A 57,671-nucleotide genomic window follows, 5' to 3' on the forward strand; every position below is an offset into this window, starting at 1 on the left:
CTAAAAGTGTTACCTATGTTCCCGGTCTGATCTGTCACCTATGTATCCGGTCATACAGCAGCGCCACCCGGCAGAAAGGCAACGTTACTGATGGTATCCTGAGAGGAAGCGGCCGAAACGGCTGATGGCCATTTCCAGGTCATCTTCGCGCGGCAGCGTCACGATACGCACGTGATCCGGCCACGGCCAGTTAAACGCCGTGCCCTGAACCAGCAGCACTTTTTCCTGCAGCAGGAAATCGAGCACCATTTTCTGGTCGTCGTGGATATTGAAGCGCTTTGCGTCAATTTTCGGGAACATATAGAGCGCCCCGTTCGGCTTCACGCAGGAGACGCCCGGAATATCGTTAATCAGTTCCCACGCGCGGTTACGCTGTTCGTACAGGCGACCGCCGGGCACGATAAACTCGCTGATGCTCTGATAGCCGCCGAGCGCGGTCTGGATCGCGTGCTGCGCCGGCACGTTGGCGCATAAACGCATGGAGGCCAGCATCTCCAGCCCTTCAATATAGCCTTTGGCGTGTTTTTTAGGACCGTTTAACACCATCCAGCCCTGGCGGAAACCGGCCACGCGGTAGGTTTTGGACAGGCCGTTAAAGGTGACGGTCAGCAGGTCCGGGGCCAGCGCGGCGATGGAATGGTGCTGCGCCGCGTCGTAGAGGATCTTGTCGTAAATTTCGTCTGCAAAGATGATCAGGTTGTGCTGGCGGGCCAGCTCGACGATCTCCATCAGCAGCTCTTTTGAGTAGACCGCGCCCGTCGGGTTGTTGGGGTTAATAATGACGATACCGCGCGTGCGGGGCGTAATTTTTGCGCGTATATCATCCAGGTCCGGGAACCAGTCGGAGGATTCGTCGCACAGATAATGCACTGCTTTACCGCTGGACAGTGATACGGCAGCCGTCCACAGCGGATAGTCCGGCGCGGGTACCAGCATTTCGTCCCCGCTGTTCAGCAGGGCCTGCATTGCCTGCACAATCAGTTCGGAGACGCCGTTGCCGATATAGATATCTTCAACGGTAACATCACGCATACCGCGTGCCTGGTAGTGCTGCATAATGGCTTTACGTGCGGAGTAAAGTCCTTTTGAATCGCAATAGCCTTGTGCAGTCGGAAGGTTGCGGATCACATCAACCAGAATTTCATCCGGCGCTTCAAAACCAAACGGCGCAGGGTTACCAATGTTGAGTTTCAGAACCTTGTTGCCTTCTTCTTCAAGGCGTTTTGCCTCTTTCAGAACCGGGCCGCGGATGTCATAACAGACGTTATCTAGCTTGCTGGATTTTTCGATAGGGGACATGAACCTTTAACCTTTTCGCTATTATTGCCGCTCCCTGCCGTGGAAGTCAGCACGGAATAATGTACTCCCCCCTCGCTTCGTTTTGAAGGGTGTGCAGGAGAAGATTTTGTGCCCGGAGAAAATTATTGATGAATCTTTTTCGCTGCGCGTACGCTTTTTCACTGTCTTAAAGTTGCGCGCTTAGCGAGAGGTTAGGTTAAATGTGCTATCCATTTGCCAAAATACTGTATAATGTGCTGTTAAAAATAAGTGGTAAGCTGGACAGAGGTGGCAATCACCCTGAGTGACTTTTCGTAAAACCTGAATGCTTGATACCTGTTTCTGTAATAGCATACTGTGGATAAAAGTTACTCATGTGAAATTAATGTTAAGTGCCATTAATGAATAGTCTTAATCTAAATTAAAATTTATTTATTATTAACCTATAAAATGCAACTTTAGTTAATTTTAATAAAATTAGTTTAGAAGCTTAACATTCTTCTTTAATCCTTAATATTGCAATAAGACTTATAAATAAAGTGGATTTGGGTTAAGATGTCTTCAAGGAAAGCAGAGGACAGATGCACGTTTTTTGTATATCTGACACTGGTTTTCTGAATTAATTGATTGTTATTGTTAGAGTTATCTCTGGCTGGAATGTGTCGCACATCTCCTGCTACGTTGACAGCGCTGCGATACAGATGGCAGAAAAGGTGTTATACCTTTAATGTAATTTACATAAACCTGCGAACATCTAAATATCCTGAACGTTTAAGAGAATAAAAATAACGTCATGAAACGTGCTTTCTGACTGTTGATATAAAGCAGCACAATAACTATCTGTCAGGCAGTCTGCCGGGCCGGGATGCGAGGGAAAATCTTCAGAGGGAATTGCTTAACTGTACACACACAGCTTCAACCCGGGCAGCTCCGCACGAGCAACCTGAAAGTGAATAGATATGATAAATGCAAATCGTCCGATAATGAATCTCGACCTCGATCTGCTGAGAACGTTTGTTGCGGTCGCCGATCTCAACACTTTTGCAGCAGCTGCTGCCGCCGTTTGCCGAACTCAGTCCGCCGTCAGCCAGCAAATGCAGCGGCTGGAGCAACTGGTTGGTAAAGAGCTATTTGCCCGTCACGGGCGTAATAAGCTCTTAACGGAACACGGTATTCAGCTTCTGGGTTATGCCAGGAAAATTCTTCGCTTTAATGATGAAGCATGTATGTCATTAATGTTTAGCAACCTTCAGGGCGTGCTAACGTTAGGTGCATCTGATGAGTCGGCGGATACTATATTGCCGTTTCTTCTCAATCGCATCAGTTCGGTTTATCCGAAGCTTGCGCTGGACGTTAGCGTAAAGCGTAATGCTTTTATGGTTGAGATGTTAAATGAGAATAAAGTCGACCTGGTGGTCACCACGCATCGTCCCGGGCAGTTTGATTGCCTGACGCTGCGAACATCACCTACGCACTGGTATTGCGCGGCCGAATACGTGCTGCAAAAAGGCGAGCCGGTGCCGCTGGTGTTACTGGATGACCCGAGCCCGTTCCGCGATATGGTGCTGACGGCGCTGAATGAGGCCAATATTCCGTGGCGTCTGGCGTATGTGGCGTCCACGCTGCCAGCGGTGCGTGCCGCCGTGAAAGCCGGTCTGGGTGTTACCGCCCGTCCGGTAGAAATGATGAGCCCCGATCTGCGCGTTCTGGGAAAATCCGATGGCCTGCCTGCGCTGCCGGATACGGAATATCTGCTCTGCCATAATTCGTCCAGCCATAACGAGCTGGCAAAGGTGGTGTTCGAGGCGATGGAAAACTACCATAACCCGTGGCAGTTCGAGCGCGTTACCTCCGAAGGGGGGGATGATTCCCTGATCGTTGAAGGGGATTTTGAGTGATCGCCAGCTCAAAATTCTGGTAACAAAATGTAAGTGTAAAAAAAAGCCACTCGTGTGATTTTCACATGCAGTGGCTTTTTTTTAGCAATAATACCCGTGTATGCCGTGTGGATTTCCGGGATATCCTCTATTTATCAATAAGCTAAATGCTTTTGATTAAAACTCATCCGTTTTCCGTTCTAACTTCATCCATATCCCCCCTATGTTAAAAAAACAGGAAATATGTTGCCGTTTTCCAGGTTGAATTAACAAAAGCGTGTCGCAGATCAAGAAAATACTCCTATTTGGGGGGAGGAATCGTTGGCAAATCCTGTCAAAATAGGAGGGTTATTTTTTTTACTTCCGAAACGGACACGATTCAACAACATACATTTGACGGAAAGTCATGTACCCACCAGGGTTAAAGGGCACCAAATGTTAATGAGAATCGCTCGATGTAATTTAATGTGAAGAAACCTTTGTTAAAGTTGACAATAGGTTATAGAAAGGAGTAAAAAACCCCATCATTTTGCTGTCTAAGTCTCATTTCTGACAGTTAGTGTAAGGTTATTTGTTCCTCCCCATGAATCGATGTGATGCCCATCTGCCAGCAAGAGCAGTGTCGTTGGTATCACTTTTGATGAGTAAGCAATGAGTATGTCAACATCCACAGAAGTCATCGCTCATCACTGGGCATTCGCAATCTTTCTTATTGTAGCCATTGGCCTGTGCTGCCTGATGTTAGTCGGCGGCTGGTTCCTGGGCGGTCGCGCCCGTGCAAGGCACAAAAACACACCTTTCGAATCAGGTATTGATTCAGTAGGTACCGCTCGCTTACGCCTGTCTGCCAAGTTTTACCTGGTAGCCATGTTCTTCGTCATCTTCGACGTGGAAGCGCTTTACCTCTTCGCGTGGTCTACCTCCATTCGCGAAAGTGGTTGGGTGGGCTTTGTCGAGGCCGCAATTTTCATTTTAGTGCTACTGGCCGGTCTGGTTTATCTGGTGCGTATTGGCGCGCTTGACTGGACGCCTGCGCGTTCACGTCGTGAACACATCAACCCGGAAAACAGTATCTCTAATCGTCAGCAGTAACAGCGAGGCAATAAGATGGATTATACGCTCACCCGCATAGATCCTAACGGTGAGAATGACCGTTACCCCCTGCAAAAACAGGAGATCGTAACCGACCCCCTGGAGCAAGAAGTCAATAAAAGCGTGTACATGGGCAAACTCGAACATGCCATGCACGATATGGTCAACTGGGGTCGTAAGAACTCCATCTGGCCTTACAACTTTGGCCTTTCTTGCTGCTACGTTGAAATGGTGACGTCATTCACTGCGGTGCATGACGTTGCGCGTTTTGGGGCAGAGGTACTGCGTGCTTCCCCACGTCAGGCTGACCTGATGGTGGTGGCCGGTACCTGCTTTACCAAGATGGCACCTGTTATTCAGCGTCTTTATGACCAGATGCTGGAGCCAAAATGGGTTATCTCCATGGGCGCATGTGCTAACTCTGGCGGTATGTACGACATCTATTCTGTCGTACAGGGCGTAGATAAATTTATCCCAGTGGATGTGTACATCCCGGGTTGTCCGCCTCGTCCGGAAGCCTACATGCAGGCGCTGATGCTGCTGCAGGAGTCCATCGGTAAAGAACGTCGCCCACTGTCGTGGGTCGTTGGCGATCAGGGTGTGTATCGCGCGAACATGCAGTCTGAGCGCGAGCGTAAACGTGGTGAACGTATTGCCGTCACCAATCTGCGTACGCCTGACGAAATTTAATTTGCGCCTGTAGGCCTGGAGAACACCTTCGCATATCACTACTCAAATAGCGCGAAGCCAGGCTCAACAGTCACCACGGACCATTTGCAATGGTGAACAATATGACCGACTTAACCGCGCAAGAAGCCGCCTGGCAGACCCGGGATCATCTGGATGACCCAGTCATTGGCGAACTGCGCAACCGTTTTGGGCCGGATGCCTTTACTGTTCAGGCTACCCGCACCGGGGTACCCGTTGTTTGGGTGAAGCGTGAACAATTGCTGGAAGTTGTCGATTTCCTCAAGAAATTGCCAAAACCATACGTCATGCTGTTTGACTTACACGGCATGGACGAACGTCTCAGAACGCACCGCCAGGGTCTCCCTGCTGCGGATTTTTCCGTTTTCTACCACCTGATCTCAATAGACCGTAATACGGATATCATGCTCAAGGTGGCATTGTCTGAAAACGACATGCATCTGCCGACGATCACCAAACTTTTCCCGAACGCCAACTGGTACGAGCGTGAGACATGGGAAATGTTCGGCATGACCTTCGACGGCCACCCACACCTGACGCGCATCATGATGCCGCAGACCTGGACCGGCCACCCGCTGCGTAAAGACTACCCGGCACGTGCTACCGAATTCGATCCGTTTGAGCTGACCAAAGCCAAGCAGGATCTGGAGATGGAGGCGCTGACCTTCAAACCGGAAGACTGGGGCATGAAGCGCGGTACCGACAACGAGGACTTCATGTTCCTCAACCTCGGTCCGAACCACCCGTCTGCGCACGGTGCTTTCCGTATTATTCTTCAGCTCGACGGCGAAGAGATTGTCGACTGCGTGCCAGACATCGGCTACCACCACCGTGGTGCTGAGAAGATGGGCGAGCGTCAGTCCTGGCACAGCTACATTCCGTATACTGACCGTATCGAGTACCTCGGCGGCTGCGTCAACGAAATGCCATACGTGCTGGCCGTTGAGAAACTGGCAGGCATTACCGTGCCGGATCGCGTTAACGTGATTCGCGTCATGCTGTCAGAACTGTTCCGTATCAACAGCCACCTGCTGTACATCTCCACGTTCATTCAGGACGTCGGCGCGATGACCCCGGTCTTCTTCGCCTTTACCGATCGCCAGAAAATTTACGATCTGGTAGAAGCCATTACCGGTTTCCGTATGCACCCGGCCTGGTTCCGTATCGGCGGTGTGGCACACGATCTGCCGCGCGGCTGGGACCGTCTGCTGCGTGAATTCCTCGACTGGATGCCGAAACGTCTGGCCTCTTACGAGAAAGCCGCGCTGCGCAACACCATCCTGAAAGGGCGTTCCCAGGGCGTTGCTGCCTACGGCGCGAAAGAAGCGCTGGAGTGGGGGACAACAGGTGCAGGTCTGCGTGCGACCGGTATTGATTTCGACGTGCGTAAAGCCCGTCCTTACTCTGGCTACGAGAACTTCGACTTTGAAGTCCCGGTGGGCGGCGGCGTTTCCGACTGCTACACCCGCGTGATGCTGAAAGTGGAAGAGCTGCGCCAGAGTCTGCGCATCCTTGAGCAGTGCCTCAACAACATGCCGGAAGGCCCGTTCAAGGCGGATCACCCGCTGACCACGCCGCCACCGAAAGAGCGCACGCTGCAACATATCGAAACCCTGATCACCCACTTCCTGCAGGTTTCCTGGGGCCCGGTCATGCCGGCACAAGAATCCTTCCAGATGATCGAAGCGACCAAGGGTATTAACAGTTACTACCTGACCAGTGACGGCAGCACCATGAGCTACCGTACCCGCGTGCGTACGCCGAGCTTTGCGCACCTGCAGCAGATCCCGTCCGCCATCCGCGGCAGTCTGGTCTCCGACCTGATTGTGTATCTGGGTAGTATCGATTTTGTTATGTCAGATGTGGACCGCTAATTATGCACGAGAATCAACAACCACAAACCGAGGCTTTTGAGCTGAGTGAAGCAGAACGTGCCGCCATTGAGCACGAGATGCACCACTACGAAGACCCGCGTGCGGCGTCCATTGAAGCGCTGAAAATCGTACAGAAACAGCGTGGTTGGGTGCCGGACGGGGCGATCTATGCGATCGCGAAAGTGCTGGGTATTCCGGCAAGTGACGTAGAAGGCGTAGCCACGTTCTACAGCCAGATCTTCCGTCAGCCGGTAGGCCGCCATGTGATCCGCTACTGTGACAGCGTGGTCTGCCACATCACCGGTTATCAGGGCATTCAGGCTGCGATTGAGAAGAAGCTCAATATCAAGCCGGGCCAGACCACGTTCGATGGGCGCTTTACTCTGCTGCCAACCTGCTGCCTGGGTAACTGCGACAAGGGGCCGACCATGATGATTGATGAGGACACTCACAGCCATCTGACGCCGGAAGCGATTCCTGACCTGCTGGAGCAGTACAAATGAAAACTGTAATTCGTACTGCTGAGACGCATCCACTGACCTGGCGTCTGCGTGATGACAAACAGCCGGTATGGCTCGACGAATATCAGAGCAAAAACGGCTATGCCGGTGCGCGTAAAGCCCTTGGCGGCATGGCGCCGGACGACATCGTTAACGCGGTAAAAGAGTCTGGCCTGAAAGGCCGCGGCGGCGCGGGCTTCTCCACCGGTCTGAAGTGGAGCCTGATGCCAAAAGACGAATCCATGAACATCCGTTACCTGCTGTGTAACGCCGATGAAATGGAGCCGGGTACCTATAAAGACCGCCTGCTGATGGAGCAGCTGCCGCACCTGCTGGTGGAAGGCATGCTGATCTCTGCGTTCGCGCTGAAAGCGTACCGTGGCTACATCTTCCTGCGCGGTGAGTACATCGAAGCGGCAGAAAATCTGCGTCGCGCGATTGCCGAAGCCACCGAAGCGGGACTGCTGGGCAAAAACATTCTGGGCACCGGGTTTGACTTCGAGCTGTTCGTGCACACCGGTGCTGGGCGTTATATCTGCGGTGAAGAGACCGCGCTGATTAACTCCCTGGAAGGCCGCCGTGCGAACCCGCGTTCCAAGCCGCCGTTCCCGGCAAGCTCCGGCGTGTGGGGTAAACCGACCTGCGTAAACAACGTCGAAACCCTGTGTAACGTTCCGGCTATCCTCGCGAACGGCGTGGAGTGGTATCAGGGCATCTCCTCAAGCAAAGATGCCGGTACCAAGCTGATGGGCTTCTCCGGTCGCGTGAAAAATCCTGGCGTCTGGGAACTGCCGTTCGGTACCACCGCGCGCGAAATTCTTGAAGACTACGCCGGCGGCATGCGCGATGGCCTGAAATTCAAAGCCTGGCAGCCGGGTGGGGCAGGGACAGACTTCCTGACCGAAGCCCACCTTGACCTGCCGATGGAATTCGAAAGCATTGGTAAAGCAGGCAGCCGTCTGGGTACGGCGCTGGCGATGGCCGTCGACCACGAGATCGGCATGGTCTCGCTGGTGCGTAACCTGGAAGAGTTCTTCGCCCGTGAGTCCTGCGGCTGGTGCACACCGTGCCGTGATGGTCTGCCGTGGAGCGTGAAGATCCTGCGTGCAATCGAACGTGGCGAAGGCCAGCCTGGCGATATCGAAACGCTTGAGCAACTGTGTCGATTCTTAGGCCCGGGTAAAACCTTCTGTGCCCACGCACCGGGTGCCGTCGAACCTCTGCAGAGCGCGATCAAATATTTCCGCGACGAGTTTGAAGCAGGCATCAAGCAGCCGTTCAGCAATACCCATGCGATCAATGGGATTCAGCCGAACCTGCTTAAAGCGCGCTGGTAACGACAAGAATTTTGATTAACGCTCGGTTTCGACCGAGCCAACTGGAAGCATGCTAATGGCTACGATTCATGTAGACGGCAAAGAATACGAAGTCAACGGGGCGGACAACCTGCTGGAAGCTTGTCTGTCTCTTGGCCTCGATATTCCGTACTTTTGCTGGCATCCGGCGCTGGGCAGCGTCGGTGCTTGCCGCCAGTGTGCGGTGAAGCAATATCAAAACGCGGAAGACACGCGTGGTCGCCTGGTGATGTCCTGTATGACGCCAGCCACCGAAGGCACCTTTATTTCGATTGATGACGAAGAAGCCAAACAGTTCCGTGAAAGCGTTGTGGAATGGTTGATGACCAACCACCCGCACGACTGCCCGGTCTGTGAAGAGGGCGGTAACTGCCACCTTCAGGATATGACCGTGATGACCGGTCACAGCTTCCGTCGCTATCGCTTTACCAAGCGTACCCACCGTAACCAGGATCTGGGGCCGTTCATCTCTCACGAAATGAACCGCTGCATCGCCTGCTACCGCTGCGTGCGTTACTACAAAGACTATGCAGACGGTCAGGATCTGGGCGTGTATGGCGCACATGACAACGTCTACTTCGGCCGTCCGGAAGACGGCGTGCTGGAGAGCGAATTCTCCGGTAACCTGGTAGAAATCTGCCCGACCGGCGTCTTCACGGATAAGACCCACTCCGAGCGTTACAACCGTAAATGGGACATGCAGTTTGCGCCAAGCATCTGCCAGCAATGTTCTCTCGGCTGTAACACCAGCCCGGGTGAGCGCTACGGCGAACTGCGTCGTATCGAAAACCGTTACAACGGTACCGTTAACCACTACTTCCTGTGCGACCGCGGTCGTTTCGGCTATGGCTATGTGAACCTGAAGGACCGTCCGCGTCAGCCGGTTCAGCGCCGTGGCGACGACTTCATTACCCTGAACGCTGAACAGGCGATGCAGGGCGCGGCAGATATTCTGCGCCAGTCGAAGAAAGTGATTGGTATCGGCTCCCCGCGCGCCAGCATCGAAAGCAACTTCGCGCTGCGCGAGCTGGTCGGGGCGGAAAACTTCTATACCGGCATCGCCCAGGGCGAGCAGGAACGTCTGCAGCTGGTACTGAAAGTGCTGCGTGAAGGCGGTATCCATACCCCTGCGCTGCGCGAAATTGAATCCTATGATGCGGTTCTGGTGCTGGGTGAAGACCTGACGCAGACCGGCGCACGCGCGGCTCTGGCGGTTCGTCAGGCGGTGAAGGGAAAAGCACGTGAAATGGCAGCGGCGCAGAAAGTGGCTGACTGGCAGATTGCGGCAATCCTGAACATCGGCCAGCGCGCGAAGCACCCTCTGTTTGTGACCAACGTCGACAATACCCGTCTGGACGATATTGCGGCGTGGACCTACTGCGCACCGGTTGAAGATCAGGCGCGTCTTGGCTTTGCCATTGCCCACGCGCTGGACAACAACTCACCGGCCGTTGAGCTGGATCGCGACCTGCAAAACAAGGTTGACGTGATTGTTCAGGCCCTGGCCGGTGCGAAGAAACCGCTGATTATTTCCGGTACCAACGCCGGTAGCGCAGAGATCATTCAGGCCGCAGCCAACGTGGCCAAAGCCCTGAAAGGCCGCGGTGCTGACGTTGGCGTGACCATGATTGCCCGTGCGGTGAACAGCATTGGTCTGGGCATGATTGGCGGCGGCTCGCTGGAAGCTGCGTTAAGCGAACTGGAATCCGGTGCCGCTGACGCCGTGGTGGTGCTGGAAAACGACCTGCATCGTCATGCTTCTGCCGCGCGTGTCGACGCTGCACTCTCTAAAGCGCCGCTGGTGATGGTTATCGATCATCAGCGCACCGCGATTATGGATAAAGCGCACCTGGTGCTCTCTGCGGCAAGCTTCGCAGAAAGCGACGGTACCGTTATCAACAACGAAGGCCGCGCGCAGCGTTTCTTCCAGGTTTATGACCCGGCGTACTACGACAGCAACACCGTGATGCTGGAGAGCTGGCGCTGGCTGCACTCCCTGCACAGCACCGTGCAGAGCCGTGAAGTGGACTGGACGCAGCTCGACCATGTTATCGACGCGGTGGTGGAAAAACTGCCTCAGCTGGCAGGCATTAAAGATGCCGCGCCTGAAGCGAGCTTCCGCATTCGCGGCCAGAAACTGGCGCGTGAACCGCACCGTTACAGCGGCCGTACCGCGATGCGCGCCAACATCAGCGTGCACGAACCGCGCCAGCCGCAGGATAAAGACACCATGTTCGCCTTCTCCATGGAAGGGAACAACCAGCCGTCTGCGCCGCGTTCGCAAATCCCGTTCGCATGGGCACCGGGCTGGAACTCCCCGCAGGCATGGAACAAGTTCCAGGCTGAAGTGGGCGGCTCCCTGCGCCACGGCGATCCGGGCGTGCGTCTGATTGAAGCCTCCGAAACCGGTCTGGACTTCTTCACCACCGTACCGGCGAGCTTCCAGGCGCAGGACGGTAGCTGGCGTATTGCCCCGTACTACCACCTGTTCGGTAGCGACGAGCTGTCCCAGCGTTCACCGGTCTTCCAGACCCGCATGCCGCAGCCGTACATCAAGCTCAACCCGGCGGATGCCGCGAAGCTTGGCGTTAACGCGGGCGCGAACATTGCCTTTAGCTATGACGGCCAGACCATCAGCCTGCCGCTGATTATTTCTGAAAGTCTGACAGCAGGGCAGGTCGGTCTGCCGATGGGTATGCCTGGCATCGCGCCGGTTCTGGCGGGTGCGCGTCTTGATAATCTGCAGGAGGCAAAAGCATGAGTTGGTTAACGCCGGATCTTATCGACATCCTGCTGAGCATTCTGAAAGCGATTGTCATTCTGCTGGTGGTGGTCACCTGTGGTGCGTTCATGAGCTTTGGTGAACGTCGTCTGCTTGGTCTGTTCCAGAACCGTTACGGACCGAACCGCGTGGGCTGGGGTGGTTCACTCCAGCTGGTCGCGGACATGATTAAGATGTTCTTTAAAGAGGACTGGATCCCGCGCTTCTCGGATCGCGTGATCTTTACTCTGGCACCGATGATCGCCTTCACCTCGCTGCTGCTGGCGTTTGCTATCGTGCCGGTCAGCCCGACCTGGGTGGTCGCTGACCTGAACATCGGCATTCTGTTCTTCCTGATGATGGCAGGCCTCGCGGTTTACGCGGTCCTGTTCGCAGGCTGGTCCAGTAACAACAAATACTCGCTGCTGGGTGCGATGCGTGCGTCCGCGCAGACCCTGAGCTACGAAGTGTTCCTGGGTCTCTCCCTGATGGGCGTGGTGGCGCAGGCCGGTTCATTTAACATGACCGACATCGTCAACAACCAGGCCGACATCTGGAACGTGATTCCGCAGTTCTTTGGGTTTATTACCTTTGCTATCGCGGGCGTGGCGGTGTGTCACCGTCACCCGTTTGACCAGCCAGAAGCCGAACAGGAACTGGCCGACGGTTACCACATCGAATATTCCGGTATGAAATTCGGTCTGTTCTTCGTGGGCGAGTACATCGGTATCGTCACCATTTCCGCGTTGATGGTAACGCTGTTCTTCGGTGGCTGGCATGGCCCGTTCTTACCGCCGTTCATCTGGTTCGCGCTGAAAACCGCGTTCTTCATGATGATGTTCATTTTGATTCGCGCAGCGTTACCGCGTCCGCGTTATGACCAGGTAATGTCCTTCGGTTGGAAAGTGTGCCTGCCGCTGACGCTCGTCAACTTGTTGGTAACGGCCGCTGTCATTCTCTGGCAGCAGCCATAAGGGGCAATAGACCATGACCTTAAAAGAATTACTGGTAGGCTTCGGTACCCAGGTACGCAGTATCTGGATGATCGGCCTGCACGCGTTTGCCAAACGCGAAACCCGGATGTACCCGGAGGAGCCGGTATATCTGCCGCCGCGCTACCGTGGCCGTATCGTGCTGACGCGCGACCCGGACGGTTCCGAGCGCTGCGTTGCCTGTAACCTGTGTGCGGTAGCGTGCCCGGTTGGCTGTATCTCTCTGCAGAAAGCCGAGACGGTAGACGGCCGCTGGTACCCTGAGTTCTTCCGCATCAACTTCTCACGCTGCATTTTCTGCGGTCTGTGTGAAGAAGCGTGCCCAACCACGGCGATTCAGCTGACTCCAGACTTCGAGCTGGGTGAGTACAAGCGTCAGGACCTGGTGTACGAGAAAGAGGATCTGCTGATTTCCGGTCCGGGCAAATACCCGGAATATAACTTCTACCGGATGGCGGGTATGGCAATCGACGGCAAAGATAAGGGCGAAGCAGAGAACGAAGCCAAGCCTATCGACGTCAAGAGCCTGTTACCGTAAGGAGAGGGCAATGGAATTCGCTTTTTATATCTGTGGCCTTATCGCCATCCTGGCTACGCTGCGAGTGATCACGCACACCAACCCGGTGCATGCGCTGCTGTACTTAATCATCTCGCTGCTGGCCATTTCCGGGGTGTTCTTCGCACTGGGCGCGCACTTCGCCGGTGCGCTGGAAATCATCGTCTACGCCGGGGCCATCATGGTGCTGTTCGTGTTCGTCGTGATGATGCTGAACCTGGGCGGCTCTGAAATCGAGCAGGAACGTCAGTGGTTAAAACCGCAGGTGTGGATCGGCCCGGCAATTTTGTCGGCCATCATGCTGGTGGTGATCGTGTACGCCATTCTGGGTGTTAACGATCAGGGCATCGACGGCACGCCGATTGGCGCTAAAGAGGTCGGTATTACGCTCTTTGGCCCATACGTTCTGGCGGTTGAACTGGCCTCCATGCTGCTGCTGGCAGGTCTGGTTGTGGCCTTCCACGTTGGCCGCGAAGAGCGTGCTGGCGAGGTGCTGAGCAACCGCACTGACGACCGCGCGAAAAGAAAAACGGAGGAGCGCGCATGATCCCCTTAACACATGGACTGATCCTCGCTGCGATTTTATTCGTTCTGGGTCTGACTGGTCTGGTTATCCGCCGCAATCTGCTGTTTATGCTGATCGGGCTGGAAATCATGATTAACGCCTCCGCGCTGGCCTTCGTGGTCGCCGGAAGCTACTGGGGCCAGACCGATGGTCAGGTGATGTACATTCTCGCCATCAGCCTTGCGGCTGCCGAAGCGAGTATTGGCCTGGCGCTGTTGCTGCAGCTCCATCGTCGCCGCCAGAATCTGAACATCGATTCAGTAAGTGAGTTGCGTGGATGAACATGCTTGCCTTAACCATTATTTTTCCGCTGATTGGCTTCGTGCTGCTGGCGTTTTCTCGTGGCCGCTGGTCTGAGAATCTGTCTGCAACCGTCGGCATGGGCTCTGTTGGCCTGGCCGCGCTGGTGACAGCGTATGCGGGTATCGACTTCTTTAACAACGGGCGTCAGCCTTTCAGCGTGCCGCTGTGGACCTGGATGTCGGTCGGTGATTTCAACATCGGTTTCAACCTGGTGCTGGATGGTCTCTCCCTGACTATGCTCTCCGTGGTCACCGGCGTCGGCTTCCTGATCCACATGTTCGCCTCCTGGTATATGCGCGGTGAAGAGGGTTACTCCCGCTTCTTCGCCTACACCAACCTGTTTATCGCCAGCATGGTGGTTCTGGTCCTGGCCGATAACCTGCTGCTGATGTATCTGGGCTGGGAAGGCGTGGGTCTGTGTTCTTACCTGCTGATCGGTTTCTACTATACCGATCCGAAGAATGGCGCAGCGGCCATGAAAGCGTTCGTCGTGACCCGCGTGGGTGACGTCTTCCTCGCTTTCGCGCTGTTCATTCTTTACAACGAACTGGGCACGCTGAACTTCCGCGAAATGGTTGAACTGGCGCCAGCGCACTTCGCCGCAGGCAACAACATGCTGTGGTGGGCAACGCTGATGCTGCTGGGTGGTGCCGTGGGTAAATCCGCGCAGCTGCCGTTGCAGACATGGCTGGCCGACGCGATGGCGGGTCCAACCCCTGTCTCCGCGCTGATCCACGCTGCGACCATGGTTACCGCCGGTGTTTACCTGATTGCGCGTACCCATGGCCTGTTCCTGATGACTCCGGAAATTCTGCACCTGGTGGGTATCGTAGGTGCGGTCACGCTGGTGCTGGCAGGCTTTGCCGCGTTGGTGCAGACCGACATCAAGCGCGTACTTGCGTATTCCACCATGAGTCAGATTGGTTACATGTTCCTCGCGCTGGGCGTTCAGGCCTGGGACGCGGCCATTTTCCACCTGATGACGCACGCGTTCTTTAAAGCGCTGCTGTTCCTCTCATCCGGTTCGGTGATTCTGGCCTGCCATCACGAGCAGAACATCTTCAAAATGGGCGGACTGCGTAAGTCCATCCCGCTGGTGTATGTCTGCTTCCTGGTGGGCGGCGCGGCGCTGGCGGCACTGCCGTTGATCACCGCGGGCTTCTTCAGTAAGGACGAAATCCTTGCGGGTGCCATGGCGAATGGTCATATCAATCTGATGGTTGCGGGTCTGGTCGGTGCGTTCATGACCTCCCTGTATACCTTCCGTATGATTTTCATCGTATTCCACGGTAAAGAACAAATTCACGCTCACGCAGGGAAGGGGATTACCCATCACCTGCCGCTGATTGTGCTGCTGGTACTGTCCACCTTCGTTGGCGCGATGATTGTGCCTCCGCTGCAGGGCGTGCTGCCGGCGACAACCGAGCTTGAGCACGGTCGCGTTCTGACGCTTGAAATCACCTCCGGTGTGGTCGCTATCGCGGGCATCCTGATTGCGGCATGGCTGTGGCTGGGCAAACGTACGCTGGTCACTGCCGTGGCCAACAGTGCGCCGGGCCGCCTGCTGGGCACCTGGTGGTACAACGCGTGGGGCTTCGACTGGCTGTACGACATGATCTTCGTTAAGCCGTTCCTGGGCATCGCGTGGCTGCTGAAGCGCGACCCGCTGAACAGCCTGATGAATATCCCGGCGATCCTTTCCCGCTTTGCAGGCAAAGGCCTGCTGTACAGCGAGAACGGTTACCTGCGCTGGTATGTGGCGTCCATGAGCATCGGTGCGGTTGTCGTGCTGGCGCTGCTGATGGTGTTGCGTTGATCGTTAAGTGAATTTTATTCGAATTCGTTGAAAATCAGGCCCCTGCTGGGGGCCTTAAAAAGGAATGTAAATCGCCATGTTACTACCCTGGCTAATATTAATTCCCTTCATCGGCGGCTTCCTGTGCTGGCAGACTGAACGCTTTGGCGTGAAGATGCCGCGCTGGATCGCGCTGATCACCATGGGATTGACGCTCGCGCTTGGCCTGCAACTGTGGTTGCAGGGCGGTTACTCACTGACCCAGTCTGCGGGCATTCCGCAGTGGCAGTCTGAGTTCATCCTGCCGTGGATCCCACGTTTCGGCATTACGATCCACCTGGCGATTGACGGTCTCTCACTGCTGATGGTGGTGTTGACCGGCCTGCTCGGCGTTCTGGCGGTACTCTGCTCCTGGCGTGAAATCGAAAAATACCAGGGCTTCTTCCACCTGAACCTGATGTGGATCCTGGGCGGCGTGATCGGCGTGTTCCTTGCCATCGACATGTTCCTGTTCTTCTTCTTCTGGGAGATGATGCTGGTGCCGATGTACTTCCTGATCGCGCTGTGGGGCCACAAGGCGTCCGACGGTAAAACGCGTATCACGGCGGCAACCAAGTTCTTCATCTATACCCAGGCGAGTGGTCTGGTGATGTTGATTGCCATTCTGGCGCTGGTGTTTGTTCACCACAACGCGACCGGCACCTGGACCTTCAACTACGAAGACCTGCTGAAGACCCCAATGTCGCACGGCGTGGAATATCTGCTGATGCTGGGCTTCTTCATCGCCTTCGCGGTGAAAATGCCGGTGGTTCCGCTGCACGGCTGGCTGCCAGACGCGCACTCTCAGGCGCCAACGGCGGGTTCCGTTGACCTGGCGGGCATCTTGCTGAAAACGGCGGCCTACGGTCTGCTGCGTTTCGCTCTGCCGCTGTTCCCGAACGCCTCCGCAGAATTCGCACCGATTGCCATGTGGCTGGGTGTGATCGGTATCTTCTACGGTGCCTGGATGGCCTTCACCCAGTACGACATCAAGCGTCTGATTGCCTACACCTCCGTTTCCCACATGGGATTCGTGCTGATTGCTATCTACACCGGCAGCCAGCTGGCGTACCAGGGGGCGGTGATCCAGATGATTGCGCACGGTCTGTCCGCAGCCGGCCTCTTCATCCTGTGCGGCCAGCTGTATGAACGTCTGCACACCCGCGACATGCGTATGATGGGCGGCCTGTGGAGCAAAATTAAGTGGCTGCCAGCGCTCTCCATGTTCTTCGCGGTGGCGACTCTGGGGATGCCGGGCACCGGTAACTTCGTCGGCGAATTTATGATTCTGTTCGGCAGCTTCAAAGTGGTACCGGTGATTACCGTGATCTCCACCTTTGGTCTGGTGTTCGCTTCCGTCTATTCGCTGGCGATGCTGCACCGCGCTTACTTCGGTAAAGCGAAGAGCGAAATTGCTGCACAAGAACTGCCGGGGATGTCGCTGCGTGAGCTGTTCATCATCCTGCTGCTGGTCGTACTGCTGGTGCTGCTGGGCTTCTTCCCGCAGCCGATTCTGGATACCTCGCACAGCGCGATGGGCAATATCCAGCAGTGGTTTGTTAATTCTGTTTCTACTACAAGGCCGTAATTCGCCATGACAATAACTCCACAACAACTGATCGCGCTGCTACCGCTGCTGATCGTCGGATTGACGGTGGTGGTTGTGATGCTCTCCATTGCGTGGCGACGCAATCACTTCCTGAATGCCACGCTGTCGGTCATCGGCCTGAACGCCGCGTTAGTCTCACTCTGGTTTGTTGGCCAGGGTGGGGCGATGGACGTCACCCCGCTGATGCGCGTTGACGGTTACGCCATGCTGTATACCGGTCTGGTGCTGCTGGCGAGCCTGGCAACCTGTACCTTTGCGTACCCGTGGCTTGAAGGCTACAACGACAACAAAGAAGAGTTTTACCTGCTGGTTCTGATTGCCGCGCTGGGCGGCATTCTGCTGGCGAATGCGAACCACCTGGCCGCGCTGTTCCTCGGCATTGAGCTGATCTCTCTGCCGCTGTTCGGTCTGATTGGTTACGCCTTCCGCCAGAAGCGCTCGCTGGAAGCAAGCATCAAGTACACCATCCTGTCTGCGGCGGCGTCCTCGTTCCTGCTGTTTGGTATTGCGCTGGTGTACGCACAGTCCGGTAACCTCTCCTTTATGGCGCTCGGCAAGAGCCTCGGTGACGGCATGCTGCATGAGCCGCTGCTGCTGGCGGGTCTGGGCATGATGATTGTTGGCCTTGGCTTCAAACTCTCTCTGGTCCCGTTCCACCTGTGGACGCCAGACGTCTACCAGGGTGCACCGGCTCCGGTGTCGACCTTCCTGGCGACGGCGAGCAAAATCGCCATCTTCGGGGTGGTGATGCGTCTGTTCCTGTACGCGCCGGTGGGAGACAGCGAAGCGGTTCGCGTGGTGCTGGGCATCATCGCGTTCGTCTCCATCATCTTCGGTAACCTGATGGCGCTGAGCCAGACCAATATCAAGCGTCTGCTGGGCTACTCGTCTATCTCTCATCTGGGCTACCTGATGGTGGCGCTGATTGCGCTGCAGAGCGGTGAGATGTCGATGGAAGCCGTGGGCGTCTATCTGGCCGGCTACCTGTTCAGCAGCCTCGGCGCCTTCGGCGTGGTGAGCCTGATGTCCAGCCCGTACCGTGGTCCGGATGCCGATTCACTGTTCTCTTACCGTGGTCTGTTCTGGCACCGTCCGATCCTGTCCGCCGTAATGACCGTGATGATGCTCTCTCTGGCCGGTATTCCGATGACGCTTGGCTTTATCGGTAAGTTCTACGTGCTGGCCGTCGGTGTGCAGGCGCACCTGTGGTGGCTGACCGCGGGCGTGGTGATCGGCTCCGCGATTGGTCTCTACTACTACCTGCGCGTGGCCGTGAGCCTGTACCTGAGCGCACCTCAGCAGCTCAATCGTGATGCTCCAGGCAACTGGCAGTACAGCGCTGGTGGTATCGTGGTACTCATCTCCGCGCTGCTGGTGCTGATCTTCGGTATCTATCCGCAACCGCTGATTGATATCGTGCAGCGCGCGATGCCATTAATGTAAAAACAAAAACCCGCCTCGGCGGGTTTTTTATTGCCCAGCGTCGCTACGCTTGCAGGGCCTACGGGTTTTGTAGGTCGGGTAAGCGTAGCGCCACCCGACTAAGCCAGCTGTTTACGGCTAATCAACGGCCCGTCAATCTTCTTCATCGAGCGGTCCAGCACCTCCTCAATCACCGACGACAGCTCGTTCAGCTCAAACTTCGCGACGTACCCGTCGGCCTTCACCTTGCGAATATGGTCTTCGTTGGCGTTGCCGGAAAGGGAAGAGTGGATCACCACCGGAATATCCTTCAATACCGGATCGGTTTTGATTTTGCGCGTCAGCGTAAAACCGTCCATCTCCGGCATTTCGAGGTCGGTCAGCACCAGCGCGATCTTATCGGTGATCGGCACGCCCTCAGCCTGCGCCTGTGCGGCCAGCACGCCAATTTTTTCCCACGCGTCTTTGCCGGTGATGTGCAGCTGCGCTGGGATCTCCATCGCCTGCAGACCTTTCTCCAGCATCGAACGCGCCACTTTGGAATCTTCCGCCACAATCGCGACCGCGCCCGGCTTGATATGGAATTTGGTGGTCTTCAGATTGGTGGCGTGCAGATCGTGGTTGGCCGGGGTGATGTCATACAGGATCTGCTCAACGTCCAGCACCATCGCCAGATCGTTGGTATCCGTTTTCTCATCCAGGCAGGCAATGCTGGTGATATAGCGACCGCTGACGGCGGTTTCCGCCGCGTGCACCTGCTTCCAGTCCAGACGCATGATGTTCTCAACCGACTCCACGGCAAACGCCTGCACGCTGCGCGCATATTCGGTGATCAGCAGGATATTCAGCCCGGTGGTGGGCTTACAGCCCGCCACGGCGGCCAGGTCAATCACCGGGATCACCTGATCGCGGATATTCACCATTCCCATCAGCGGTGATTTCATCCCGGCGGGTTTCGTGAACTCCGGCATCGGCACAATTTCACGCAGCTTAAAGACGTTAATGCCAAACAGCTCAGATTTATTTTCGTTAAGAGAGGTGCCAAGACGGAACAGCAACAGTTCAAAACGGTTCGACAGGGTCAGATTCGCCCTGTCATCAATATCTTTCTGGAAATTATCCATTCTACCCTCGAGAGAAATGCTGACCTTTTAATCGTTATCGGCATCCTGAGGGAAAAATGAAGGACTAAACGCTGACCTGAGCGAAATCTTCGGCCAGCTCACATTCCGGGAACAGCGCGCGGCACTCTTCCAGCAGCTTTTCACAGCCCCGCGCGTCGTAGCGCGAGCTGACGTGGGTGATGATGAGCCTCCCGACGCCCGCGTCACGGGCTAGCTGCGCCGCCTGACGCGTGGAGCTATGACCCCGGCCGTTGGCTTTCTCTTCCATCGCCGTTTCAAGCGTCGCTTCATGCACCATCACGTCCACGCCCTGGGCAAGCGTGAGCGCCGCCCGGCACGGGGCCGTGTCGCCAAAGATCGCCAGCTTCTTGCCGGGCTGCGGTGCGGCGAGATAATCCTGCCCATTGATGATGCGCCCGTCCTCCAGCGTGACTGTCTCGCCGTGCTTCAGGCGCTGGAACAGCGGCCCGGGTTTTACGCCATCGGCCATTAGCGCGGCGGCGTCCAGCGCGCCGGGTTTGTCATGCGCTTCAATGCGATAGCCATAGCACTCAACGGGATGATTCAGCGGCTGAGCGCTCACCTTATAATCACCGTCATCGAAAACCAGGCCTTCGCTAATCTCAACGACCTCCAGCGGATAATCCGTCCACGACCCGCTCAGGCGCAGCGTGGTTTCAACAAATTCACGAATACCCGCAGGCCCGTAAATCGTCAGCGGGTTGGCGTTACCGGCCATCGAGCGGCTGCACAGCAGGCCGGGAAGGCCAAACAGATGGTCGCCATGCAGATGGGTGATAAAAATTTTATCCAGCTTGCCGGGGTGATAAGCGGTGTGTAGGAGCTGATGCTGCGTCCCTTCACCACAGTCAAACAGCCACAGCCCGCCGCGGGTGGGGTGTTTAAGATCCAGCAGTATCGCCGTCACATTCCGTGAGCGGGTTGGCACGCCCGCGGACGTACCCAGAAAAATCAGTTCCATAACGCAATCAGCCCTTTGCTGAACGGGGAGGGGTTTAGTATAACGTGATGAACCCCAGGAAGGAGACTGACATGATCCAGTGGCAAGATTTACACCATAGTGACCTCACCGTTCATTCACTTTACGCCCTGCTGAAACTGCGCTGCGAAGTGTTCGTGGTTGAACAGATCTGCCCGTATCAGGACATCGACGGCGACGATCTCGTCGGCGAGAACCGCCATATTCTTGGCTGGCGGGAAAACGAGCTGGTGGCGTATGCGAGGATTCTGAAAAGCGAGGACGAATTCGAGCCTGTCGTGATTGGTCGGGTCATCATCAGCGGCAAAGCACGCGGTGAAAAACTGGGCTATCAGCTGATGGATAAAACGCTGGAGGCATGCCAGAAACAGTGGCCGAACAAGGCGTTATACCTGGGCGCGCAGGCGCACCTGCAGTCCTTCTACGGCCACTTTGGTTTCGTGCCGGTCACCGAGGTGTATGATGAAGACGGCATTCCCCACATCGGCATGGCGCGGGAAGCGAAGCAGGCGTAATGGCGAGTCGTTGGCTATAGTTAGCGAACTGGTGTACTAACATGGAGAAAAATATGTCATTTCAATCCTGGGATACCCGTATCGACGACGACCTGGCCTTACTGAGCGAAACGCTGGAAGAGGTGTTACGCTCCTCGGGCGACCCTGCCGATCAGAAATATATTGAGCTAAAAGCCCGCGCCGAGCAGGCGCTGCATGAAGTGAAAAACCGCGTCAGCCATGCGTCTGATACCTACTACTACCGCGCCAAAAAAGCGGTGTATCGTGCCGATGATTACGTGCATGAAAAACCGTGGCAGGGCATTGGAGTAGGTGCTGCCGTCGGCCTGGTACTGGGGCTGCTCTTAGCCCGTCGTTAAGCCGCTTAACCACTCCCTATACGTGGGTACTGCTATTTATGGTCAGTACCCCGTATAATACGAGGTTTTAACAGGGAGAGGTTCGCGTGAATTCGATTTTCCTCGCGCTGGAGCAATTGCGTACCCAGCTTTCGCAAGCGTTACCCGCAACGCCCGGCATACGTCATTTCGACGTCTCTTTCCCGTTAAACGATGCCTTCGACCCTCTCGCCTGGCTTGGGGCGCAGCAGTGCTATCCGCAGTTTTACTGGCAGCAGCGTAACGGCGATGAAGAGCTGGCCGCGCTGGGGGCGGTTATCACCTTTTCCTCTCTGGCGTTAGCCACGCAGTTTTTGCGCGAGCAAAACGCGGCAGGTGATACTCGCATCTGCGGCCTGAACGCCTTTAATCCGGAGCAGGGCAGCCTCTTTTTACCGCGACTGCTCTGGCGACGTACCGCCGGCACCGCTACGCTGCGTCTGCAGCTGTGGAGCGATTATTCACTTCAGGAAGATGCCCATGCCGCGCGGGATTTTTTACAGCGGCTCCAGCCAGCCAGGCCTATCCGCCCGCTGGCCGTTCAGGTTGAGCACGAAAACCATCAGCCTCAACGGGCCGAATGGCTGAGACTTGTCCGCAGGGCGACCGAAACCATCGCGCGCGGTGATTTTGAAAAGGTTGTCCTTGCGAGGGCCACCGATCTTCAGTTTACACAGCGCATTAACCCCGTCGCGCTGATGGCGGCCAGCCGCGCCCTCAATTTACATTGCTATCACTTCTGCATGGTATTCGACGCCAGCAACGCGTTTCTCGGCTCGACGCCCGAGCGTCTCTGGCGGCGACGCGGCACGCTGCTGCGCACCGAAGCGCTGGCGGGCACCGTCGCCAGCCATACCGATGATAAAAAGGCGCAGCGTCTGGGCGAGTGGCTGCTGAATGACGATAAAAACCAGCGCGAAAATATGCTGGTCGTGGAGGATATCTGTCAGCGTCTTCAGCACTACACGCGGACGCTTGAGGTACTGCCCCCCCAGGTGGTGCGCCTGCGTAAGGTGCAGCATTTGCGCCGCTGTATCTGGACCGAGCTCAAACAGGCCGACGACGAGCAGTGTCTGCATATGCTACAGCCGACGGCGGCCGTTGCCGGTTTGCCGCGACAGCCTGCGCGCGAGTTTATTCAGAAGGTTGAGCCCTTTAACCGCGAGTGGTACGCCGGTTCGGCCGGGTATTTATCGCCTGACCAGAGTGAGTTCTGCGTGGCGTTGCGCTCGGCGCGCGTACAGGAAGACGCTCTGCGGCTTTACGCCGGAGCGGGTATTGTCAGCGGATCTGACCCGGAGCAGGAGTGGCAGGAGATTGAAAACAAAGCGGCCGGATTGCGCTCTCTGCTCCTAAGGGATTAATACTGAATCGCGCAATCCCGATTCACATCAAAATTCCAATTTTTTCTATTATTTATACTGTGTCGCATTCTTGATACCGGACAATCTCATGTCAGTAAGTTCTTTTAACCGACGCTGGGCGGCGGTGATCCTTGAAGCCCTGACGCGCCACGGCGTCAGGCACGTGTGTATTGCACCGGGTTCTCGCTCAACGCCGCTGACGCTGGCGGCCGCCGAAAACCGGGCGTTGATTCACCACACCCACTTTGATGAGCGCGGCCTCGGTCATCTTGCGCTCGGTCTGGCGAAGGTCAGCAAAGAACCCGTGGCGGTGATCGTCACCTCCGGTACCGCCGTGGCGAACCTCTATCCGGCCCTGATTGAAGCCGGGTTAACCGGTGAAAAACTGATCTTACTGACGGCCGATCGTCCCCCTGAGCTTATCGACTGCGGCGCCAATCAGGCCATCCGTCAGCCGGGACTCTTTTCTTCGCATCCTTCGCAGACGATTTCGCTGCCCCGGCCCACCCAGGATATTCCGGCAAGCTGGCTGGTCTCCACCGTCGATCACGCCATGGAAACGCTGCGCGGCGGGGCGCTGCATATCAACTGCCCGTTTGCCGAGCCGCTGTACGGCGAGCTGGACGATACGGGTCTTGACTGGCAGCAGTCCCTCGGTGACTGGTGGGGGAGTGAGAAACCGTGGCTGCGCGAGCAGACGCACCTTGAGAGCGCGAAGCAGCGCGACTGGTTCTTCTGGCGGCAGAAGCGCGGCGTGGTTATCGCCGGGCACATAAGCGCTGCCGAAGGCAAGCTGGTCGCCGAATGGGCGCAAACCCTGGGCTGGCCGCTGATCGGCGACGTGCTTTCCCAGACCGGGCAGCCGCTGCCGTGCGCGGATCTCTGGCTGGGTAATGCCAAAGCGGTCACCGAGCTGTCGCAGGCGCAAATTGTGGTCCAGCTTGGATCGAGTTTAACCGGCAAAAGATTACTGCAGTGGCAGGCCACCTGCACACCGGACGAATACTGGCTGGTGGACGCGCTGGAAGGGCGTCTTGATCCGGCGCACCACCGCGGTCGTCGTCTGATCAGCCGTATCGACGCCTGGCTGGCGCTCCATCCGGCTGAAAAACGCAAACCCTGGGCGGTTACCCTCCCGGACCTGTCGCGCCAGGCGTGGGAATTGACCCATGCGCGCTGTGAAGCGTTCAGCGAGGCCGGGCTGGCGCACCGTATTCGCCAGTACCTGCCCGAGCAGGGGCAGCTGTTTGTCGGCAACAGCCTGGTCGTGCGGCTGATTGACGCCTTTTCGCAGCTGCCCGCGGGCTACCCGGTGTACAGCAACCGTGGCGCCAGCGGCATCGACGGGCTGATCTCGACGGCGGCGGGCGTGCAGCGCGCCAGCGCAAAATCGACGCTGGCCATCGTGGGGGATCTCTCCGCGCTTTACGATCTCAACGCGCTGGCGCTGCTGCGTCAGGCGTCTGCCCCGTTTGTGCTGATCGTGGTTAACAACAACGGCGGGCAGATTTTCTCCCTGCTGCCCACGCCGCAGAGCGAGCGCGAGCGCTTCTATCTGATGCCGCAGAACGTGCAGTTCGAACACGCCGCGGCAATGTTCAGCCTGAAATACCATCGCCCGGAAAGCTGGGAACAGCTGGATGCGGCGTTAAGCACCGCCTGGAAGCAGCCCGGCGCGACGCTGATTGAGCTGGTAGTTAACGAGGCTGACGGTGCGCAGGCCCTGCAAAGCCTGCTGGCGCAGGTGAGCCAGCTGTGATCCTCTCGGGCGTGCAGCAGGCTGGAAAACCAGGCTATCCCTGGCTGGTCTTTTTGCACGGTTTTTCCGGCGATTGCCGCGAGTGGCAGGGTGTTGGTGAGCGGCTTTGCGATTACCCCAGGCTGTATCTGGATCTGCCGGGACACGGCGGATCCCGGAATCTTGGCGTGACGGGCTTCGACGAGATGAGCGCGTTGCTTACCCGAACTCTGATTAGTTACAACATACTGAAATTCTGGCTCGTCGGGTACTCCCTCGGCGGCCGCATTGCGATGTTCCATGCCTGCCAGCAGCCGAAGGGGCTGTTGGGTGTGACGGTAGAAGGCGGCCATCCGGGCCTGCAGGATGCCGATGCGCGACAGGCGCGGCTGGCATCAGACCGCCGCTGGGCGACGCGTTTTCGCAGCGAACCGCTGGATAAGGTGTTCGCTGACTGGTACCAACAGCCCGTGTTTGCCTCCCTGACGGACGCCCAGCGCGACGCGCTGATTACCCTGCGCAGCCAGAACAACGGCGCGGCGCTGGCGATGATGCTCGAGGCGACGTCGCTGGCCGTGCAGCCCGACCTGCGTACCGCGCTCAGCGCACGTGATTTCACTTTTGATTATCTCTATGGCGAACGTGATGAGAAGTTTACGGCCCTTGCTGCGGAGCTGAACGCCGTTTGCCATGCAATTCCCAACGCCGGACACAACGCCCACCGTGAAAACCCCGACGCGGTTGCCGCGAGTCTGGCTCAGATACTGCGTCTTCGAATAAAGGACACTCTATGATCTATCCTGATGAACACATGCTTTACGCCCCGGTTGAATGGCAGGACTGCTCCGAAGGCTACACCGACATTCGTTACCACAAATCCACCGACGGTATTGCCAAAATCACCATCAACCGCCCGCAGGTGCGTAACGCCTTCCGTCCGCTGACCGTGAAAGAGATGATTCAGGCCCTGGCGGATGCGCGCTATGACGACAACATCGGCGTGATTGTCCTGACCGGCGAAGGCGAGAAAGCGTTCTGCTCCGGTGGCGATCAGAAAGTGCGCGGCGACTACGGCGGATACCAGGACGATGCGGGGACGCACCACCTGAACGTCCTCGATTTCCAGCGTCAGATCCGCACCTGTCCAAAACCGGTGGTGGCGATGGTGGCGGGCTACTCCATCGGCGGTGGCCACGTGCTGCACATGATGTGCGACCTGACCATTGCCGCTGAAAACGCCATCTTCGGCCAGACCGGCCCGAAAGTGGGATCTTTCGACGGCGGCTGGGGTGCCTCCTACATGGCGCGCATCGTCGGGCAGAAAAAAGCCCGTGAAATCTGGTTCCTGTGCCGTCAGTACAACGCGCAGGAAGCGCTGGATATGGGCCTGGTGAATACCGTGGTGCCGCTTGCCGATCTCGAAAAAGAGACCGTACGCTGGTGTCGCGAAATGCTGCAAAACAGCCCGATGGCGCTGCGCTGCCTGAAAGCGGCACTCAACGCCGACTGCGACGGTCAGGCGGGTCTGCAGGAGCTGGCGGGCAACGCCACCATGCTGTTCTACATGACCGAAGAGGGTCAGGAAGGGCGCAACGCGTTTAACGAAAAACGCCAGCCAGACTTCAGCAAATACAAACGGAATCCGTAATGCGTCGCGCGCAGGTTTACCGCTGGCAGATACCGATGGACGCGGGCGTGGTGCTGCGTGAACGGCGGTTAAAAACCCGTGACGGCTTCTTCGTGCATCTGCAGCAGGGCGAGCGGGAAGGCTGGGGCGAGATTTCGCCTCTGCCGGGCTTTAGCCTCGAGTCGCTGGATGACGCGCGGGCGGCCTTGCTGGCGTGGGCGGACGCGTGGCGCGAGGGGGCGGATCCGGCGCTGCCGGACGTCCCTTCCGCGGCCTTTGGTATCAGCTGCGCGCTGGCGGAGCTGGACGGCAGCTTGCCAGAAGCCGGGAATTACCGCGCGGCACCGCTCTGTACGGGCGATCCGGACGAGCTGTTCGCGCAGCTCTCCGCTATGCCGGGCGAGAAGGTCGCGAAAATCAAAGTCGGGCTTTATGAAGCGGTGCGTGACGGCATGGTCGCCAACCTGCTGCTGGAGGCGATCCCCGATCTGCATCTGCGTCTGGACGCCAACCGTGCCTGGACGCCGCTTAAGGCGCAGCAGTTTGCAAAGTACGTCAATCCGGCGTACCGCAGCCGCATTGCCTTCCTCGAAGAGCCGTGCAAAACCCGCGACGATTCACGCGCGTTTGCCCGTGAAACGGGGATTGCCATCGCCTGGGATGAAAGCCTGCGCGAGGCCGATTTTGAATTTGCTGCCGAGCCCGGCGTCAGCGCGGTGGTGATTAAACCGACGCTGACCGGCAGCCTGGCGAAAGTGCGCGAGCAGGTCGCGGCGGCGCACGCCTTAGGGCTGACGGCGGTCATCAGCTCGTCAATTGAGTCCAGCCTTGGGCTAACCCAGCTGGCGCGCATTGCCGCCTGGTTAACGCCTGACACGGTCCCCGGCCTCGACACGCTGAACCTGATGCAGGCTCAGCTTCTTCGCCCGTGGCCGGACAGCGCGCTGCCGTGCCTCGACGTCGCGGCGCTGGAGCCGTTGCGATGAGTTTTACCGACTGGCCGTGGCGGCACTGGCGTGCGCAATTTGCCGATAAACCGGCTCTGAGGCTGAACGACGAGGTGCTCAGCTGGCAACAGCTGTGCGCGCGCATCGACAGCCTTGCGACGGGCTTTCACCGTCAGGGCGTGGAGGAGGGCGACGGCGTGCTGCTGCTGGCCCATAACCACCCGCACACCCTGCTGGCGTGGCTGGCGCTGCTCCAGTGCGGGGCGCGTATTCTTCCCGTTAATCCGCAGCTGCCGCGCCCGCTGCTGGACGTGCTGCTCCCGCAGATGACGCTGCGCTTTGCGCTGGTGCTGGACGGCAGCTACGACGGCCTTCCTGCCCTGAGCATGCGCGAGACCGCCGATGCGTATTGCGCTGCGTGGCAACCGGCGCGGCTGGCCTCCATGACGCTGACCTCAGGCTCCACCGGACTGCCGAAAGCGGCGGTCCATACCTGCGAGGCCCATCTTGCCAGCGCGCGCGGCGTTTTGTCGCTGATGCGCTACGGTGAAGATGACGACTGGCTGCTTTCGCTGCCGCTGTTTCACGTTTCCGGCCAGGGGATTTTATGGCGCTGGCTGCAGGCCGGCGCGCGGTTAACCGTGCGCGAGAAACAGCCTCTGGAGCAGGCGCTGTGCGGCTGCACCCACGCCTCGCTCGTGCCAACCCAGCTCTGGCGTCTGCTTAATGCCCACCAGCCTGTCGCACTGAAAGCGGTGCTGCTGGGCGGGGCGGCCATCCCTGTGGAATTGACCGAACAGGCGCGAGAGCAGGATATACGCACCTTCTGCGGCTACGGTCTGACCGAGTTTGCCTCAACCGTCTGTGCGAAAGAGGCCGACGGCGAGCCGGACGTGGGCCGTGCGCTGCCGGGCAGAGAGGTGCAGGTCGTTAACGGTGAAGTCTGGATCAGGGCGCAAAGCATGGCCTCAGGCTACTGGCGGGATGGCGAACTGATTCCGCTGACCAACGCGCAGGGATGGTTCGCCACCCGCGATCGCGGCGAATGGCATGACGGCCGTCTGACGATCCTCGGCCGCATGGATAACCTCTTTTTTAGCGGCGGAGAAGGGATCCAGCCGGAATCGCTCGAGCGCGTTATCGCCACGCACCCGCAGGTTAACCAGGTGTTTATCGTTCCGCTGGACGACGCTGAGTTCGGGCAACGTCCGGTGGCGGTGGTGGAGTGCGAGCCGGGAACGGATATCACCACTTTACCCGACTGGGTCAGGGACAAGGTGGCGCGTTTTGAGCAACCCGTCCGCTGGCTGCTTTTGCCGACCGAACTCAAAAATGGCGGCATTAAAGTTTCGCGTCGCGCGCTGCAGGAGTGGGTTAACGCAACGCTGAAGGGATAATAGCCGTTTCAAATAGTTACAATCTACTGGCCGGCCGCACGCAGAGTGCTTGATCCCCGGAAGACCCAGGTTAAAATCTCGCGGTTTTGGGGCTTCTCTATAAAAATTGTGCGGGATCACGACAATGAAAAAAGTGGCATTACTGGGCTTCGGCCTGATGGTTGTATCTGCGGCGGCGAACGCCATTAGCATTAACGGCTCGGCGGGTCAGGATTATACCCACCTGGGCTTCGGCATGGGTACCGAGACATCCGGTCTGGCGATGACCGGCGGCTGGACGCATAACGATGACGACGGCGACGCGGCAAGCCTCGGCCTGGGCCTCAACATTCCTCTGGGCCCGTTCCTGGCGACCGTCGGCGGTAAAGGTATCTATACCAACCCAAATGACGGTGACGAAGGATATGCGGTGGCAGTGGGCGGCGGCCTGCAGTGGAAAATTGGCGACAGCTTCGGCCTGTTTGGCGAGTACTATTACTCTCCAGATTCCCTCTCAAGCGGTATCGACAGCTATGAGGAAGCCAACGCCGGCGCGCGCTGGACCATCATGCGTCCAATCACCATCGAAGCAGGCTATCGCTATCTGAACCTGGCCGGCAAAGACGGTAACCGCGACAACGCGCTGGCCGACGGTCCGTACGTGGGCGTTAGCGCAGGCTTCTAATCTCTCCGGCGCGGCATGCTGTCGCGCCAGTTTCTCCTCTTCTCCACCCCGCGTTTGCGCTATAGTGTTTTGACCAAATAAGCGGGAGAACACAATGATTAACGTGGAGATGTTATCCACCGGCGACGAAGTGCTGCATGGACAAATTATTGATACCAATGCTGCCTGGCTGGCCGATCTTTTCTTTGAGCAAGGATTACCGTTAACGCGCCGCAATACGGTGGGCGACAATCTTGAGTCACTGGTCGCTGTTCTGCGCGAGCGCAGTGAACAGTGCGACGTGCTGATTGTGAACGGCGGGCTCGGCCCCACCAGTGACGATCTCAGTGCCCTGGCCGCCGCGACCGCAAAAGGCGAAGGGCTGGTGCTGCATGAGGCGTGGCTCTCGCAGATGGCGCGTTTTTTCTCCGAACGTGGTCGCGTCATGGCCCCCAGCAACCGCAAACAGGCTGAAATTCCCGCCAGTGCTGAACTGGTCGATAACCCGGTCGGTACCGCGTGCGGGTTTGCCATGCAGCTGAACCGCTGCCTGATGTTCTTCACGCCGGGCGTGCCCTCAGAATTTAAAGTGATGGTCGAGCAGCAGATCCTGCCGCGCCTTCGCCAGCGTTTTACCCTGCCGGAACCCCCGCTGTGCCTGCGTCTGACCACTTTTGGTCGTTCGGAAAGCGATCTGGCTCAGAGCCTCGATCACCTCTCACTCCCGCCGGGCGTGTCTATGGGCTATCGATCCTCCATGCCGATCATTGAGCTCAAGCTGACCGGACCGGCCACCCAGAAAGAGGCGATGCTGGCGCTGTGGCCTGAGGTGCAGCGCGTAGCGGGTGAAAGCCTGATCTTTGAAGGCACGGAAGGGCTACCGGCGCAGATTGCGAAGCATCTGCAGTCGCGCCAGCTGAGCGTGACCTTAAGCGAGCAGTTCACCGGTGGCCTGCTGGCGCTGCAGCTGTCGCGCGTCAACGCGCCGCTGCTGGCCAGCGAAGTGGTGCCGTTCCAGCAGGAGACTCTGGCGCAGACCGCCCGCTGGGCGTCCGAGAGAAGGGTGAAGCATTTTGCCGGTCTGGCGCTGTTTGTCGGCGGGCTGGATGAGGAATACCTCAACTTCGCGCTGGCGACGCCTGAGGGCACCCACGCCCTGCGGGTAAAAATGAGCATTACCCGCCACAGCCTGGCGGTGCGTCAGGAGGTGTGCGCCATGATGGCGCTGAACATGCTGCGCCGCTGGCTGAATGGCAAAGAGGTGGCCAGCGAGCACGGCTGGATTAACGTGGTTGAGTCGCTGTTCGTGGAGTAACGCCTGTGCCGGGGCCTTTCGCCCCGGCCATGTTCACCCGAGCGCCTTTGCCAGCAGCGTAATCGGATGCTCGCAGCGCTTGCTGGTGGACATCTCAATCTGCCACTTGCAGGTTTCGCAGTCCGTCACCACGATATCCGCGCCGCTCTCCTCAATCTGACGGAACAGCGGAGCGCCAATCGCCTGCGACGTTTCGTAGTTTTCACGCTTAAAGCCGTAGGTTCCCGCAATCCCGCAGCAGCGTGAGTCCAGCACCGTCAGCTCCAGCCCCGGAATTAACCGCAGCAGCTCAAGCGTATAGAGTGACCAGCCCATTTTTTCCATATGACACGGCGTGTGGTACACCACTTTCAGGGGTAATTTCCCCAGCGGCAACGTCTGTCCTCTGTCCAGCTTGCGCCACAGGAAGCGCGTCGCCAGCTCGATGTGCTCGCGCAGGCCGGTGTTATCCACATCCAGCAGATGCGGATACTCGTCGCGCAGGGTGAAGGTGCAGGTGGATGAGGTCGCCAATACCGGTATGCCTTTCTCGACAATCGCCTCGCGCAGGGAGGTGACATTGCTTTGAGCCTGCCTGCGTGCTTTATCGGTAAACCCGTTGGCAATCAGCGGCACGCCGCAGCACTTTTCTTTATTCAGTAGCTGAACGCCCGTTCCCATGGCGTTCAGCACCTTCAGCAGATCTTTACCCAGCTGCGGGTGGTTGTAATTCACGTAGCAGCCGTGGAAAAAAGCCACCTGCTCGGCGTACTGCGCCTGCTCCGCCGCCACGGATTTATACCAGCGGCGGAAGGTGCCGTGAGAATATTTTGGCAGGCTGCGGTGATGGTCTATCTTCAGCGTGGCATCCAGCAGCTGGCGCACCGGCTTGAGAGCGGTCGCGGCATTCACCAGCGGGGCAAACGGCGTCGAGACGCTGCCCATCAGATCGGTGTGGCTCAGAATCGCGTCCCGCAGCGACGGCTTTTGCGTGCTGTAGCGCGCCCGGGCGCGCTGGATAATATTGCCGATTTTCACATCCGACGGGCAGGCGACTTCGCAGCGTTTGCAGTTGATGCAGTATTTCAGCGCTTCATCGTACAGCTTGCCGTCCTTCAGGCGCAGACGCTCGCCGTCCGGCCCGGCCTGCTTTGGCCCGGGATAGCGTGGGTTCACGCCGCTGACCGGGCAGACGGTGGTACACACCGTGCATTTGATGCAGCTTTCAAAACGGGTATCGTTCATTGTTCAGCCTCCGTGCGCTGGCTAATCTGCTCTGCCACATACAGCGCCGTGACGGCGCAGACTCCGCCACCGCATCCCTGGGTAATGGGATCGTACCCGCCCAGCAGCGAGCCGATGGCAAAGAGATTACAGACGGGCTTACCGGCAAGCTGCGGATGCAGGTGGTTATCGACAATCACGCCGAACTGCTGCCAGGGCTGCGGCGAGAAGAAATCACTCTGATACCAGTCCGCGCGGGAGGCTCGCTGGCGAACATCCAGCCCCATAATGGCTTCCCGGATGCCCTCCCGGCTGCTCAGCAGCCCGTTGCTGAAGAAGCTGCCGCTTGCCAGCACCGTATAGCGGGCGCGAAGCGGAATATCGTCGTGGCTGCGCGTCCAGATTTCGCTCACCGCGCCGTCTGTCAGGGTGATTTTTTTCACTTCATCACCTGCCATCCAGACGCCACCCTGCGCAACAAACTTACGCTGGAGCTGGGTATGCAGGCGAATGCCGGGGACAGACGGGGGCAGCGTGGGCAACAAACCGAGCGTGCAGGGCAGACGGTCTGAGAGCCAGCGCCAGAGTCGGTTGTCGTTCAGGCCAAAGCACGTGGGCATCAATAGCGCATCGCATCCTGCCGCAAGCGGGCTGAGCGCCTCATACAGCAGCGGCCATTTGTCCTCGTTATCCAGAAAACGGGCGATATTCACCGCGCGAAATTCGCTCGGGTTATCGCGCAGGACATCAAGCTCAGGCAGCTCTATCTCTGCCGTTTCGGCGTTAACGCCCTGGCGACAAAGTGACGCCGCCGCGAGATGGGGCTGAAAATCCAGAAAGCCGCTAATCCCTACCACCCGCACGCGTCCCGCGCGAATGGGGGCAACGGGCACTTCCTCCGGGCTGAGCCAGGCGGAACGCAGGGTGCCGAGCGGCGTAACGCGCTGGTGATTGAACCTGGCGCTGCCCTGCAGACGCGCGCCGCACTCCGCCAGCAGCGCTTCGGTTTCCAGCGCAAAGCGGTCAATATGCTGTGCGCCAACCAGGTGATAAGGGTGCTCCGGCGGCAGCTTATCGCGGTACGCTTCGTCCACCAGATCCAGCGAGCCCGACGAGAAGTGCAGGGCGCTCTGCCCCCGGGTGATAATGGCGCAGCGCAGCCCCTGCTTCGTGAGCTTAATGCCGCAGAGCAGGCCCGCCAGCCCGCCGCCGACAATCACGGTATCAAATTTCATCGTGTTGCTCCTTCTCCAGACCGCAAAGCCCCTGGTAGACCCAGCGGGTAAATTCACTTTCACGCAGGGCATCGCCCCAGGCGACAGGCTGAATGCCTTTCCAGCGCTCGTTTAAAAACGCGCTGAGCTGATCGAGCGACTGGGTGGCGGTGGTGGTATGAAAACGCTGCAGCAGCCCCGCAGCACGGCAGGCGCACAGTTCGCCCTGACAGGTCCCCATTCCGACGCGGGTGCGGCGGCGGAGATCGAGCAGGCTGTTGACCGTCAGGTTCTCCACCGCGTACTGCACCTCACCGGCCGTCACGGCTTCGCACTCGCACACCAGGCTGCGGCTCAATCTTCCTTCACCAAGCCACGGTGGCGTTCTGTCGCCGTGGCGGTATACCGCGGACCCGCGCAGCGGCGCGGGCAGGGAGATGATTTTCTGCAGCGTTTTTTCGGTGGACTGACGCGATCCCGGCAGCGGCTGTTCTGCCGTGACGCACGGCTCGGTATTTCCGAGCTTGCGGCAGACGGCATCGGTCGCCCACTCGGCCATCAGGCGATAGGTCATCAGCTTGCCGCCGGTGATGGTGATAAACCCGTCCATGCCGTCGCGCGCGGCGTGATCGAGCAGCACGATGCCCCGGCTGACGTTCCGTCCGCTCGGGTCGTTGTCGCTGGCGACCAGTGGACGCACGCCCGCGTAGGCGCGCAGAATGCGCGTCTGGGCCATCACCGGGGCCAGTTTTTCCCCTTCGCGCAGCAGGATGTCGACCTCTTCGGCGGTCACGCGGTTGTAGTCTATCTCGCTGTAGTCCACGTGCGTTGAAGTCGTACCGATTAACGAAATGGTATCGCCCGGGACGAGGATATCGGCGTCAGACGGCTTGCGGCAGCGGTTAATCACGTGGTTATTGATGCGGTGGTCGAGGATCAGCAGCGAGCCTTTCGCCGGGAACATGCGCACCGACAGGTCCGCGTATTCCGCAATACGCTGGCCCCAGATCCCCGCCGCGTTGACCACTACGGCGGCATACAGCTCGCCGTGCTCGTTGTACTGCGTATCAAACACCCGCACCCCACAGATGCGATGACCTTCGCGAATAAGCCCGGTCACTTCATGTCCGGTCAGAATGCGTGCGCCATGCTCACGGGCGTCCAGCATGTTGGCGGCGGTCAGGCGAAACGGATCGACGGTACCGTCAGGGACTTTAACCGCGCCAATAAGCGCCGGGTTGACCGACGGTTCCAGCCGCCGCGCCAGCGCCGGATCCATGGCCTCCGCCTGAATGCCCGCGGCAGTGCAGGCGGTAATAAAGGTCTCCTGAAAGGCGAGGTCATCTTCGGGAAGGGTAATAAAGATGCCGTCGGTCGGCTCAATGCAGTGGCGTGCGATACGCTTGAGGATCTGGTTTTCAGCAATACATTCGCGCGCGGATTCCGCGTCGGTGACCGCATACCGGGCGCCGCTGTGCAGCAGGCCGTGGTTCCGTCCGGTTGCGCCCGTGGCGATATCATGGCGTTCCAGAAGCGTAACGCTTAAGCCGCGAAGGGCGCAATCGCGCGCGATCCCGGCGCCGGTTGCGCCACCACCAATGATTATCACATCACTATAACGAGGATCGTGACTGGTCATTGTTTACCCTCTATGTTCGTTTTTTATCATTTAGCCATAGTAATTTTGTGGTTTGTTTGATTTCGAACATAAACGCGCGGAATTCGAAAGTGAAACGTGATTTCATGCGCTTTTTTGCGCATTCTGTCATATTTCTGTAACAATCTGTGCGTTGATTCACAGTAACAATCACCGTGATTTCTTAACATCCCCGCCTCTGGAATTCAGGTGCGAGCCACCTGCTCATTCATTTCAAGGCCACGGAGGCTGTTATGCTCAGTATCTTCAAACCTGCGCCCCACAGGGCGCGTCTGCCAGAGGCAGAAATAGATCCGCTCTATCGCCGTCTGCGTTGGCAAATCTTCCTGGGGATCTTCTTCGGGTATGCGGCGTACTACCTTGTACGTAAAAACTTCGCGCTCGCCATGCCGTATCTGGTGGAGCAGGGCTTCTCCCGCGGCGATCTGGGGTTCGCGCTGTCAGGGATATCCATCGCCTACGGTTTTTCCAAATTCATCATGGGTTCCGTGTCGGATCGCTCGAATCCGCGCGTGTTCCTGCCTGCCGGTCTGATCCTGGCGGCAGCGGTGATGCTGTTTATGGGCTTTGTGCCATGGGCAACCTCCAGCATTGCCATCATGTTCGTGCTGCTGTTTCTCTGCGGCTGGTTCCAGGGAATGGGGTGGCCGCCGTGCGGACGCACCATGGTGCACTGGTGGTCGCAGAAAGAGCGCGGCGGCATCGTGTCGGTGTGGAACTGCGCCCATAACGTGGGCGGCGGTATTCCGCCGCTGCTGTTCCTGCTGGGGATGGCCTGGTTCAACGACTGGCACGCGGCGCTCTACATGCCTGCCTTTGGTGCCATTCTGGTGGCGATTATTGCTTTCGCCCTGATGCGCGATACGCCGCAGTCCTGCGGCCTGCCGCCGATTGAAGAGTACAAAAACGACTATCCGGATGATTACAGCAAGGAGCACGAAGAGGAGCTGACCGCAAAACAGATCTTCATGAAGTACGTCCTGCCGAACAAGCTGCTGTGGTACATCGCGGTCGCCAACGTGTTCGTTTACCTGCTGCGCTACGGCATCCTCGACTGGTCGCCAACCTACCTGAAAGAGGTGAAGCACTTCGCGCTGGATAAATCCTCCTGGGCGTACTTCCTGTATGAATACGCCGGGATCCCAGGCACGCTGCTTTGCGGCTGGATGTCGGACAAGGTGTTTAAGGGTAACCGCGGTGCGACGGGCGTCTTCTTTATGACCCTGGTGACTATCGCAACGGTAGTGTACTGGCTCAACCCGCCGGGAAATCCGGGTGTGGATATGGCCTGTATGATCGTCATCGGCTTCCTGATTTACGGTCCGGTGATGCTGATCGGTCTGCACGCGCTGGAGCTGGCGCCGAAGAAAGCGGCGGGAACGGCGGCGGGCTTTACCGGCCTGTTCGGCTACCTCGGCGGTTCGGTCGCGGCGAGCGCCATCGTGGGCTATACCGTTGACTTCTTCGGCTGGGACGGCGGCTTTATGGTGATGATCGGCGGCAGCGTGCTGGCGGTACTGCTGCTGGTTGTTGTGATGATCGGTGAAAAACGTCACCACGCGGAAGTGCTGGCGCGTCGTCAATAAGGAGCTTTGCGATGAAATTAACTCAGTTAGCAACCGGCTTGCTGCTGGCGGGCCTGATGACAGGCTCCGCGCTGGCGGCGGATAAAATCGTTATTGCCCACCGAGGTGCGAGCGGCTATCTGCCGGAGCATACGCTGCCGGCAAAAGCGATGGCCTATGCGCAGGGGGCGGATTACCTGGAGCAGGATCTGGTGATGACGAAGGACGACCAGCTGGTCGTCCTGCACGACCATTATCTTGACCGCGTGACGGACGTAGCAGAGCGTTTCCCGGATCGCGCCCGCAAAGATGGCCGCTTCTACGCCATTGACTTCACGCTGGCGGAGATCCGCTCCCTGAAGTTCACCGAAGGCTTCGAGATTGAAAACGGCAAGAAGGTGCAGGTCTATCCGGGACGTTTCCCGATGGGCAAATCTGACTTCCGGATCCATACCTTCCAGGAAGAGATTGAGTTTGTTCAGGGACTGAACCACTCCACCGGTAAAAACATCGGCATCTACCCGGAAATCAAAGCCCCATGGTTCCACCATCAGGAAGGGAAAGACATTGCCGCGAAGACGCTGGAGGTGCTCAAACAGTACGGCTACACCAGCAAGCAGGACAAAGTCTACCTGCAGTGTTTTGACGCCGCCGAGCTGAAGCGCATCAAAACCGAGCTGGAGCCGAAGATGGGGATGGATCTCAATCTGGTGCAGCTGATTGCCTATACCGACTGGAATGAAACCCAGGAGAAGCAGCCGGACGGCAAGTGGGTGAACTACAGCTACGACTGGATGTTTAAGCCGGGTGCGATGAAGCAGATTGCGCAGTACGCCGACGGCATCGGGCCGGATTACCACATGCTGGTGGCGGAAGGCTCAACGCCGGGACACGTGAAGCTGACGGCGATGGTGAAAGAGGCGCATGCCAGCAAGATGCAGGTGCATCCGTACACCGTGCGTGCAGACCAGCTTCCGCCGTATGCCACGGATGTGAATCAGCTTTATGAGGTGTTATATAACCAGGCGGGCGTGGACGGACTGTTTACGGATTTCCCGGATAAAGCGGTGAGCTTCCTGAAGGATAAACGCTGAAATTGCCGGGTGGCGGCTGCGCCTTACCCGGCCTACGAACTGCGGTTTTGTAGGTCGGATAAGCGAAGCGCCACCCGACACATTCACATCTCGATCTCGATATCGCCTTTTGCCCGGCAGCAGCAGGGCAAAATTTCCCCTTCGTTGATAAAGGCTAGCGGTTCGGTCAGCCAGTCCACCTGGCCGGCGACCAGACGGCAGCGGCAAGAGCCGCAGTAGCCGGAACGACACTGGTACTCTACTTCGACCTGATGCGCCTCAAGCGCCACCAGCAGAGAAGGGTGCTCTTCCCGACACAGTACCTCAGTGCCGGAAAGACTTAACGTGACGCGTGACATCAGAGCTGGAAGTCGCTCAGGTCGTCGGTGTTGACTTCAGAATCAATCTGACCGACCAGATAAGAACTTACTTCCACTTCCTGCGGCGCAACCTGCACGTTATCGGACACCAGCCAGGTGTTGATCCACGGGATCGGGTTAGAGCGCGTCTGGAACGGCAGGTCGAGACCGACCGCCTGCATGCGGATGTTGGTGATGTACTCAACGTACTGGCACAGGATGTCTTTGTTCAGGCCAATCATGGAGCCGTCGCGGAACAGGTAGTCTGCCCACTCTTTCTCCTGCTGAGCCGCCAGCACGAACAGGTCGTAGCACTCCTGCTTGCACTCTTCGGCGATTTCCGCCATTTCCGGATCGTCCGTGCCGCTGCGCAGCAGGTTCAGCATGTGCTGGGTACCGGTGAGGTGCAGGGCTTCATCGCGGGCAATAAGACGGATGATTTTGGCGTTGCCTTCCATCAGCTTGCGCTCGGCAAAGGCGAAGGAGCAGGCGAAGCTGACGTAGAAGCGGATCGCTTCCAGCGCGTTAACACTCATCAGGCACAGGTACAGCTGCTTTTTCAGCGCGCGCAGGTTCACGGTGATGGTTTTGCCATCCACGTTGTGGGTGCCTTCGCCCAGCAGGTGCCAGTAGCTGGTCATCTCGATCAGCTCGTCGTAGTAATGGGCAATGCCTTCCGCGCGCTTCTGGATCTGCTCGTTGGTGACGATATCGTCAAACACCACCGCCGGATCGTTCACGATGTTGCGGATGATGTGGGTGTAAGAGCGGGAGTGGATCGTCTCAGAGAACGCCCAGGTTTCCACCCAGGTTTCCAGCTCAGGAATCGAGATCAGCGGCAGCAGCGCCACGTTCGGGCTACGGCCCTGAATGGAGTCCAGCAGCGTCTGGTACTTCAGGTTGCTGATGAAGATATGTTTTTCGTGATCCGGCAGAGACTGGTAGTCAATACGGTCGCGGGAGACGTCCACTTCTTCCGGACGCCAGAAGAAGGAGAGTTGCTTTTCAATCAGCTTTTCGAAGATGTCATATTTTTGCTGATCGTAGCGTGCCACGTTGACCGGCTGGCCGAAGAACATCGGCTCTTTGAGCTGGTCGTTTTTCGTCTGTGAAAAGGTGGTATATGCCATGAGTGTGTCCTAAAAACGTAGGCCGGGTAAGCGTAGCGCCACCCGGCATTTACATTAGATCTTACATGCGCCGCTTTCGCAGCCATCGTCCTGAATTGACGGAACCAGGTCGTCCTGCGCGTCTTCCGCACCGTCACGGGTGTTGTGATAGTACAGCGTTTTCACGCCAAATTTATAGGCGGTCAGCAGGTCTTTCAACAGCTGCTGCATCGGCACCTTGCCGGACGGGAAGCGCGTCGGGTCATAGTTGGTATTGGCAGAGATCGACTGGTCGATAAACTTCTGCATGATACCCACCAGCTGCAGGTAGCCGTCGTTGTTTGGCATTTCCCACAGCAGCTCGTAGTTGTCACCCAGCGTCTCGTAATCCGGCACCACCTGACGCAGCACGCCATCTTTCGAGGCTTTGATGCTGACGTGGCCGCGCGGCGGCTCAATACCGTTGGTGGCGTTAGAGATCTGCGAAGAGGTCTCGGACGGCATCAGGGCAGAGAGCGTGGAGTTACGCAGGCCGTGAGTCTTGATGGACTCGCGCAGGCCTTCCCAGTCGAGGTGCAGCGGCTCGCTGACGATCGCATCCAGGTCTTTCTTGTAAGTGTCGATTGGCAGAATGCCTTTCGCGTAGGTGGTTTCGTTGAACCACGGGCACGCGCCTTGCTCTTTCGCCAGCTCGTTGGACGCTTTCATCAGGTAGTACTGAATCGCTTCGAACGTCTGGTGCGTCAGGTTGTTGGCGCTGCCGTCGGAGTAACGCTTGCCGTTTTTCGCCAGCCAGTAGGCGAAGTTGATCACGCCGATACCCAGGGTACGACGCCCCATCGCACCGCGTTTCGCGGCCGGGATTGGGTAATCCTGGTAGTCCAGCAGGGCGTCGAGCGCACGAACCGCCAGCACGGCCAGCTCTTCCAGCTCGTCCAGGCTCTTGATGGCACCCAGGTTGAACGCGGACAGCGTACACAGCGCAATTTCACCGTTTTCGTCGTTCACGTCTTCCAGCGGTTTGGTCGGCAGGGCGATCTCCAGGCACAGGTTAGACTGGCGCACTGGTGCAACCACCGGATCAAACGGGCTGTGGGTGTTGCAGTGGTCAACGTTCTGGATGTAGATACGGCCGGTAGAGGCACGTTCCTGCATCATCAGGGAGAACAGGTCCACCGCCTTCACGCGCTGCTTGCGGATGCTGTCGTCTTTTTCGTATTTGGTGTACAGACGCTCGAATTCGTCCTGATCGGCGAAGAACGCGTCGTACAGGCCCGGGACGTCGGACGGGCTGAACAGGGTGATCTCTTCGCCCTTCAGCAGACGGGTGTACATCAGCTTGTTGATCTGCACGCCGTAGTCCATGTGACGCACGCGGTTGCCTTCAACACCACGGTTGTTTTTCAGGACCAGCAGGCTTTCCACTTCCAGGTGCCACATAGGGTAGAACAGGGTCGCAGCACCGCCGCGCACGCCGCCCTGAGAGCAGGATTTTACCGCCGTCTGGAAGTGCTTATAGAACGGGATACAGCCGGTGTGGAATGCTTCACCGCCGCGAATCGGGCTGCCCAGCGCACGGATGCGACCGGCGTTGATGCCGATACCGGCACGCTGGGAAACGTATTTCACGATGGCGCTGGACGTGGCGTTGATGGAATCCAGGCTGTCACCACACTCGATCAGTACGCAGGAGCTGAACTGACGGGTTGGGGTGCGCACGCCAGACATGATTGGCGTCGGCAGTGAAATCTTGAACGTCGATACCGCATCGTAGAAACGCTTCACGTAATCCAGACGGGTGTCACGTGGATAGTTAGAGAACAGGCAGGCGGCCACCAGAATATAGAGGAACTGGGCGCTTTCGTAGATCTCACCGGTTACACGGTTCTGAACCAGGTATTTGCCTTCGAGCTGCTTCACCGCCGCGTAGGAGAAGTTCATGTCGCGCCAGTGATCGATAAACCCGTTCATCTGCTCGAACTCTTCTTCCGTATAGTCTTCCAGCAGATGCGTGTCGTATTTGCCCAGCTCAACCATTTTCACCACGTGATCGTAAAGCTTCGGCGGCTCAAACTGGCCGTAGGCTTTTTTACGCAGGTGGAAAATCGCCAGACGTGCAGCGAGGTACTGATAATCCGGTGCTTCGCGGGAGATGAGGTCCGCCGCCGCTTTAATGATCGTTTCGTGGATATCAGACGTTTTGATGCCGTCGTAGAACTGGATGTGTGAACGCAGTTCAACCTGGGAGATAGATACGTTGTTCAGTCCTTCTGCTGCCCAGTCGAGAACTCGATGGATTTTGTCCAGATTGATACGCTCGGTAGTACCGTCGCGCTTTGTCACCAGCAGACTCTGATTCATGTGGGGTTTACCTGTCCGTGAAATAAAAAAATATCCCCCGCTTATCCACAGAACCGTCTTGTGACTAACTCTGTGGATAAATACTACATATAGGGGGTTTGCGATAAGAAAAACGCTATATGGTGAGTATTCTAGTAAGGATTCTTTTCAGTACAAGGGTTGATTTTGACGTTAAATTGAGGTTGTGAAAGGGTAAAAAAGGCTAAGTCCTCGTACCGTAAGGCCTGGAAGACATGTCAATAATTAAGAAAAAAAATTCAAAATTTGATCGAGTGCTGATTTCTTCAACGGGCGGTCAGAATTGCGCAACATGATGTCGCGCAATCTTTATAAGAATAACGAATGACGTTAGTCGTTTTTGGCGGTTGTATGCAACATATAGTTAACATCAACGCCCGGTGCGAGTTTGAATTTATTGGTCAGCGGATTGTAGTGCAGGCCGGTGATGTGCTGCTCCTTGAGCCACGTCTGGTCGACCCAGCCTAACAGTTCGGCAGGCTTGATGAATTTCTTCACGTCATGTGTGCCTTTCGGCACCATGCGCAGCACATACTCCGCGCCAACGACGGCCATCAGCCAGGCTTTACCGTTGCGGTTGATGGTCGAGAAGAAGACCTGTCCACCCGGTTTCACCAGTTTTGCACAGGCGTGCACCACGGACTGCGGATCGGGAACGTGTTCCAGCATCTCCATGCAGGTCACCACATCGTACTGATGAGCATGTTTTGCCGCGTGTTCTTCCACGGTTTCCTGCACGTAGTCCACCTGTATGCCAGACTCCAGCGCATGAAGACGAGCAACCTGCAGCGGTTCAAAGCCCATATCCAGGCCCGTGACGTTCGCCCCTTCGCGCGCCATGCTTTCCGCCAGGATACCGCCACCGCAGCCGACGTCGAGCACTTTTTTACCGAACAGACCGCCGGAACGCTCCGCAATATAGCCCAGACGCAGCGGGTTAATACGGTGCAGCGGTTTGAACTCGCCTTCGAGATCCCACCAGCGGGACGCCACCGCTTCAAATTTGGCAATCTCTTCGTGGTCAACGTTGTGAGCCACCGGGGATTTTTCGGCATTCATGGGCGCTTTTACTCCTTATTTAGCAAGACGAATGAGTATATCAGGCAATCCCTGTGAATAAAGCGTATAGGTTTACCTCAATCACCTCGGCTGTGTTATAATTTGCGACCTTTGAATCCGGGATACAGTAGAGGGATAGCGGTTAGATGAGCGACCTTGCGAGAGAAATTACACCGGTTAACATCGAGGAAGAGCTGAAGAGCTCCTATCTGGACTATGCGATGTCGGTCATTGTTGGCCGTGCGCTGCCGGACGTCCGCGATGGCCTTAAGCCGGTACACCGTCGCGTACTATACGCCATGAACGTATTGGGCAATGACTGGAATAAAGCCTATAAAAAATCTGCCCGCGTCGTCGGTGACGTCATCGGTAAATATCACCCGCATGGTGATACCGCCGTTTATGACACCATCGTTCGTATGGCGCAGCCATTCTCCTTGCGCTACATGCTGGTAGATGGTCAGGGTAACTTTGGTTCAGTCGACGGCGACTCCGCTGCGGCGATGCGTTATACGGAAATCCGTATGTCGAAAATCGCTCATGAGCTGATGGCCGACCTGGAAAAAGAGACCGTTGATTTCGTCGATAACTACGACGGCACCGAGCGCATCCCAGATGTGATGCCCACCAAGATCCCGAACCTGTTAGTGAACGGTTCGTCCGGTATCGCGGTCGGTATGGCAACCAACATTCCGCCGCACAATATCACCGAGGTGATCAACGGCTGTCTGGCTTATATCGACGATGAAGATATCAGCATTGAAGGGCTGATGGCACACATCCCGGGCCCGGACTTCCCGACGGCGGCGATCATCAACGGTCGTCGCGGCATTGAAGAAGCGTACCGTACCGGCCGCGGCAAGATTTACATCCGTGCCCGCGCTGAAGTAGAAGCGGACGCCAAAACCGGCCGTGAAACCATTATTGTTCACGAGATCCCGTATCAGGTGAACAAAGCGCGTCTGATTGAAAAAATCGCCGAGCTGGTAAAAGAAAAACGCGTTGAAGGCATCAGCGCGCTGCGTGACGAGTCTGATAAAGACGGTATGCGCATCGTGATTGAGATCAAACGCGACGCGGTGGGTGAGGTTGTCCTGAATAACCTGTACTCCCAGACGCAGCTTCAGGTCTCCTTCGGTATCAACATGGTTGCGCTGCACCATGGTCAGCCGAAGATCATGAACCTGAAAGAGATCCTGAGCGCGTTCGTCCGTCACCGCCGTGAAGTGGTGACCCGTCGTACCATCTTCGAACTGCGCAAAGCGCGCGACCGTGCGCATATCCTTGAAGCGCTGGCGGTTGCGCTGGCCAACATCGACCCGATCATCGAGCTGATCCGTCGTGCGCCAACCCCGGCGGAAGCGAAAACCGCGCTGGTTTCCCGTCCGTGGGATCTGGGCAACGTCGCCGCGATGCTGGAACGTGCGGGCGATGACGCGGCGCGTCCTGAATGGCTGGAACCTGAGTTCGGCGTGCGTGACGGTCAATACTACCTGACTGAACAGCAGGCCCAGGCGATTCTGGATCTGCGTCTGCAGAAACTGACCGGCCTTGAGCATGAAAAACTGCTCGACGAATACAAAGAGCTGCTGGAACAAATTGCTGAGCTGCTGCATATCCTGGGCAGCGCAGAGCGCCTGATGGAAGTGATCCGCGAAGAGCTGGAGCTGGTCCGCGATCAGTTCGGCGACGAGCGCCGCACCGAAATCACCGCTAACAGCGCGGACATCAACATCGAAGACCTGATCAACCAGGAAGACGTTGTGGTGACCCTGTCTCACCAGGGCTACGTGAAGTATCAGCCGTTAACGGACTACGAAGCACAGCGTCGTGGCGGTAAAGGTAAATCTGCAGCACGTATTAAAGAAGAAGACTTTATTGACCGCCTGCTGGTGGCGAACACCCATGACACGATCCTCTGCTTCTCCAGCCGCGGTCGTCTGTACTGGATGAAAGTCTATCAGTTGCCGGAAGCAAGCCGCGGCGCACGTGGTCGTCCAATCGTCAACCTGCTGCCGCTGGAAGCGAACGAACGTATCACCGCCATTCTGCCGGTACGCGAGTACGAAGAGGGCGTGAACGTCTTTATGGCGACCGCCAGTGGTACCGTGAAGAAAACCGCGCTGACCGAATTCAGCCGTCCGCGTTCTGCCGGTATTATCGCCGTGAACCTGAACGAAGGCGACGAGCTGATTGGCGTGGATCTGACCTCGGGCTCCGATGAAGTCATGCTCTTCTCTGCGGCCGGTAAAGTGGTGCGCTTCAAAGAAGACGCCGTCCGTGCAATGGGCCGTACCGCGACGGGCGTACGTGGTATCAAACTGGCTGGCGAAGACAGCGTTGTTTCTCTGATTATTCCGCGCGGTGAAGGGGCTATCCTGACCGTCACGCAGAATGGTTACGGTAAACGTACGGCGGAAGGGGAATACCCAACCAAGTCTCGCGGCACGCAGGGCGTTATCTCCATCAAGGTGACCGAGCGCAACGGTTCCGTTGTCGGCGCGGTGCAGGTAGACGATGCCGACCAGATCATGATGATCACCGATGCCGGTACGCTGGTGCGTACCCGCGTGTCTGAGATCAGCGTGGTGGGTCGTAACACCCAGGGCGTGATCCTCATCCGTACAGCGGAAGATGAAAACGTGGTGGGTCTGCAGCGCGTTGCCGAGCCGGTGGATGACGAAGAGCTCGACTCCATCGACGGTAGCGTCGCGGAAGGCGATGAGGACATCGCGCCAGAAGCCGACACCGACGATGACGTAGCGGATGACGCTGACGAGTAATGTCTCCTGATGCAAAAAAGGGCCGGATTCCGGCCCTTTTCTTTTGCAGAAGCAGATAAGTCAACGTTGCGACCTGGCGCGTTTACCGCTACCTTAACCACATTCTTTTGACCCCGACGGCGGAGCCTCGCCCCCTTGAAATACCTCGTCTCCTTTCGTACTACGCTGAAAGTCTCTCGCTATCTGTTTAGAGCGCTGGCGCTCCTGCTTTGGCTGCTGGTGGCCTTGTTCTCGGTGTTTTACATCGTTAATGCGCTGCATCAGAAAGAAGCGGAGATCCGCCAGGAGTTTAACTTAAGCTCCGACCAGGCCCAGCGCTACATTCAGCGAACGTCTGACGTCATGAAGGAGCTGAAGTATATTGCCGAGAATCGTCTGACGGCGGAAAACGGTATTCTTGCGCTCCGCGGGCGTAACGACAAAACTGAAGTTCCGGACTTCCAGCCGCTGTTCCCGGATTCCGATTGCTCCACCATGAGCAATACCTGGCGCGGGTCGCTGGAATCGCTAGCCTGGTTTATGCGCTACTGGCGCGACAACTTCTCCGCCGCCTATGACCTGAACCGCGTCTTCCTGATTGGCAGCGAAAATCTCTGCATGGCTGACTTTGGCCTGCGCGACGTGCCCGTTGAGCGTGACAATGCGTTGAAAAGCCTGCATGAACGTATTGTGAAATACCGCAATGCACCACAGGACGAGCGCGGGAATAACATCTTCTGGGTGAGCCAGGGCCCGCGCCCCGGTGTGGGCTATTTCTATGCCCTGACGCCGGTTTATCTCGGTAATCGCCTGCAGGCGCTGATGGGGATTGAGCAGACCATCCGCATGGAAAACTTCTTCACCCCTGGCAGCCTGCCCATGGGGGTGACCATTCTGGATGAAAACGGCCATCAGCTGATCTCGCTTGCCGGGCCCGATAACCGGCTGAACGTCGAACCGCACTGGATGCAGGAGCGGTCGTGGTTTGGCTATACCTCGGGCTTCCGCGAGCTGGTGCTGAAGAAGAGCCTGCCGCCTTCGTCGCTGAGTATCGTCTATTCGCTGCCGGTGGATATGGTGCTTGAGCGGATACGCATTCTTATCATGAATGCAATTCTGCTCAACCTGCTGGCGGGGGGCGCGCTGTTTACGCTGGCGCGCATGTATGAGCGGAAAATCTTTATTCCCGCCGAAAGCGACGCCCAGCGCCTGGAGGAACACGAGCAGTTTAACCGCAAGATTGTTGCCTCGGCGCCGGTGGGGATCTGTATCCTGCGTACCCAGGACGGGACCAACATCCTGAGTAACGAACTGGCGCATAACTACCTGAACATGCTGACGCACGAAGACCGGCAGAGGCTGACGCAGATTATCTGCGGTCAGCAGGTTAACTTCGTTGACGTGCTCACCAGTACGCACACCAACCTGCAGATCAGCTTTGTCCATTCCCGCTATCGCAATGAAAACGTGGCGATTTGCGTGCTGGTGGATGTCTCCGCGCGCGTGAAGATGGAAGAGTCGTTGCAGGAGATGGCGCAGGCGGCGGAGCAGGCCAGCCAGTCAAAATCCATGTTCCTTGCGACCGTCAGCCACGAGCTGCGTACGCCGCTGTATGGGATTATCGGTAACCTCGACCTGCTGCAGACTAAAGAGCTGCCGAAAGGCGTCGACCGGCTGGTGACGGCGATGAACAACTCCTCCAGCCTGCTGCTGAAAATCATCAGCGATATTCTCGACTTCTCTAAAATTGAGTCCGAGCAGTTGAAAATCGAGCCGCGCGAGTTTTCACCGCGCGAGGTGATGAACCACATCAGCGCCAACTATCTGCCGCTGGTGGTGCGTAAACAGCTGGGGCTCTACTGCTTTATCGAACCGGACGTGCCGCTGACGCTGCACGGCGATCCGATGCGCCTGCAGCAGGTCATCTCTAACCTGCTCAGCAACGCCATCAAATTTACCGATACCGGCTGTATTGTGCTGCACGTCTGCCGGGCAGGGGATTACCTGAGCATTCGCGTGCGCGACACGGGGGTCGGCATTCCGGCGAAGGAGGTGGTTCGCCTGTTCGATCCGTTCTTCCAGGTCGGTACCGGCGTGCAGCGTAACTTCCAGGGCACCGGACTGGGGCTGGCGATTTGTGAGAAGCTCGTCAGCATGATGGACGGCGATATCTCCGTAGATACCGAGCCCGGCATGGGCAGCCAGTTCACCATCCGCATTCCGCTCTATTCTGCGCAATATCCGGCAAAAGCCACGGTAGATGGCCTGAGCGATAAGCGCTGCTGGCTGGCGGTGCATAACGCCTCGCTGAATGACTATCTGACGGCGCTGCTGACCCACTGCGGCGTGAGGGTGTGCCGCTATGAAGGTCAAACACCGGACGTTGACGATGTGCTGATCGCCGACGAGATGCAGGAGCAGCCGTGGCAGGGGAGAGGGTCGGTGCTCTTCTGCCGTCGCCACATCGGCATTCCCGTCGAGCGAGCGCCTGGGGAATGGGTACACAGTGTTGCGACGCCGCACGAGCTGTTGAGCCTGCTGGCACGCATCTACAAAGTGGAGCTGGAAGAGCGCGACGGCGCGGGCGGATTGCCGTCACCGGAGTCTCTGGCGTCGGTGAATGACGATATGATGATTCTGGTGGTGGATGACCATCCGATTAACCGCCGCCTGCTGGCTGACCAGCTTGGATCGCTGGGCTACCAGTGCAAAACCGCCAATGACGGCGTGGATGCGCTGAACGTACTGAGTAAGAATCATATTGATATCGTGCTGAGCGACGTCAACATGCCTAACATGGACGGCTACCGTCTGACGCAGCGCATCCGGCAGCTTGGCCTGACGCTGCCGGTGGTGGGCGTAACGGCGAACGCGCTGGCGGAAGAGAAGCAGCGCTGTCTGGAGTCAGGCATGGACAGCTGTCTGTCGAAACCGGTGACGCTGGACGTGCTGAAGCAGACATTGTCGATTTACGCAGAGCGCGTGAGAAAAACGAGAATATAAAAAAGGCCCGGAAGGGCCTTTTCTGCGGGGTCTGTAGGCCGGGTAAGCGTGAGCGCCACCCGGCATAGACAGCGGAGATCAATCTTTGTCAGTTGCACTCAGCGTGACGGAGGAGAGATAGTTCAGCAGAGCAATATCGTTGTCCACACCCAGCTTCATCATCGCTGATTTCTTCTGGCTGCTGATGGTTTTAATACTGCGGTTCAGCTTCTTGGCAATCTCGGTCACCAGGAAACCTTCTGCGAACAGGCGCAGAACTTCACTCTCTTTCGGCGACAGACGTTTGTCACCGTAGCCACCCGCGCTGATTTTTTCCAGCAGACGAGAAACGCTTTCAGGCGTGAACTTCTTGCCTTTCTGCAGCGCCGCAAGCGCTTTAGGCAGATCGGTCGGTGCGCCCTGTTTCAGCACAATCCCTTCGATATCCAGATCCAGTACCGCGCTCAGGATCGCCGGGTTGTTGTTCATGGTCAGAACAATGATCGAGATATCCGGGAAGTGACGTTTAATATATTTGATGAGCGTGATCCCATCACCGTATTTGTCTCCGGGCATGGAGAGATCGGTAATGAGCACGTGTGCATCAAGCTTTGGGAGGTTATTGATCAGTGCTGTAGAGTCTTCAAATTCACCGACTACATTCACCCACTCGATCTGTTCAAGTGATTTGCGAATACCGAACAGTACAATCGGATGGTCATCGGCAATAATTACGTTCATATTGTTCATGTATAAGGCTACCTTGCTACAGCAAGCTTTTGACGTAGGCGTCAATGTCGCTGATGTATTTTTCAATGCCAGAGGCATCTTTCTCACGAATTAGATGTTCCAGCGTTTCACATAACTGCTTGCCGGGAACCAGATTAAGCATGGCAAACACCCCTTTAAGCCGGTGTGCTGTCTGTGCCAGCGCTGCAAAATCATTCGCAGCGGACTCAGTATACAACCGCTTAACATCATCTGGTACTGTATCAACAAAGAGTGAATAGTATCCGCTGGCGTGAAGCTCGGCATTTTCATTACCGCCAAGCGGGGATTCCGCTATCTCTTCCTGCGCCAGCTGCTCTTCTATTAGTTGTAGTACAGCTTCCTGCATCGCATTGCTTATATTAAAGTTGACGCGCAGCTGGCCAGGGCCGATTTTCCGCACGCCTGACTCATCATCGCTTAAAAGCAAGCCGGAGGCAGTAAGATTAGACGGATTATCAGTTAAAAACAGATCAAATTCTTGACTTGCAAGTCTTTCATCCGGCGTGATGCAGGCCGCCCCCCAGTTTTCTAACTGACGAACGACAATATTGCGGATCTCGTTCGAGGTCACATCGACCATCACCACGACATCATCCAGCAGACGCTCTTCATCTTCTTCCTGCGGATTGGCCGCCATTTTCACGTGCAGAGAATAGCGGGTGCCGAGGGATTCACGGGCTTTGATATTCAGATGGCCGCCGAGCTTGCGTGCCAGCTGATCGCACAGCCAGAAGGTGAGGGCATTGGCCTTGCCGTAGCGATCGCTTTGCGTGTCGTTCAGGAACGGGAAGTGGAGATTATCAATTTCACTCGTGGTGACGCCTTCCCCGGTGTCGAGGATGCGGAACGTCAGGCGGTCTTCTGCCGACTCCTCCGTACTGACTTCGAGGGTGATCTTGCCGATCTGCGTGGTCGTCACCGCGTACTGAATGATCATCAACAGTATGCGGCGCAGCGCTTCACGATCGCCGTGGCGCTCGTCATTTGCTGGAAGATTGTTATTGATCAGCAGCTGCAACCCTTTACGCTTAATCACGGGCAGGACTTCCGGAACCACTTCATCGATCAGATCCTGAATAGAGAAGAGGGTTGGTGTTCCTTTCCAGAAATCATTCTCCAGCATGTTCGCCAGCTGGATCTCGTCAACCATTCTGACCAGCGAGTCGGCCTGACAGGCAAGCTGGTGGCTTTCTGACGTATTTAACGCCGCCGCCTGGGTCGCCAGCGTTTTTAACGGCTGCTTGAAGGCATCGCCAATGTTCTGCATAAATGCGGCGCGCCCCTGCTGGTTTTTCTCATACAGTCTTTGCGCCTGCTTGAGCTTTTTATTCACCAGCACCTCGCGATCCTGATCGCGAATGATGAAAATTTGCGTGCGGGAGGCGACCTGGCTGCGGAACTGACGGATCTCGTACAGCTCATTGTTGATGGTGGCCTGGATCACCCCCTGGTGCTGATCCGCCATGGTGGTGATGTTCTGCAGGTTAAGATGCGGCAGCAGATGGTCGGCAATTTTATTGCTCATTACCGTACGATTCGCTTCCTGATCGTGAACTAAGACCCCAAGCGGCAGCACGGAAATAATCTCTTCATTTAGCGCACGTAACACGCGCAGTTCATTGCTGGTGCCTGCCGGGACCGCAGAGGCGTCGCTCTGACGCCCCGGCTGGAAACGGAAGGTGCTGTAGCCAAACAGCGCCAGCGCCAGCAGACCGATATTCAGCAGCAGAGGCAGCAGGATATTTTGCAGGGTATCGAGCAGCAGCGTGCCAAACGGCACCTGCCACACCAGACGCATACCGGTCGAGTTCAGGGATGAGGCAATTTCGATTTTTGAGCCGTTAAAGGAGATCGAGACGCTTTCTGCGGCCTCTTTGTCAGATGCCGCACGCATGTTCTGGGTGCTGTTGTCGGGCTCCAGACGGAAGCTGTCGAGCGGCATGTCCGGCGGGATTAAATCGTTAATCGGTAAATCGAAGGCCACAACCGTCGCCAGATGTCCTGGCTGGTTGAAGGTGGTGCGCAGAGTAAAATAATGACCGTTTTGCCAGGCCAGACGACGCAGGGAAGAGAAGCTCTCACGTTCATCAAGGGCATTCGCCTGCTGCAGCATCTCTGCCCGGCGGGAGTCGACGATGCTGCCCACGGTGGTCTCTTTAAACCCGGAAGAGAGATCTTTTAACGGCAGGGTTGAGATCAGGATCATACTGTTGTCCTGACCGTTCAGATAGTACATCGACCACGGCACCGTTTCGGCCCCCCAGAGGGTATCCAGATAGGTCGAAATACGCTGTGTCATCTCGAGCGTTGCGCTGTCGTGAGAGCCAAAAATGAGCGCCTCAGTCTTACGCTGCGGTTTTTCGAGGTAATAGACATCCTGCTTAAGCCGCGTCTCCTGAAGTCCATCTCCGGATGAGGAGGCCGGGGCGGCCGCAATATTGTCGTAAATCTGCCAGGTGGCGTAGCGCCAGGTATCGATGCGCTTATGCACGGCGTGGGTGATATCGACGACCTGATAGCTCTTATCCTTCAGCCAGGCGTTAACCGCGCTTTGTACCATCACCCCCATGGTCACTAACAGCACAACGATCAAAAGAAGAAAGAAACGGGTGATGCTCCCGGGGAGGAGGGAGAATTTGCTCGGGGCGGTGGTTTCAGTCTGACTCATTGATATCTTTAACCCGTCATGGTCATGCTCTGTGGCGATAGGGCAGTATAAAGGGTAATAACTGAATTTCCAGCGCCACCGTCCGGGAACAGGCGACTTTTTCAACGGACAATACCGGCGGCGGGTGGCGCGGTAAACATGTACAAACTCGTCCTGCGCGTACAAATAAAAAGTGCGCCTGGCCAGCAAATAGCACGAATTAACAAGAAATTAAGTTTTACATCAATTGTGTGTTAGCGAAAGATGGCCGGGGAGAATTTAGTTAATAGTCGTTACAATTTCGGTGCGGTAGCACAAAAAATGAGGCGTTGCGTAAAGAAAGGTAAAAAAAAACCGAATGCGAAGCATCCGGCTCAATTAGGGATAAACAGACATTCAAAACTGAATGACGGTAATAAATAAAGTTAATGATGATAGCGAGAGATATTTTAGAGATTAGCCGCGATCTTGTTTTGTCATTCAGTGCTGTAACGATTTTTATTATAAGTTATTGATTAATATATGTATGATTTTTCTTTTGATTATAAGTGCTAAATTTATAAGCTATTTGTGCTTTGTAAAAGTTCCTTGATATTTACATTTTGAAACATCTTGATGGACAAATGAAACATCTTCAAAGTTTTCGTATCATATTCGCATTGGATTATTCTGTAATTTTGCGGAGAATGAAATTGCCGACTGGTTAATGAGGGTTAACCAGTAAGCAGTGGCAATTATAAGGCATATAACAGAGGGTTAATAAAATGAAAGTTAAAGTACTGTCCCTCCTGGTACCAGCACTCCTGGTGGCAGGCGCAGCAAATGCGGCCGAAATTTATAACAAAGATGGCAACAAATTAGATCTGTACGGCAAAGTCGATGGTCTGCATTATTTCTCTGACGACAAGGGTAACGACGGCGACAAGACCTACATGCGTCTTGGCTTCAAAGGTGAAACTCAGGTTAACGATCAGCTGACCGGTTATGGCCAGTGGGAATACCAGATTCAGGGCAACAAGGACGAAGGCGACAACCAGTCCTGGACTCGTGTGGCGTTTGCAGGTCTGAAGTTCGCGGAAGCAGGTTCATTCGATTACGGTCGTAACTACGGCGTGATTTACGACGTGACCTCCTGGACCGACGTTCTGCCAGAATTCGGCGGTGACACCTACGGTGCCGACAACTTCCTCCAGTCTCGTGCTAACGGCGTGGCAACCTACCGTAACCAGGACTTCTTTGGTCTGGTTGATGGCCTGAACTTTGCTCTGCAGTATCAGGGCAAAAACGGCAGCGTAAGCGGTGAAAACACCGACGGTCGCAGCCTGCTGAACCAGAACGGCGATGGCTACGGTGCATCCGTGACCTATAACCTGGGCGAAGGTTTCAGCGTGGGTGGTGCGATGTCCTCCTCCAAACGTACCGCCGATCAGAACGCACTGGGCGTATACGGTAAAGGGGATCACGCAGAAGTATATTCTGGTGGCCTGAAGTACGATGCCAACAACATCTATCTGGCAGCACAGTACTCTCAGACCTACAACGCAACCCGTTTTGGTACCTCTAACGGCAGCAACCCAACTACCGCTTACGGCTTTGCTAACAAAGCGCAGAACTTCGAAGTGGTTGCTCAGTACCAGTTCGACTTCGGCCTGCGTCCATCCGTGGCTTACCTGCAGTCTAAAGGCAAAGACATCGAAAACTTCGGCGATCAGGATCTGCTGAAATATGTTGATGTGGGTGCGACTTACTACTTCAACAAAAACATGTCCACCTACGTGGATTACAAAATCAACCTGGTTGATGAAAATGAATTCACCCGTCAGGCGGGTATCGGTACTGACGATATCGTCGCGCTGGGTCTGGTTTACCAGTTCTAATCGCGCCATCGTGTGACGTAAGGGGCCTGATGGCCCCTTTTTTGTGCCTTTCTGATTCTCACAACTCACCCGTTTTGGTGTACTCTTGCCGCCCTGGCATGAGGATAATAATGAATGGACATGACTTTTTTACGCGCCAGCTTTCTGGCTATGCTTTTTTTCCTGACCGCGTGTAACGATCCCGCGCCCGTGGCGAAAACCGACGCACCTGCCGCGACGGTGCTCGAAGGCAAAACGATGGGCACCTTCTGGCGCGTCAGCGTGATGAACCTCGATAAAACGCGCACGGATGAGCTTCGCGGCAAAATCCAGGCACAGCTGGACGCCGACGATCAGCTGCTGTCGACCTATAAAAATGACTCGGCGCTGATGCGCTTTAACCTCTCAACCAGCACCTCTCTGTGGCCGGTGAGCGAGGCGATGGCCGATATCGTGACCGAGGCAATGCGCGTAGGTTATAAAACCAACGGGGCGATGGATGTGACCGTCGGTCCTCTGGTGAACCTCTGGGGTTTTGGCCCGAATAAACAGCCGGTGAAGACGCCCGAACAGGCGGCCATTGATGACGCCCGCGCCCGGACCGGGCTACAGCATCTGACCGTCATCAACCAGTACGGGCAGCATTACCTGCAGAAAGATATTCCCGATCTGTTTGTCGATCTGTCGACGGTCGGGGAAGGCTACGCGGCGGATCATCTTGCTGCACTGATGGCGCAGGAGGGGATTTCCCGTTATCTGGTCTCCGTGGGCGGCGCGTTGGTCAGTCGGGGCATGAACGCCAGCGATAAACCGTGGCGCGTGGCGATTCAAAAACCGACGGATCGGCAAAATGCCGTGCAGGCGATAGTGGATATCAACGGACATGGCATCAGCACTTCCGGAAGCTATCGCAACTATTACGAGCTTGACGGGAAGCGTATTTCGCACGTGATTGATCCGCAGACCGGCCGCCCCATCACGCATAACCTGGTCTCGGTAACGGTCATTGCCCCCACCGCGCTGGAAGCGGATGCCTGGGATACCGGATTAATGGTTCTTGGCCCGGAGAAAGCCAAAGAGGTGGTTCGTCAGGAAGGGCTGGCGGTTTATATGATCACCAAAGAGGGCGACGGGTTTAAAACCTGGAGCTCGCCGCAGTTCAACAGTTTCCTGGTCAGCGACAAAAATTAAAAAGCAAGGTTGCGGGTTTTTTATCGGTGGCGCTCAGGCACGCTCTATGTATGCTTATACGAGGAGCCGATCATGAAAAACCCAACCTTCACTACCGATGAGGATCGCTGGCAGGCCGTGCTGGCCCGCGATCCGCTCGCTGACGATCAGTTTGTCTTCGCCGTGCAGACGACCGGTATTTTCTGCCGTCCGTCATGCCGCGCCCGCCACGCGCTGCGTAAAAATGTCCGCTTTTATCCCGATGCCCGGCACGCCGCTCAGGCGGGCTTTCGTCCGTGCAAGCGCTGCATGCCGGACAAGCGCGACCCGCAGGCGCAAAAGCTGGCAAAAGTGGAACACGCCTGCCGGCTTCTGGAGCAGGATCCTGCGCTAACTCTGGAGAGGCTGGCGGAGCAGGTTGCCATGAGTCCTTTCCATTTCCACCGCCTGTTTAAATCCGTGACCGGCATGACGCCAAAAGCCTGGCAGCAGGCGGCGCGGGGTCAGCGTCTGCGCACCGCGCTTGCGCAGGGAGACAAAATTACCGATGCCGTACTGGCAGCGGGATTTCCCGACAGCAGCAGTTATTATCGTAAAGCCAACGATGCGTTGGGCATGACGGCGAAGCAGTACCGTAAAGGAGAGGTGGCCGTTCGGTATGCCATCGATGACTGTTCGTTAGGACGCTGTCTGGTCGCCGAAAGCGAGCGGGGGATCTGCGCGATTCTGCTGGGTGACACCGATGCTGAATTAACCGCAGAGCTTGCCACGCAATTTCCAAAAGCAACGCACGCGCCGCGGGACGACGCCTTCGTACAGCGGATCCATCAGGTCATTGCCAGTATTGATAACCGCGACGTACTGCTTGCGCTGCCGCTGGATATTCGCGGTACCGCGTTCCAGCAGCGCGTCTGGCAGGCCCTTCGCGCAATTCCCTGCGGTGAAACGGCAAGTTACCAGCAGGTGGCGCAGGCGATTGGTCAGCCCAGTGCGGTACGCGCCGTCGCCGGAGCCTGTGCGGCCAACACGCTGGCGATTGTGATCCCCTGCCATCGCGTGGTTCGCAACGACGGCGCGCTGTCGGGCTATCGCTGGGGGGCGGCGCGAAAAGCGCTATTGCTAAAACGTGAGGCGAAACGCCGGGAGGGATAATGCTCGATCTTTTTGCGGATGCTGAACCCTGGCAGGAGCCGCTTGCGCCGGGGGCAGCGATCCTGCGTCGCTTTGCTCTCTCCCGTACGGAGGCGTTGCTTGCCGGTATTGAAGAGGTCACAGCGGCTTCACCGTTTCGCCATATGGTGACGCCGGGCGGCTACACCATGTCGGTGGGCATGGCCAACTGCGGCGAACTGGGCTGGGCGACAAACGAACGTGGGTATATGTATGCTCCGAACGATCCCACGACAGGTCGGCCGTGGCCTCCCATGCCTGCGGTTTTCCAGGCACTTTGTCACGAGGCTGCCGTGGCGGCGGATTATCCTGACTTCCGTCCTGACGCCTGTCTGATCAACCGCTACGCCGTCGGGGCGAAGCTCTCGCTGCATCAGGACAAGGATGAGCCCGATCTGCGCGCGCCTATCGTTTCGGTATCGTTAGGCCTGCCCGCCGTCTTTCAGTTTGGGGGATTACGCCGCAACGATCCGCTCAAACGCATCATGCTGGAACATGGCGATGTGGTGGTGTGGGGCAGGGAATCGCGGCTTTACTATCACGGCATTCAGCCGCTGAAACCCGGCGTTCACCCCCTCACGGGCGAGTACCGCTTTAATCTGACCTTCCGTCAGGCGGGGATGCGTAAACTAAAATAAGAATTATTCTTGATGTCCGCGCAGGGCAGTTTACACTGCTCGCTGATTTTTATTGTCCGGATTGCCTGCATGCAACTACTTCTCCTCGTCTGGCGTCAGTACCGCTGGCCCTTCGTCGCCGTCATGGCGTTAAGCCTGGCCAGCGCCGCGCTGGGTATTGGCCTGATCGCGTTTATTAACGTGCGGTTGATTGAAATGGTCGACACCTCGCTCTCCGTATTGCCGGAGTTTCTTGGCCTGCTGCTTCTGTTGATGGCGGTTACGCTCGGCTCCCAGCTGGCACTGACCGCGCTCGGCCACCATTTCGTTTTCCGTTTGCGCAGCGAGTTTATCAAGCGCATCCTGGACACTCAGGTCGAGCGCGTCGAGCAGCTCGGCAGCGCCTCCCTGCTGGCGGGGCTGACCAGCGACGTTCGCGCCATTACTATCGCGTTCGTTCGTCTGCCGGAGCTGGTGCAGGGGATCATTCTGACCTTCGGCTCGGCGGCCTATCTCGCCTGGCTCTCCAGCAAAATGCTGGCGGTGACTGCGCTGTGGATTGCCATCACCATCTGGGGCGGTTTTGTGCTGGTGTCCCGCGTCTATAAACACATGGCGGTCCTGCGCGAAACTGAAGATAAGCTCTATAACGATTACCAGACGGTACTGGAAGGGCGCAAAGAACTCACCCTGAACCGCGAGCGCGCCGAGTATATCTTTAACCATCTCTATATTCCGGACGCGCGCGAATACCGGCACCATATCATTCGCGCCGATACCTTCCACCTGAGCGCGGTGAACTGGTCAAACATTATGATGCTGGGCGCCATTGGCCTGGTGTTCTGGATGGCGAACAGCCTGGGCTGGGCGGATACCAACGTCGCGGCAACCTACTCACTGACGCTGCTGTTTTTGCGCACGCCGCTGCTCTCGGCGGTGGGCGCATTGCCCACCTTGCTGAGTGCGCAGGTGGCCTTTAATAAACTCAAAAAATTCGATCTCGCGCCGTTTAAGCCCGAATTCCCGCGCCCGCAGGCCTTCCCGAACTGGCAGACGCTCGAGCTGCGTAACGTCACGTTCCGTTATCAGGACAGCGCCTTCTCCGTGGGGCCGCTCAATCTGACGATCCGCCGCGGCGAGCTGCTGTTCCTGATTGGCGGCAACGGCAGCGGTAAATCGACGCTGGCGATGCTGCTCACTGGCCTTTATCAGCCTCAGTCGGGCGAGATTTTACTGGATGGCAGAGCGCTGAGCGCGGAGAAGCCCGAGGACTACCGCAAGCTTTTCTCAGCGGTGTTCACCGAC

At 57.0% G+C, this 57,671-nt stretch carries 45 protein-coding genes (1 of these 45 running past the window's edge); 33 read left to right on the forward strand and 12 right to left on the reverse strand.

Annotation, left to right across the window (positions count from 1 at the left end; translation table 11 throughout):
- Positions 1-84 precede the first annotated feature (84 nt).
- The gene (alaA, locus tag AA74_RS0120125) at positions 85-1,299 is read right to left on the reverse strand and encodes an alanine transaminase AlaA (protein ID WP_008500204.1); all 1,215 of its coding nucleotides are present in this window, start codon (positions 1,297-1,299) and stop codon (positions 85-87) included.
- Positions 1,300-2,237: 938 nt separating this feature from the next.
- On the opposite strand from alaA, the gene lrhA reads away from it, so the two are divergent.
- The 14 genes from lrhA to nuoN all read left to right on the forward strand — a co-directional run bounded on the left by lrhA (position 2,238) and on the right by nuoN (position 18,747).
- Positions 2,238-3,176 carry a transcriptional regulator LrhA gene (gene lrhA / locus AA74_RS0120130; RefSeq protein ID WP_021241557.1) on the forward strand — a complete coding sequence of 313 codons (939 nt, stop codon included), beginning with the start codon at positions 2,238-2,240 and terminating at the stop codon, positions 3,174-3,176.
- Between the two features lie 630 nt (positions 3,177-3,806).
- On the forward strand, positions 3,807-4,247 hold the full coding sequence (gene nuoA / locus AA74_RS0120135; RefSeq protein ID WP_006176516.1) for an NADH-quinone oxidoreductase subunit NuoA: 441 nt from the start codon (positions 3,807-3,809) through the stop codon (positions 4,245-4,247).
- Between the two features lie 15 nt (positions 4,248-4,262).
- Positions 4,263-4,937 carry an NADH-quinone oxidoreductase subunit NuoB gene (nuoB, locus tag AA74_RS0120140; RefSeq protein WP_003861482.1) on the forward strand — a complete coding sequence of 225 codons (675 nt, stop codon included), beginning with the start codon at positions 4,263-4,265 and terminating at the stop codon, positions 4,935-4,937.
- Between the two features lie 89 nt (positions 4,938-5,026).
- Positions 5,027-6,829, forward strand: coding sequence for an NADH-quinone oxidoreductase subunit C/D (gene nuoC, locus AA74_RS0120145; protein ID WP_008500207.1), 1,803 nt, complete (start codon positions 5,027-5,029; stop codon positions 6,827-6,829).
- A 2-nt stretch (positions 6,830-6,831) separates the two neighbouring features.
- Positions 6,832-7,332: an NADH-quinone oxidoreductase subunit NuoE gene (nuoE, locus tag AA74_RS0120150; protein ID WP_008500208.1), complete on the forward strand. Its 501-nt coding sequence runs from the start codon at positions 6,832-6,834 to the stop codon at positions 7,330-7,332.
- Positions 7,329-8,666 (forward strand): NADH-quinone oxidoreductase subunit NuoF, encoded by a 1,338-nt coding sequence (gene nuoF, locus AA74_RS0120155; RefSeq protein WP_008500209.1) that lies wholly within the window; start codon positions 7,329-7,331, stop codon positions 8,664-8,666. The genes nuoE and nuoF overlap by 4 nt, the downstream gene beginning before the upstream one ends.
- A 55-nt stretch (positions 8,667-8,721) precedes the next feature.
- On the forward strand, positions 8,722-11,445 hold the full coding sequence (gene nuoG / locus AA74_RS0120160; protein WP_025913145.1) for an NADH-quinone oxidoreductase subunit NuoG: 2,724 nt from the start codon (positions 8,722-8,724) through the stop codon (positions 11,443-11,445).
- Positions 11,442-12,419 carry an NADH-quinone oxidoreductase subunit NuoH gene (nuoH, locus tag AA74_RS0120165; protein ID WP_008500211.1) on the forward strand — a complete coding sequence of 326 codons (978 nt, stop codon included), beginning with the start codon at positions 11,442-11,444 and terminating at the stop codon, positions 12,417-12,419. Before nuoG ends, nuoH begins: the two co-directional genes overlap by 4 nt.
- Positions 12,420-12,432: 13 nt before the next feature.
- The gene (gene nuoI, locus AA74_RS0120170) at positions 12,433-12,975 is read left to right on the forward strand and encodes an NADH-quinone oxidoreductase subunit NuoI (protein ID WP_003861491.1); all 543 of its coding nucleotides are present in this window, start codon (positions 12,433-12,435) and stop codon (positions 12,973-12,975) included.
- Positions 12,976-12,985: 10 nt separating this feature from the next.
- Positions 12,986-13,540: an NADH-quinone oxidoreductase subunit J gene (gene nuoJ, locus AA74_RS0120175; protein WP_008500212.1), complete on the forward strand. Its 555-nt coding sequence runs from the start codon at positions 12,986-12,988 to the stop codon at positions 13,538-13,540.
- Positions 13,537-13,839 carry an NADH-quinone oxidoreductase subunit NuoK gene (nuoK, locus tag AA74_RS0120180; RefSeq protein ID WP_003861496.1) on the forward strand — a complete coding sequence of 101 codons (303 nt, stop codon included), beginning with the start codon at positions 13,537-13,539 and terminating at the stop codon, positions 13,837-13,839. The genes nuoJ and nuoK overlap by 4 nt, the downstream gene beginning before the upstream one ends.
- Entirely contained in the window at positions 13,836-15,677 is a 1,842-nt protein-coding gene (gene nuoL, locus AA74_RS0120185; RefSeq protein WP_008500213.1) for an NADH-quinone oxidoreductase subunit L, read from the forward strand. The genes nuoK and nuoL overlap by 4 nt, the downstream gene beginning before the upstream one ends.
- Before the next feature lie 76 nt (positions 15,678-15,753).
- Complete coding sequence (gene nuoM, locus AA74_RS0120190; protein ID WP_008500214.1) at positions 15,754-17,283, forward strand: NADH-quinone oxidoreductase subunit M; 1,530 nt, start codon at positions 15,754-15,756, stop codon at positions 17,281-17,283.
- A 6-nt stretch (positions 17,284-17,289) separates the two neighbouring features.
- Positions 17,290-18,747, forward strand: coding sequence for an NADH-quinone oxidoreductase subunit NuoN (nuoN, locus tag AA74_RS0120195; RefSeq protein WP_008500215.1), 1,458 nt, complete (start codon positions 17,290-17,292; stop codon positions 18,745-18,747).
- Between the two features lie 98 nt (positions 18,748-18,845).
- Here the strand turns inward: nuoN and AA74_RS0120200 are convergent, their stop codons facing one another.
- Both AA74_RS0120200 and rbn read right to left on the reverse strand, forming a co-directional pair.
- Positions 18,846-19,850, reverse strand: coding sequence for a chemotaxis protein (locus tag AA74_RS0120200; protein ID WP_023312530.1), 1,005 nt, complete (start codon positions 19,848-19,850; stop codon positions 18,846-18,848).
- Between the two features lie 64 nt (positions 19,851-19,914).
- A complete protein-coding gene (rbn, locus tag AA74_RS0120205; protein WP_025913146.1) occupies positions 19,915-20,832 on the reverse strand; it encodes a ribonuclease BN in 918 nt (305 codons plus the stop codon).
- Positions 20,833-20,903: 71 nt separating this feature from the next.
- Here rbn and AA74_RS0120210 point away from each other — a divergent pair, with 71 nt between their 5' ends.
- From AA74_RS0120210 to AA74_RS0120255, 10 genes are all read left to right on the forward strand, one after another.
- Positions 20,904-21,365 (forward strand): GNAT family N-acetyltransferase, encoded by a 462-nt coding sequence (locus AA74_RS0120210; RefSeq protein WP_008500218.1) that lies wholly within the window; start codon positions 20,904-20,906, stop codon positions 21,363-21,365.
- A gap of 53 nt (positions 21,366-21,418) precedes the next feature.
- Entirely contained in the window at positions 21,419-21,724 is a 306-nt protein-coding gene (gene elaB / locus AA74_RS0120215) for a stress response protein ElaB (protein ID WP_008500219.1), read from the forward strand.
- A gap of 86 nt (positions 21,725-21,810) precedes the next feature.
- On the forward strand, positions 21,811-23,106 hold the full coding sequence (gene menF / locus AA74_RS0120220; RefSeq protein ID WP_025913147.1) for an isochorismate synthase MenF: 1,296 nt from the start codon (positions 21,811-21,813) through the stop codon (positions 23,104-23,106).
- 88 nt (positions 23,107-23,194) lie between these two features.
- A complete protein-coding gene (gene menD, locus AA74_RS0120225) occupies positions 23,195-24,865 on the forward strand; it encodes a 2-succinyl-5-enolpyruvyl-6-hydroxy-3-cyclohexene-1-carboxylic-acid synthase (RefSeq protein ID WP_025913148.1) in 1,671 nt (556 codons plus the stop codon).
- Positions 24,862-25,638, forward strand: a complete 777-nt coding sequence (gene menH, locus AA74_RS0120230) for a 2-succinyl-6-hydroxy-2,4-cyclohexadiene-1-carboxylate synthase (protein WP_025913149.1) — start codon at positions 24,862-24,864, stop codon at positions 25,636-25,638. The genes menD and menH overlap by 4 nt, the downstream gene beginning before the upstream one ends.
- On the forward strand, positions 25,635-26,492 hold the full coding sequence (gene menB, locus AA74_RS0120235) for a 1,4-dihydroxy-2-naphthoyl-CoA synthase (protein WP_008500223.1): 858 nt from the start codon (positions 25,635-25,637) through the stop codon (positions 26,490-26,492). Before menH ends, menB begins: the two co-directional genes overlap by 4 nt.
- Complete coding sequence (gene menC / locus AA74_RS0120240; RefSeq protein ID WP_025913150.1) at positions 26,492-27,457, forward strand: o-succinylbenzoate synthase; 966 nt, start codon at positions 26,492-26,494, stop codon at positions 27,455-27,457. Before menB ends, menC begins: the two co-directional genes overlap by 1 nt.
- Positions 27,454-28,815 (forward strand): o-succinylbenzoate--CoA ligase, encoded by a 1,362-nt coding sequence (gene menE, locus AA74_RS0120245; protein WP_025913152.1) that lies wholly within the window; start codon positions 27,454-27,456, stop codon positions 28,813-28,815. The genes menC and menE overlap by 4 nt, the downstream gene beginning before the upstream one ends.
- A gap of 124 nt (positions 28,816-28,939) precedes the next feature.
- Positions 28,940-29,479, forward strand: a complete 540-nt coding sequence (locus AA74_RS0120250) for a YfaZ family outer membrane protein (RefSeq protein WP_025913153.1) — start codon at positions 28,940-28,942, stop codon at positions 29,477-29,479.
- A 94-nt stretch (positions 29,480-29,573) separates the two neighbouring features.
- The gene (locus tag AA74_RS0120255; protein ID WP_021241545.1) at positions 29,574-30,773 is read left to right on the forward strand and encodes a nicotinamide mononucleotide deamidase-related protein YfaY; all 1,200 of its coding nucleotides are present in this window, start codon (positions 29,574-29,576) and stop codon (positions 30,771-30,773) included.
- A gap of 33 nt (positions 30,774-30,806) precedes the next feature.
- On the opposite strand, the gene glpC is transcribed toward AA74_RS0120255, so the two are convergent.
- From glpC to glpA, 3 genes are read right to left on the reverse strand one after another with little or no spacing between them, the layout of a single operon-like run.
- On the reverse strand, positions 30,807-31,997 hold the full coding sequence (gene glpC, locus AA74_RS0120260; protein ID WP_025913155.1) for an anaerobic glycerol-3-phosphate dehydrogenase subunit GlpC: 1,191 nt from the start codon (positions 31,995-31,997) through the stop codon (positions 30,807-30,809).
- Positions 31,994-33,211, reverse strand: a complete 1,218-nt coding sequence (glpB, locus tag AA74_RS0120265) for a glycerol-3-phosphate dehydrogenase subunit GlpB (RefSeq protein ID WP_025913157.1) — start codon at positions 33,209-33,211, stop codon at positions 31,994-31,996. Before glpB ends, glpC begins: the two co-directional genes overlap by 4 nt.
- Entirely contained in the window at positions 33,201-34,829 is a 1,629-nt protein-coding gene (gene glpA / locus AA74_RS0120270; RefSeq protein ID WP_025913158.1) for an anaerobic glycerol-3-phosphate dehydrogenase subunit A, read from the reverse strand. Before glpA ends, glpB begins: the two co-directional genes overlap by 11 nt.
- 251 nt (positions 34,830-35,080) lie before the next feature.
- Between glpA and glpT the strand changes: the two genes are divergently transcribed.
- Both glpT and glpQ read left to right on the forward strand, forming a co-directional pair.
- Positions 35,081-36,433 (forward strand): glycerol-3-phosphate transporter, encoded by a 1,353-nt coding sequence (gene glpT / locus AA74_RS0120275; RefSeq protein WP_025913159.1) that lies wholly within the window; start codon positions 35,081-35,083, stop codon positions 36,431-36,433.
- Between the two features lie 11 nt (positions 36,434-36,444).
- Positions 36,445-37,506: a glycerophosphodiester phosphodiesterase gene (glpQ, locus tag AA74_RS0120280; protein ID WP_021241540.1), complete on the forward strand. Its 1,062-nt coding sequence runs from the start codon at positions 36,445-36,447 to the stop codon at positions 37,504-37,506.
- Positions 37,507-37,589: 83 nt separating this feature from the next.
- On the opposite strand, the gene yfaE is transcribed toward glpQ, so the two are convergent.
- The 4 genes from yfaE to ubiG all read right to left on the reverse strand — a co-directional run bounded on the left by yfaE (position 37,590) and on the right by ubiG (position 42,391).
- Entirely contained in the window at positions 37,590-37,844 is a 255-nt protein-coding gene (gene yfaE / locus AA74_RS0120285) for a class I ribonucleotide reductase maintenance protein YfaE (protein ID WP_008500234.1), read from the reverse strand.
- The gene (gene nrdB, locus AA74_RS0120290) at positions 37,844-38,974 is read right to left on the reverse strand and encodes a class Ia ribonucleoside-diphosphate reductase subunit beta (RefSeq protein WP_025913162.1); all 1,131 of its coding nucleotides are present in this window, start codon (positions 38,972-38,974) and stop codon (positions 37,844-37,846) included. Before nrdB ends, yfaE begins: the two co-directional genes overlap by 1 nt.
- A gap of 54 nt (positions 38,975-39,028) precedes the next feature.
- A complete protein-coding gene (nrdA, locus tag AA74_RS0120295; protein ID WP_008500237.1) occupies positions 39,029-41,314 on the reverse strand; it encodes a class 1a ribonucleoside-diphosphate reductase subunit alpha in 2,286 nt (761 codons plus the stop codon).
- A 348-nt stretch (positions 41,315-41,662) separates the two neighbouring features.
- Positions 41,663-42,391: a bifunctional 2-polyprenyl-6-hydroxyphenol methylase/3-demethylubiquinol 3-O-methyltransferase UbiG gene (gene ubiG, locus AA74_RS0120300; protein ID WP_025913163.1), complete on the reverse strand. Its 729-nt coding sequence runs from the start codon at positions 42,389-42,391 to the stop codon at positions 41,663-41,665.
- Between the two features lie 146 nt (positions 42,392-42,537).
- Here ubiG and gyrA point away from each other — a divergent pair, with 146 nt between their 5' ends.
- Together gyrA and rcsC are read left to right on the forward strand one after the other, a co-directional pair.
- Positions 42,538-45,174 carry a DNA topoisomerase (ATP-hydrolyzing) subunit A gene (gene gyrA / locus AA74_RS0120305; protein WP_008500239.1) on the forward strand — a complete coding sequence of 879 codons (2,637 nt, stop codon included), beginning with the start codon at positions 42,538-42,540 and terminating at the stop codon, positions 45,172-45,174.
- Between the two features lie 135 nt (positions 45,175-45,309).
- Positions 45,310-48,156, forward strand: a complete 2,847-nt coding sequence (gene rcsC / locus AA74_RS0120310; protein ID WP_008500240.1) for a two-component system sensor histidine kinase RcsC — start codon at positions 45,310-45,312, stop codon at positions 48,154-48,156.
- Positions 48,157-48,234: 78 nt separating this feature from the next.
- Here rcsC and rcsB read toward each other — a convergent pair whose 3' ends face one another.
- Together rcsB and rcsD are read right to left on the reverse strand one after the other, a co-directional pair.
- On the reverse strand, positions 48,235-48,885 hold the full coding sequence (gene rcsB, locus AA74_RS0120315; protein ID WP_003859405.1) for a response regulator transcription factor RcsB: 651 nt from the start codon (positions 48,883-48,885) through the stop codon (positions 48,235-48,237).
- Positions 48,886-48,901: 16 nt separating this feature from the next.
- Entirely contained in the window at positions 48,902-51,574 is a 2,673-nt protein-coding gene (rcsD, locus tag AA74_RS0120320) for a phosphotransferase RcsD (protein ID WP_021241536.1), read from the reverse strand.
- Between the two features lie 743 nt (positions 51,575-52,317).
- On the opposite strand from rcsD, the gene AA74_RS0120325 reads away from it, so the two are divergent.
- The 5 genes from AA74_RS0120325 to AA74_RS0120345 form a co-directional block, all read left to right on the forward strand.
- Positions 52,318-53,430, forward strand: coding sequence for a porin OmpC (locus tag AA74_RS0120325; protein ID WP_008500242.1), 1,113 nt, complete (start codon positions 52,318-52,320; stop codon positions 53,428-53,430).
- Between the two features lie 114 nt (positions 53,431-53,544).
- Positions 53,545-54,600 (forward strand): FAD:protein FMN transferase ApbE, encoded by a 1,056-nt coding sequence (gene apbE, locus AA74_RS0120330; RefSeq protein WP_025913165.1) that lies wholly within the window; start codon positions 53,545-53,547, stop codon positions 54,598-54,600.
- Positions 54,601-54,672: 72 nt separating this feature from the next.
- A complete protein-coding gene (gene ada / locus AA74_RS0120335) occupies positions 54,673-55,731 on the forward strand; it encodes a bifunctional DNA-binding transcriptional regulator/O6-methylguanine-DNA methyltransferase Ada (RefSeq protein ID WP_025913166.1) in 1,059 nt (352 codons plus the stop codon).
- Positions 55,731-56,387, forward strand: coding sequence for a DNA oxidative demethylase AlkB (gene alkB / locus AA74_RS0120340; protein WP_025913167.1), 657 nt, complete (start codon positions 55,731-55,733; stop codon positions 56,385-56,387). Before ada ends, alkB begins: the two co-directional genes overlap by 1 nt.
- A 69-nt stretch (positions 56,388-56,456) precedes the next feature.
- Positions 56,457-57,671, forward strand: partial view of a multidrug ABC transporter permease/ATP-binding protein gene (locus tag AA74_RS0120345; protein ID WP_025913168.1) — the 5' portion only. Its footprint extends 429 nt past the window's final position; only the first 1,215 of its 1,644 coding nucleotides appear in the window; it begins with the start codon at positions 56,457-56,459; its stop codon lies off the right edge, out of view.

Origin of the sequence: Enterobacter sp. 5-4 (genome assembly GCF_000612205.1) — a bacterium.
GTDB lineage: Bacteria > Pseudomonadota > Gammaproteobacteria > Enterobacterales > Enterobacteriaceae > Enterobacter > Enterobacter roggenkampii.

Bases quoted from the DNA above. Each gene is read 5' to 3' on its own strand.
- alaA (WP_008500204.1), bottom strand. From the start codon at position 1,299: ATGTCCCCTATCGAAAAATCCAGCAAGCTAGATAACGTCTGTTATGAC.
- lrhA (WP_021241557.1), top strand. From the start codon at position 2,238: ATGATAAATGCAAATCGTCCGATAATGAATCTCGACCTCGATCTGCTG.
- nuoA (WP_006176516.1), top strand. From the start codon at position 3,807: ATGAGTATGTCAACATCCACAGAAGTCATCGCTCATCACTGGGCATTC.
- nuoB (WP_003861482.1), top strand. From the start codon at position 4,263: ATGGATTATACGCTCACCCGCATAGATCCTAACGGTGAGAATGACCGT.
- nuoC (WP_008500207.1), top strand. From the start codon at position 5,027: ATGGTGAACAATATGACCGACTTAACCGCGCAAGAAGCCGCCTGGCAG.
- nuoE (WP_008500208.1), top strand. From the start codon at position 6,832: ATGCACGAGAATCAACAACCACAAACCGAGGCTTTTGAGCTGAGTGAA.
- nuoF (WP_008500209.1), top strand. From the start codon at position 7,329: ATGAAAACTGTAATTCGTACTGCTGAGACGCATCCACTGACCTGGCGT.
- nuoG (WP_025913145.1), top strand. From the start codon at position 8,722: ATGGCTACGATTCATGTAGACGGCAAAGAATACGAAGTCAACGGGGCG.
- nuoH (WP_008500211.1), top strand. From the start codon at position 11,442: ATGAGTTGGTTAACGCCGGATCTTATCGACATCCTGCTGAGCATTCTG.
- nuoI (WP_003861491.1), top strand. From the start codon at position 12,433: ATGACCTTAAAAGAATTACTGGTAGGCTTCGGTACCCAGGTACGCAGT.
- nuoJ (WP_008500212.1), top strand. From the start codon at position 12,986: ATGGAATTCGCTTTTTATATCTGTGGCCTTATCGCCATCCTGGCTACG.
- nuoK (WP_003861496.1), top strand. From the start codon at position 13,537: ATGATCCCCTTAACACATGGACTGATCCTCGCTGCGATTTTATTCGTT.
- nuoL (WP_008500213.1), top strand. From the start codon at position 13,836: ATGAACATGCTTGCCTTAACCATTATTTTTCCGCTGATTGGCTTCGTG.
- nuoM (WP_008500214.1), top strand. From the start codon at position 15,754: ATGTTACTACCCTGGCTAATATTAATTCCCTTCATCGGCGGCTTCCTG.
- nuoN (WP_008500215.1), top strand. From the start codon at position 17,290: ATGACAATAACTCCACAACAACTGATCGCGCTGCTACCGCTGCTGATC.
- AA74_RS0120200 (WP_023312530.1), bottom strand. From the start codon at position 19,850: ATGGATAATTTCCAGAAAGATATTGATGACAGGGCGAATCTGACCCTG.
- rbn (WP_025913146.1), bottom strand. From the start codon at position 20,832: ATGGAACTGATTTTTCTGGGTACGTCCGCGGGCGTGCCAACCCGCTCA.
- AA74_RS0120210 (WP_008500218.1), top strand. From the start codon at position 20,904: ATGATCCAGTGGCAAGATTTACACCATAGTGACCTCACCGTTCATTCA.
- elaB (WP_008500219.1), top strand. From the start codon at position 21,419: ATGTCATTTCAATCCTGGGATACCCGTATCGACGACGACCTGGCCTTA.
- menD (WP_025913148.1), top strand. From the start codon at position 23,195: ATGTCAGTAAGTTCTTTTAACCGACGCTGGGCGGCGGTGATCCTTGAA.
- menB (WP_008500223.1), top strand. From the start codon at position 25,635: ATGATCTATCCTGATGAACACATGCTTTACGCCCCGGTTGAATGGCAG.
- menC (WP_025913150.1), top strand. From the start codon at position 26,492: ATGCGTCGCGCGCAGGTTTACCGCTGGCAGATACCGATGGACGCGGGC.
- menE (WP_025913152.1), top strand. From the start codon at position 27,454: ATGAGTTTTACCGACTGGCCGTGGCGGCACTGGCGTGCGCAATTTGCC.
- AA74_RS0120250 (WP_025913153.1), top strand. From the start codon at position 28,940: ATGAAAAAAGTGGCATTACTGGGCTTCGGCCTGATGGTTGTATCTGCG.
- AA74_RS0120255 (WP_021241545.1), top strand. From the start codon at position 29,574: ATGATTAACGTGGAGATGTTATCCACCGGCGACGAAGTGCTGCATGGA.
- glpC (WP_025913155.1), bottom strand. From the start codon at position 31,997: ATGAACGATACCCGTTTTGAAAGCTGCATCAAATGCACGGTGTGTACC.
- glpB (WP_025913157.1), bottom strand. From the start codon at position 33,211: ATGAAATTTGATACCGTGATTGTCGGCGGCGGGCTGGCGGGCCTGCTC.
- glpA (WP_025913158.1), bottom strand. From the start codon at position 34,829: ATGACCAGTCACGATCCTCGTTATAGTGATGTGATAATCATTGGTGGT.
- glpT (WP_025913159.1), top strand. From the start codon at position 35,081: ATGCTCAGTATCTTCAAACCTGCGCCCCACAGGGCGCGTCTGCCAGAG.
- glpQ (WP_021241540.1), top strand. From the start codon at position 36,445: ATGAAATTAACTCAGTTAGCAACCGGCTTGCTGCTGGCGGGCCTGATG.
- yfaE (WP_008500234.1), bottom strand. From the start codon at position 37,844: ATGTCACGCGTCACGTTAAGTCTTTCCGGCACTGAGGTACTGTGTCGG.
- nrdB (WP_025913162.1), bottom strand. From the start codon at position 38,974: ATGGCATATACCACCTTTTCACAGACGAAAAACGACCAGCTCAAAGAG.
- nrdA (WP_008500237.1), bottom strand. From the start codon at position 41,314: ATGAATCAGAGTCTGCTGGTGACAAAGCGCGACGGTACTACCGAGCGT.
- ubiG (WP_025913163.1), bottom strand. From the start codon at position 42,391: ATGAATGCCGAAAAATCCCCGGTGGCTCACAACGTTGACCACGAAGAG.
- gyrA (WP_008500239.1), top strand. From the start codon at position 42,538: ATGAGCGACCTTGCGAGAGAAATTACACCGGTTAACATCGAGGAAGAG.
- rcsB (WP_003859405.1), bottom strand. From the start codon at position 48,885: ATGAACAATATGAACGTAATTATTGCCGATGACCATCCGATTGTACTG.
- rcsD (WP_021241536.1), bottom strand. From the start codon at position 51,574: ATGAGTCAGACTGAAACCACCGCCCCGAGCAAATTCTCCCTCCTCCCC.
- AA74_RS0120325 (WP_008500242.1), top strand. From the start codon at position 52,318: ATGAAAGTTAAAGTACTGTCCCTCCTGGTACCAGCACTCCTGGTGGCA.
- apbE (WP_025913165.1), top strand. From the start codon at position 53,545: ATGGACATGACTTTTTTACGCGCCAGCTTTCTGGCTATGCTTTTTTTC.
- ada (WP_025913166.1), top strand. From the start codon at position 54,673: ATGAAAAACCCAACCTTCACTACCGATGAGGATCGCTGGCAGGCCGTG.
- alkB (WP_025913167.1), top strand. From the start codon at position 55,731: ATGCTCGATCTTTTTGCGGATGCTGAACCCTGGCAGGAGCCGCTTGCG.